We start from the raw sequence: 54,615 nt of genomic DNA, 5'->3' as shown, positions 1-54,615 counted from the left end.
ATCCATGTTCGGCATGATCAGATCGCTGATGATCAGGTCGACCGGCCCCTGGCCCGGCATGCCGAGGCGGGCGCGCGACTTCAGGAACTCAATGGCCTCGGCCCCGTCCCGCGCGGTATGGATATGGCCGACCTCCATGGAGCGAAGAACGCTGAACAGCAGGTTGCGGATAAACTCGCTATCCTCCACCAGGAGGATCGAGAGACGGTCCAGACGATAGCCGGCCATGTGCTGGCGGCCGTCCTCAACCCGGCCAGGGCATTTTCGTCGCCCGCATGCCGGCGCGCTGGAAATAGGCCTCGAAATTAGTGTTCGGGCCGGCCAGCATATGCACCAGCTTGGCGATCAGATATTGCCGCTCGGGTATCGGGAAGGGAGCTTCCAGCAATTCGGGGGCCGGGGTCGGCAGCAGGCACTTCCAGCCATCCACCGCCACCAGCGTGTCGCGGAACACCAGCGCGCCGGCGAACATGAAGTCCAGGATCGCCGTCTGCGCCCGCCGGTTCGGAAAATTGGTCGCCCAGTCATCGTTGAAATTAGGGTTCTGCACCAGGCCGAAGGCCATGGAGAAGCGGATGTCGCGCTTGAAGGTCATCAGCGCGTTATGTTCCTGCAACTCAAAATCCAGCGTCCTGTTGTCGGCGCCGCGGATCGGCACCAGCCGGAACATGAAAGTCGGCACCTTGCTGACGCTCCAATCCTTGGGCGCGCTTTGGGCGATAACGGCAAGATAATCGTCGAGTTTCATGAAATCGCTCGGCTATTGATTCTTGTTGTTCTTGTCGGTCAGCAGGGCGCGGCCGGCATCGGTTAGCTTGCAGACCAGCCAGTCCGGCTTGGTCGGGTTGGTGAACCAAGGCTCGGCCCAGCCGCGCTGCAGGCAGGCGCGGATGGTCTGCGGGTTGATGCGCTGGCCATCCATATCGAACAGGGGCAGCTTGCCGCCCGGCTGCGCCAGCCCGCGCGCCAGCCAGGCGCGCTGGTGGGGCGTCGGGGCGGCCTTCGGCATGGACGAGGTTGTCCTGCCGTCGCTTTCCGGTGTGCTGAATGGCTCCGCCGCCATCATGCGCTGCCCCCACACTTGCACGAAGTGGGGCTATCCTACGGAAGTTGCAGCGGCGCGCCAAGCGGTGCTTGGCGCTGACAAGTCTCAGCCCCGACCGGCGGCGAAGCGCACCGCTTCCTGGGCGGCGCGGATCAGCGCGCGCGACTTGTTGATGGTTTCCTGATACTCGGATTCGGGATCGCTGTCGGCCACCACGCCGCCGCCGGCCTGGACATACATCACGCCGTCCTTCACCAGCGCTGTGCGCAGCGCGATGCAGGTGTCCATCGTGCCGTTGGCGGCGAAATAGCCGACGGCGCCGGCATAGATGCCGCGTCGCGACTTCTCCAGCTCGTCGATGATCTCCATCGCCCGCACTTTCGGCGCGCCGGACACGGTGCCGGCCGGGAAACCGGCGCACAGCGCGTCCACCGCGTCCAGCTCCGGCCGGATCTTGCCGTCGACATGGCTGGCGATGTGCATGACGTGGGAATAGCGCTCGATGACGAACTGCTCCTTCACCTTCACCGTGCCGATGCGCGCCACGCGGCCGACATCGTTGCGGCCCAGGTCCAGCAGCATCAGATGCTCGGCCCGTTCCTTCGGGTCGGCCAGCAGATCCTCGGCCAGGGCGACATCCTCTTCCGGCGTTGCCCCGCGCTTGCGGGTGCCGGCAACCGGGCGGATTGTCACCGTGTCATCGCGCAGCCGGACCAGGATTTCCGGGCTGGAGCCGACGATGGAGAAGGTGCCGAAATCCAGCAGGAACAGGAAGGGCGAAGGATTCAGCCGGCGCAGCGAGCGATAGAGAGCGATCGGCGGCAGCCTGAACGGCACCTCGAAACGCTGAGAGGGCACCACCTGGAAGGCGTCGCCGGCGCGGATATACTCCTTCGCCTTCTCCACCATCGCGTGATATTCGGCCTGCGTGGTGTTCGAGGTCGGCTCCGGCGGGGTATCGACCGAGCCGCTGGATTCCCGGCGGAAGGGCAGGGAGCGGCCAAAATCCTCCATCACGTCGGACAGCCGCTCGCGCGCCTGGTCGTAGGCCGCCTCGGCGCTGAGGCCCGGCTGTGCGCGCACCGGGGTGATCAGCTTCACCGTATCTTCGATATTGTCGAAAACGGCGACGATGGTCGGGCGCAGGAACATGCCTTCGGGCACGCCCTCATAGGGCTTGGGGTTCGCGTCGGGCAGCTTTTCCATCTGCCGCACCGTGTCGTAGCCCATATAGCCGAACAGCCCGCCGGCCATCGGCGGCAGGGCGGCGGGAATGTCGATGCGGCATTCCTCGATCAGGTCGCGCAGGCTCTCCAGCGTCGGCTTGGCTTCCCGCACGAAGGCGTCCGGCTCGAAGCGGGCATTGCGGTTGATCTCGGCCACCGCCCCATTGGCGCGCCAGATCAGATCCGGCTTCAGCCCGATGATCGAATAGCGGCCGCGAAACGCGCCGCCTTCCACTGATTCCAGCAAAAAGCTGTTCGGCCGGCCATCGGCCAGCTTCATCATCGCCGAAACCGGGGTTTCCAGATCGGCGACCAGGGTTGTCCAGACCAGCTGCGGCTTTCCCGTCGCATAGGTGGCGATGAAGGCGTCGCGATCGGGGAAGGTGGTCATGGCACGCTGCGCTGTTTCAAGGGATCAAAAGGGGATCAGAGGGCAGGATTCAGCCGGTCGCGATTCACCTCGACCGGATAGGTCTGGCGCAGGGCCTGACTGAAGCTATTCAGGATATCGCCTGCGATGCCTTGCTGCACCGCGCCACGTACGGCGTCCAGCTCCTTCGCATTGGCCTCGGCGGCGGGATCGGCGGCGCGAATTTCCGTCACCACCACGACATAATGCCCGTCGCGGCTGTTCACCACCTGCGGCGTGCCCTGCGACCCGCGGAAGCCGGCGCTGGCAATGCTGCGCGGCAGGTTCTGCAGGCCCTGGCCGTCGCGGGTGAAGGGGGCGGAAGTCGCCGGTGCGTTTACACCGGCCTCGCTGGCGGCCTCGGCCAGGCTCTTGCCGTCGCTCACGGCCTTGGCGATAGCCTCCGCCTTGGCCTTGGCGGCCTCGTCGCGGCGGCGTGCCAGAATATCGTCGCGCACCTGATCGCGCACGCTCTCCAGCGGTTTCGGCGCCGGTGGGATGACAGTATCGACCCGCAGCAGGAAATAGCCGTCGCCGCCGGCCTCGACCAGTTGGCTCTGTTCGCCCTGCGGGGTGGCGAAGGCGGTTTCCAGGAACCGGTCGCGCGCGGGCAGGGCTTCGACCGGCGCGCCGTCCGGCGTCCGGCCTTCACGGCTGACCGCCTCGATCGTGACGGCGGGCAGTCCCAGGCGCTGGGCGGCGTCCTCCACCGAGGCCCCGCCGGCCAGCGCGTCCTCGACCTGGTTGGCCTGCTCGAACAGCTGGTTCAGCGCGCGCTGCGTCGCCAGCTCGCGGTTCAACTCCTCGCGGACATCCTCAAAGCTGCGGGCGCTGGCGGCATTGATCTCGTTAACGCGGAAGATGTGCCAGCCGAACGGGCTTTGCAGCGGCTGGCTGACAGCGCCTTTGTCCAGCGCGAAGACGGCCTCGCCCATATCGCCGATAAGTTCGGTCTTGGCGGTGTTGCCCAGCTTGATCGCCTCGGCATCCTGACCGCCGATCTCCTGCGCCACCTGCTCGAAGCTCTGGCCGGCGGACAGGGCCTCGGCCGCCTTGCGGGCGGTCGCCTCGTCGCTGAACAATATCTGCGACAGATCGCGGGTTTCCGGCGTGGCATAGCTGTCGCGCCGGGCCTCGTATTCCTGGCGCAGCTCTTCCTCGGGAATTAATATTTCCTTGGCCAGGGTCTCGGCATTCAGCGCGACATAGGTGATGCCGCGATATTCCGGGGTCATATAGCGCCGCTCGTTTTCCTTGTAGAAAGCGGCAATGTCTTCCTCGTTCGGCTGGGCGACATCCTGGATCGACTGGTTCGCGATGAACACCAGATTGGCGACCCGGCGCTCGCCGCGATAGCGGTACAGCCGATCGACCATCAACTCCGGCCGGGGCGCCCCGGCGATGACCGCCTCGACAACGTTGCGGCGCGCCAGCTCGCGGCGCAGCAGATCGACATAGCCTTCCTCGGTCATGCCGATGGAGCGCAGCGCGGCGGTGAACTGGTTACGATCGAACTGGCCGGCGGCGTTGCGGAAGGCCGGCTCGGCGGCAATCGCGTCGCGTACCATCGTCTCCGTCACCACCAGGCCGGTGTCGCGCGCCAGCGAGCCGTACAGCGCGTCGTTCACCATGCGCTCGATCACCCGGTCCATGACGCCGAACTGGGCGGCCTGCTCGGGTGTGATCATCTGGCCGAGCTGCTGGCGCAGATTGCTCAGCTCGCGCTGGAACTCCTGGTTCACCTGCTGAGTTTGCATCTTGACCTCGCCGACGCGAATCGCCGTGTCCTCCCGGCCGCCGCTGCGGAAGATATCCTCGATGCCCCAGACGGCGAAACTCGCCACCAGCAGGACGAAAAGGAGTTTCACAACCCAGGACGCGGTCCTGTTTCGGATCAATTGCAGCATGGGGCGCGGGGCCTTCCAGGGTAGCGTTCGAGTGCGCGAAATCGTCCCGCCGGCAACGGCCGAAGGGGCGCGGCATCATAGAGGGGCCGCTATTCGCGCCGCAACCCGAAATGCCTTTGCCGAAAACTTAAGGACCACCGGTAACTGAGGACCATCGGTTGGCCTAGAGGGCGTAGCCATGCTAGTACCCGGCCAACCGCTGACATCGTGAAGGAAAGGAAATGCCCATGGCGCCGCGCCCGTTGATCGCTGGAAACTGGAAGATGCACATGACGCTGGTCGAGGGCGCCAAGCTGGTGGACGCGCTGGGCATGGCGCTGGCCGAGGCGACGCCGAAGCCGGCCTGCGACATCGCGGTCTGCCCGCCCTTCACCTTGCTGGCCCCGCTGTCGGAAGCCTGCCAGAAATACGGTTTCGGCCTGGGCGGCCAGGATTGTCATGCCGAGGCGAAAGGCGCTTTCACCGGCGATGTGGCGGCCGGGATGCTGGCCGATATCGGCTGTACCCATGTCATTGTCGGCCATTCCGAGCGGCGCAGCCTGCATGAGGAAAGCAACGCGGACGTGAAGGCCAAGGCCGCCGCCGCGCTGGCCGCCAGGCTCACCGCGATCCTGTGCGTCGGCGAGACCGAATCCGAGCGCGATTCCGGCAAGGCGGAGGAGATTGTGGTGGCGCAGCTTCTGGCCTCGCTGCCGGACGGGGCGACGGCCGCCAATATGGTCGTCGCCTATGAGCCGGTCTGGGCCATCGGCACCGGGCGCACGCCGACGGTGGCGCAGGTGGCCGCGATGCATAAGGCGATCCGCGCCGCGCTGGACGGCAAGGTCGGCGATCCGGCGGGCATGCGCATCCTCTATGGCGGGTCGGTGAAGCCCGGCAATGCGAAGGAATTGCTGTCGGTTGAGAATGTCGACGGCGCCCTGGTCGGTGGGGCCAGTCTTGTATCCGCCGATTTTTGGGCCATCTGTTCAACTTGTGCCTAGCCAACAAGATGTTGTGGCTGTACAACACGCGGCGATAATTTATCCGATAGACCAACCGGCAGGTTTCTTTTCATGACCACGATCATCCTGGTCATCCATAGCCTTTTGGCGCTCGTGCTGATCGGCGTGGTGCTGATCCAGCGCAGCGAAGGCGGCGGACTCGGTATTGGCGGCGGCGGTGGCGGCGGTGGCCTGGTCAGCGCGCGCGGCACGACCAATCTCCTGACCCGCACCACGGCTATCCTTGCAGCCTGCTTCATGGCGACCAGCCTGGTTCTGGCCATCATGGCCGGCGGCAGCACGAAGTCGCGGTCCATCGTGGACGATATTGCCCCCGCCCCATCCTCCACACTCCCCGCAGGGTCGACGCCGGCAACGCCGCGCGCGCCTGTCGCGCAGTAGCGGCGGGCGATGCCAGAGTTTCGAATGGTCGTGGTAACCGCCGCGACCATTCGCTTCCGTATGTCTTTTATCTCCCTCGCGCTTTCGCCGGTGACGGCCGGGCGCTCTTCGGATAGTTTGTAGTTCCATGACGCGATTCATCTTCGTTACCGGCGGCGTGGTTTCCTCTCTCGGAAAGGGTTTGGCGTCGGCGGCGCTCGGTGCGCTGCTGCAGGCGCGCGGCTATTCCGTGCGGCTGCGCAAGCTTGACCCGTATCTGAACGTCGATCCGGGTACCATGAGCCCGCTGCAGCATGGCGAGGTTTTCGTTACCGATGACGGGGCGGAAACCGACCTCGACCTCGGCCATTACGAGCGCTTCACCGGCATTCCGGCGCGCCGCAGCGACAACGTCACCACCGGCAAGATCTACTCGACTGTCATTGAGCGCGAGCGCCGGGGCGACTATCTGGGCGCAACCGTGCAGGTCATCCCGCACGTCACCGACGCGATCAAGGAATTCGTGCGGGCCGACGTGAATGGCGAGGATTTCATCATCTGCGAGATCGGCGGCACGGTCGGCGATATCGAGAGCCTGCCGTTCCTGGAGGCGATCCGCCAGCTCGGCAACGAGATGGGGCGCGAGCGCGCCATGTTCATCCATGTGACGCTGCTGCCTTATGTCAGCGCGGCGGGCGAATTGAAGACCAAGCCGACCCAGCATTCGGTGAAGGAATTGCTGTCGGTCGGCATCCAGCCCGACATGCTGCTGTGCCGTTCGGAAAAGCCGATCTCCAGCGACGACCGGCGCAAGATCGCATTGTTCTGCAATGTGCGCCACGAGGCGGTGATTCCGGCCCTGAATGTCGACACCATCTATGCCGTGCCGATCGAGTATCACAATCAGGGGCTGGACACCCAGGTGTTGCGCCATTTCGGCATGCAGGCCGAGAGCGAGCCGGACCTGACCGTGTGGGAGACCATCGCCGGTCATCTGCGCCAGCCGGAAGGCGAGGTGAAGATCGCCGTGGTCGGCAAATACACCTCCGTCTTCGACGCCTACAAATCGCTGGCCGAGGCGCTGGCCCATGGCGGCATCGCCAACAATGTGAAGGTCAATCTGCATTGGATGGATGCGGAAATCTTCGAGCGCGAGGATGCCGTGCATTTCCTGGAGGATGTGCATGGCATCCTGGTGCCAGGCGGTTTCGGCGAGCGCGGCAGCGAGGGCAAGATCGCCGCGGCGAAATTCGCGCGCGAGCGCAATGTGCCCTATTTCGGCATCTGCTTCGGCATGCAGATGGCGGTGATCGAGGCGGCGCGCTCGCTGGCCGAGCTGCCGCACGCCGGCAGCACCGAGTTCGGCCCTTGCGACGAGCCGGTGGTCGGCCTACTTACCGAATGGACGCGCGGCAACCAGATCGAGCGCCGGTCCGCCGACGGCAATATGGGCGGCACCATGCGCCTGGGCGCTTACGAGTGCGCCGTGTCGGCCGGCAGCAAGCTGCGCGAGATCTACGGCAATGCCCTGATCAGCGAACGGCATCGCCATCGCTATGAGGTGAATATCAACTACAAGGACCGGCTGGAGCGGGTGGGCCTGCGCTTCTCCGGCATGTCGCCGGATGGCGAGCTGCCGGAAGTGGTCGAAATCCCGACCCACCCCTGGTTCGTCGGCGTGCAGTTCCACCCGGAGCTGAAATCCAAGCCGTTCGAGCCGCATCCGCTGTTCACCTCCTTCATCAAGGCCGCCGTGGAACAGTCGCGGCTGGTCTGATCGGAAAGGTCGCATCATGAGCGTGCAGCGTCGGGTCCGCGTCGGCGGGCTGGAAATCGGCAACGAGCTTCCCTTCACCTTGATCGCCGGCCCGTGCCAGCTGGAAAGCCGCCAGCACGCGCTGGAGATGAGCCACGCGCTGTCGGAGCTCGCCGGCAAGCTGGGAATCGGGCTGATTTACAAGACCTCGTTCGACAAGGCGAACCGCACCAGCATCAAGGGCGAGCGCGGCCTGGGCATGGCCAAGAGCCTGCCGATCATGGCCGAGGTGCGCGAGACCTATGGCTGCCCCGTGCTGACTGACGTGCATGAGCCGGATCAGTGCGCCATCGTCGCCGAGGCGGTGGATGTGCTGCAGATTCCGGCCTTCCTGTGCCGTCAGACCGACCTGCTGGTGGCTGCCGCCAAGACCGGCCGGGCGGTGAATGTGAAGAAGGGCCAGTTTCTCGCCCCCTGGGATATGAAGAACGTGGTCGCCAAGCTGGTCGAGAGCGGCAACGAGAATGTGCTGGTGACCGAGCGCGGCGCAAGCTTCGGCTACAACACGCTGGTCAGCGACATGCGCGCGCTGCCGATCATGGCGGCGCAGACCGGTTTTCCGGTGGTGTTCGACGCCACGCATTCGGTGCAGCAGCCGGGCGGGCAGGGCACCAGCAGCGGCGGCCAGCGCGAATTCGTGCCGATCCTGGCGCGCGCTGCACTCTCCATCGGCGTCGCCGCCGTGTTCATGGAAACCCACCAGGACCCCGACCATGCGCCCTCGGACGGCCCCAACATGGTGCCGCTGAAGGAGATGCCGGCCCTGTTGGAAACGCTGCTCGCCTTCGACCGGCTGGCCAAGGCCAACCCGGTTTCCATCGGCTGACCCGACCATCCCTCACCCGGGCAGGGGCGAGGGATGTCTGACTTGTCATCCACCGGGCGGGCGGCTATGAGTCGCCCGCCCGTTTCGTTTCATCTCCGGAGGTCCGTCCGCCATGAGCGCCATCATCGATATCACTGCCCGCGAAATTCTCGATAGCCGCGGCAACCCGACCGTCGAGGTCGATGTGACGCTGGATAGCGGCGCGATGGGCCGCGCCGCCGTGCCGTCGGGCGCATCCACCGGCACGCATGAGGCGCTGGAGCTGCGAGACGGCGATAAGGGCCGCTATCTCGGCAAGGGCGTGCAGAAGGCCGTCGATGCGGTGAATGGCGAGATCTTCGATGCGCTATCCGGCCTGGAAGCCGACGAGCAGGTGCATATCGACCAGTTGATGATCGATCTGGACGGCACGCCGAATAAGGCGCGTCTGGGCGCGAACGCCATTCTGGGCGTCTCCATGGCGGTCGCCAAGGCGGCAGCCGACGATCTGGGCCAGCCGCTCTACCGCTATGTCGGCGGCGCCTATGCGCGCACCCTGCCGGTGCCGCTGATGAACATCATCAATGGCGGCGCGCATGCCGACAATCCCATCGATTTCCAGGAATTCATGATCATGCCGGTCGGCGCCGACAGCCTGGCCGAGGCAGTGCGCATGGGCGCCGAGGTGTTCCATTCGCTGAAGAAGCAGCTGAAGGATGCCGGCCACAGCACCAATGTGGGCGACGAGGGCGGTTTCGCGCCGAACCTGAAAAGCGCTGACGAAGCGCTGGGCTTCATCATGAAGGCCATTGAGGCGGCGGGCTACACGCCCGGCGACGATATCGCGTTGGCGCTGGATTCGGCGGCCACCGAATTCTTCAAGGGCGGCAAATACGCGCTGGAGGGGGAGGGCAAGACGCTCGATTCCGCCGCCATGGTGAACGTGTATGAGGATCTGTGCGCCCGCTATCCGATCATCTCCATCGAGGACGGCATGTCCGAGGATGATTGGGACGGCTGGAAGGCCCTGACCGAGGCAGTCGGCGGCAAGGTGCAACTGGTCGGCGACGATCTGTTCGTCACCAACCCGGAGCGTCTGTCGGACGGTATCGGCCGTGGTGTGGCCAACGCCATCCTGGTGAAGGTAAATCAGATCGGCACCCTGTCGGAAACGCTGGAGGCGGTGGAGCGCGCGCACCGCGCCGGCTACCGCGCCGTCATGTCCCACCGCTCGGGCGAGACCGAGGATGCGACCATCGCCGATCTGGCCGTCGCCACCAATTGCGGGCAGATCAAGACCGGCTCGCTCAGCCGGTCCGACCGCATGGCGAAGTACAATCAGCTCATCCGCATCGAGCAGAGTTTGGGTCCGGCCGCGCGCTATGCCGGGCAAGGTGTCCGGCGTTAACCGGCTACCGCTGGTAGGTGTTTGTGAGGGCCGGTACTATACCGGCCCTCTTTTTATGAGTCATTTCCGCAACAGACTGATTCTTATTACCGAATCGAATCACTAGCGCTTGACGTTAATGAATCGAGTGTGATTCCATCCACCTATGGATGTGACACGCGAAATACGCCGTCGGGCAAGGCATGTGGTGGGGCCGGTTTGCGGAGCTCTGTTGCTCGGCTATTTCGTCTATCACGCGGTTCAGGGCGACCGTGGCATCCTCGCCTGGCGCCAGGTCGACCAGCAGATCGCCCTGGCCGAATCGGCCTTGCAGGAGGTTTCCAGCGTCCGTCGGCAACTCGAACGCCGCGTCACGCTGCTGGAGCCGGCACATATCGACCCTGACATGCTGGAAGAACGGGCGCGGCTGATGCTGAATTTGCAGCGGCCCGATGAGGTGGTGATTTTGAATGCGGGTGCGAAGGGTGCGCCAATTACGCCTGCCTATCCAACGGCTCCCGACGACCGCACTGCAGCATCCATGGTGGCGCGCCTTCCGGTTGGCGCAGCGCAGAATTAACTTAAATTAAGTTAATTCAGTAAATTTCCTTATTTTACAATTTCTTAGCCGCCCTTGATTGGGGCGGTTGTTTCCATTACTTGTTGCAGCAGGGAGAGCCGGGTCCTGCGGTAATTATTCGTTGAGCGCCGCGGCCGATCCCTATCCATTCTGCGGCCTGCCGACATGTGTATGGCCGCTCGGCAACCGCTCGGGGCATTGCCCGGAAAGATCGAGGGGAAACGTCATGGCGAAGGCGAGCACCACCAGCAAGGCAGCGTCCGGCGGCGCCGCCAAACGCACCGGACGTCCTGCGGCGAAGAAGCCCACGGCTTCCGTTGCGGCGTCCCCGGAGGAGCTGAAGCTCTATTATCGCGAGATGCTGCTGATCCGCCGTTTCGAGGAGAAGGCCGGTCAGCTTTACGGCATGGGGCTGATCGGCGGCTTCTGCCACCTCTACATCGGCCAGGAGGCCGTGGTGGTGGGCATGCAGGCGGCGCTTGAGGAAGGCGATTCGGTCGTCACCTCCTATCGCGACCATGGCCACATGCTGGCGACCGGCATGGAATCGCGCGGCGTGATGGCCGAGTTGACCGGCCGCAGCGGCGGCTATTCGCGCGGCAAGGGCGGCTCGATGCACATGTTCAGCCGCGAGAAGAATTTCTATGGCGGCCACGGCATCGTCGGCGCGCAGGTGCCCATCGGCACCGGCATCGCCTTCGCCAACCAGTATGACGATACCGACCGGGTGTGCCTGACCTATCTGGGCGATGGCGCGGTCAACCAGGGTCAGGTCTATGAGAGCTTCAACATGGCCGCGCTGTGGAAGCTGCCGGTCATCTACATCATCGAGAACAACCAGTACGGCATGGGCACCTCGGTGCAGCGCGCCGCCGCCGGGCCGGATCTGGCGCATCGCGGCCATGCCTACGGCATTCCCGGCGAGGTGGTGGACGGCATGAATGTGCTGACCGTCAAGGAAGCCGGCGAGAAGGCCGTGGCCCATGCCCGTGCCGGCAAGGGCCCCTATATTCTGGAAATGAAGACCTACCGCTATCGCGGCCACTCCATGTCCGATCCGGCCAAGTACCGGACCAAGGAGGAGGTCAACAAGATGCGCCAGGAACGCGATCCCATCGATAATGTACGCAAGATGCTACTCGATTCGGGCGTGTCCGAGGATGACTTGAAGGTCATCGACCGCGAGGTGAAGGACATCGTCACCGACGCCGCCGATTTCGCTCAGACCAGCCCGGAGCCGGATCCGTCCGAGCTGTGGACCGACGTGCTGGTCGAGGCCTGAGCGTAATTCTGGAAAACAACATCCGGCCGGCGCGAGGCGCGCTGCCGGGAAACTGGTGAGGGGGTCCTGATGCCCATCGAAATTCTGATGCCGGCGCTGTCGCCGACCATGACGGAAGGCAAGCTGGCGAACTGGCTGAAAAAGGAAGGTGACGCGGTCAAGGCCGGCGACGTGCTGGCTGAGATCGAGACCGATAAGGCGACCATGGAGGTCGAGGCGGTCGACGAAGGCACGCTGGGCAAGATCCTGGTCGAGGCCGGCACCGAGGGCGTGGCGGTCAACACGCCTATCGCCATGCTGCTGGAAGAGGGCGAATCGGCTGACGACGCGAAGGCCGCCCCGGCCCCCAAGCCAGAGAAGCAGGAAGAGCCGAAGCAGGAGGCGCCGAAGGCCGAGGCCAAGGCGCCCGCCGCACCGGCCCAGCCCAAGGCCGCCGTGCCGGCGACCGACGAGGATCGCTACTTCGCCAGCACCAAGACCCAGACCGTCCGCGAGGCGCTGCGCGACGCCATGGCGGAGGAGATGCGGCTGGACAAGAAGGTGTTCCTGATGGGCGAGGAAGTCGCCCAGTATCAGGGCGCCTACAAGGTCAGCCAGGGTCTGCTGGACGAGTTCGGCCCGAAGCGCGTGATCGATACGCCGATCACCGAGCAGGGCTTCGCCGGCCTGGCGACGGGCGCTGCGTTCAAGAAGCTGCGGCCGGTGGTCGAGTTCATGACCTTCAACTTCGCCATGCAGGCAATCGACCAGATCATCAATTCCGCCGCCAAGACGCTGTATATGTCCGGCGGCCAGATGGGCTGCCCCATCGTATTCCGCGGCCCGAACGGGGCTGCCAGCCGCGTCGCCGCCCAGCATAGCCAGTGCTATGCCAGCTGGTACGCGCACTGCCCGGGCCTGAAAGTCGTCTCGCCCTGGTCGGCGGCCGATGCCAAGGGCCTGTTGAAATCCGCCATCCGCGACGACAATCCCGTTATCTTCCTGGAGAACGAGCTGCTCTACGGCCAGAGCTTCGAGGTGCCGGAATCCGAGGAGTTCACCGTTCCTATCGGCAAAGCGAAGGTGGTGCGCGCCGGCGCTGACGTGACCATCGTGGCCTTCTCCATCATGGTCGGCCGCGCGCTGCAGGCCGCCGAGGCGCTGGCCGAGCAAGGCATCGACGCCGAGGTGATCGATCTGCGCACCATTCGCCCGCTGGATACCGCCACCATCATCGAGTCGGTCAAGAAGACCAACCGCCTCGTCACCTGCGAGGAGGGCTGGCCCTTCGCCGGCATCGGCTCCGAACTGGCTGCATTGATGATGGAAGAATGCTTCGATTATCTCGATGCGCCGGTGAAGCGGGTCGCGGGCATCGACGTGCCGCTTCCCTACGCCGCGAATTTGGAGAAGATGGCGCTGCCGCAGTCGGATCACATCGTGGAGGCGGCGAAGGCCGTCTGCTATCGCTAAGCGCCGCTAGAGGGGAAACACCACCATGCCGATCAAGGTTCTGATGCCGGCGCTGTCGCCGACCATGACCGAAGGGACGCTCGCCAAATGGCTGAAGAAGGAGGGCGACCAGGTCTCCTCCGGCGACGTCATCGCGGAAATCGAGACCGACAAGGCCACCATGGAGGTCGAATCGGCCGATGAGGGCATTCTCGGTAAGATCGTCGTGCCTGACGGCACCGAGGGCGTAAAGGTCAACGAAGTGATCGGCTACCTGCTGGAGGAGGGCGAGGACGCCTCCGCCATCGAGCAAGGCGGCGAGTCCAAGCCGGCTCCGAAGCCGGAGACCCCCAAGGAGGAGCCGAAGGCCGAGGCCCCGAAGGAACAGCCGAAGCAGGAGGCCCCCAAGGCCGAGGCGAAGCCGGCCACTCAGCCTGCCGCCGCCGATAAGGGAGAGCGTCTGTTCGTCAGCCCGCTGGCCCGCCGCATGGCGGAGCAGGCCGGGCTGGACCTTGCCGCGGTGACCGGTTCCGGCCCGAACGGCCGCATCGTGAAGGCCGATATCGAGGCGGCTTTGTCCAAGGGCGGGGCGAAGGCTCCGGCCGCCGCCGCCGGTGCGCCGCAGGCCGCCGCTCCGGCCGCTGCCGCCGCGCTGCCGCAGAGCAACCCGGACGTGCCGGGCCTGCCCTCCTATACCGAGGTGCCGAACAGCTCCATGCGCAAGGTCATCGCCAAGCGCCTGACCGAATCGAAGCTGACCGCGCCGCATTTCTACCTGACCATCGATTGCGAGATCGACAAGTTGCTGGCGGTCCGCAAGGAGCTGAACGAGAAGGCCGGCGACAGCGGCTACAAGCTGTCGGTGAACGATCTCGTCATCCGGGCGACGGCGCTGGCGCTGAAGAAGGTGCCGGCGGCCAACGCCACCTGGACCGAGAGCGCCATCCGCATCTATGACCAGGTCGACATCTCGGTCGCCGTCGCCATCGACGAGGGGCTGATCACCCCGGTGATCCGCGATGCCGGCTCCAAGGGGCTGGTCGAGATTTCCGCCGAGATGAAGGATCTGGCGAAGCGGGCGCGCGAGCGCAAGCTGAAGCCGGAGGAGTTCCAGGGCGGCACCTTCTCGATCTCCAACCTCGGCATGTTCGGCATCAAGGATTTCGCCGCCGTCATCAACCCGCCGCAGGGCGCCATTCTGGCGGTCGGTGCGGGCGAGCAGCGGCCGGTGGTGAAGAATGGCGCGCTGGCCATCGCCACGGTGATGAGCTGCACTCTGTCGGTCGATCACCGCGTGGTCGACGGCGCCATCGGGGCGGAATTTCTGGCCGCCTTCAAGAAGCTGATCGAAGATCCGATGACGATGCTGCTCTAGGCAGCGGGAAGGGGGCTGCCATGGAGAAGGTGAATCTGGCCGACAAGCTGTCGCGCTTCGCCGAGCCCTGGAGCCCCCGCCTGGTGGGCCAGGTGAACGACGCCGCCATCAAGCTGGTGAAGCTGCGAGGCGAGTTCGTCTGGCACCATCACGAGACCGAGGACGAGATGTTCTTCGTGATCGAGGGGCGTCTGCGCATGCGGTTCCGGGATCGCGACGTCGATCTGGAGCCGGGCGAATTCATCATCGTTCCACGGCAGGTCGAGCATCTGCCGATTGCCCTGACCGAGGAGGTCAGCGTCATGCTGATCGAGCCGGACACCACCTTGAACACGGGCAATATCCGTAATGAGCGCACCGTCGAGGTGCTGCAGAAGCTTTAGGCGCGAGCCGGGGAGTTTGTGATCATGGCCGATACTTCTTTCGACCTCATCGTCGTCGGCGGCGGGCCGGGCGGCTACGTTGCCGCCATCCGCGCCTCGCAGCTCGGCATGAAGACGGCGCTGGTCGAGCGCGAGCATCTGGGCGGCATCTGCCTGAACTGGGGCTGCATCCCGACCAAGGCGCTGCTGCGCTCGTCGGAGGTCAAGCACATGCTCGACCATCTGGGCGATTACGGCTTTTCCGCCAAGGATATCAGCTTCGATGTGAAGAAGGTGGTGGAGCGTTCGCGCAAGGTGGCCTCCCAGCTTTCCGGCGGCGTGAAGCATCTGCTGAAGAAGAACAAGGTGACCGTGTTCGACGGCACGGCCAAGCTGGACGGCACCGCCGGCGGGCAGCGCAAGATCGCTGTGACTGGCAAGGACGGCAAGAAGGCCGCCGATCTGACCGCGAAGAACGTCATCCTGGCCACCGGCGCGCGCGCGCGCGCCCTGCCGGGGCTGGAGCCGGACGGCAAGCTGGTCTGGACCTACAAGGAAGCGATGGTGCCGGAAACCATGCCGAAATCGCTTCTGGTCGTCGGCTCGGGCGCCATCGGCATCGAATTCGCCAGCTTCTACAAGGATATGGGCGCCGATGTCACGGTCGTCGAAGTGATGGACCGCATCCTGCCGGTGGAGGATGAGGAAATCTCCGCCTTCGCCCGCAAGGCGCTGGAAAAGCAGGGCATGAAGATCGTCACCTCGGCCGGGGTGAAGGCGCTGAAGAAAGGCCAGAACAACGTCACCGCGACCATCGAGGCCGGCGGCAAGGCCAGCGAGCTGACCGTGGACCGGGTGATCCTGGCCGTCGGCATCGTCGGCAATGTCGAGAATCTCGGCCTGGAAGGCACCAAGGTGAAGGTCGAGAAGACGCATATCGTCACCGACCCCTACAGCGCCACCGGTGAGCCGGGAATCTATGCCATCGGCGATCTGACCGGTGCGCCATGGCTGGCGCACAAGGCCAGCCATGAGGGCGTCATCTGCGTCGAGAAGATCGCCGGGCTGAAGGATGTCCACCCGCTGGACACCAAAAATATTCCCGGCTGCACCTATTGCCGCCCGCAGGTCGCTTCCGTCGGCATGACCGAGAAGAAGGCGAAGGAGGCGGGATACGAGGTGAAAATCGGCCGCTTCCCCTTCATGGGTAACGGCAAGGCCATCGCGCTGGGCGAGCCGGAGGGCTTGGTGAAGACCGTGTTCGACGCCAAGACAGGCGAGCTGCTGGGCGCGCACATGATCGGCGCGGAAGTGACCGAGCTGATCCAGGGCTATACCATCGCCCGCACGCTGGAGAGCACGGAGGCGGAGCTGATGCACACCGTCTTCCCGCATCCCACACTCTCCGAGATGATGCACGAATCCGTGCTTGACGCTTACGGCCGGGTTATCCACTTCTAGGGTCTGATACCGAAATAAGGATATAGCCTCATGAGTTCCGTGGAGGTGAAGCCGGTGGTTCGCCATCCGGAAAAAGCGCACCGTCCGGACAATCCCGTGCAGCGCCGCAAGCCGGACTGGCTGCGCGTGAAGGCCCCGGTCTCGAAGGAATATAACGAGACCCGGCAGCTGATGCGCTCGCTCAACCTGAACACGGTGTGCGAGGAAGCCGCCTGCCCGAACATCGGCGAATGCTGGAAGCAGAAGCACGCCACGGTGATGATCCTGGGCAGTGTGTGCACCCGCGCCTGCGCCTTCTGCAACGTCGCCACCGGCATGCCGGACAAGCTGGACCCGCACGAGCCGGACCATGTGGCCGAGGCGGCGGGCAAGCTGGGACTTGAGCATATCGTCATCACCTCGGTCGACCGCGACGACCTGCCGGATGGCGGGGCGGCGCATTTCGCCCGCGTCATCCGCCGGCTGCGCGAGGAAGCGCCGAACACCACGATCGAGATACTGACGCCGGATTTCCTGCGCAAGGAAGGCGCTCTGGAAGTCGTGGTCGAGGCCCGGCCGGACGTGTTCAACCATAATCTGGAGACCGTGCCGCGGCTTTACCCGACGGTGCGGCCGGGCGCGCGCTATTTCCATTCGCTGCGGCTGCTCGACCGGGTGAAGGAGCTGGACCCGTCGATCTTCACCAAGTCCGGCATCATGGTCGGCCTGGGCGAGAGCAATGAGGAGGTGGCGCAGGTGATGGACGATCTGCGCAGCGCCGACGTCGATTTCATGACCATCGGCCAGTATCTCCAGCCGACGCCGAAGCACGCCGCCATCGAGCGCTTCGTGACGCCGGACGAGTTCTCCAGCTTCCAGAAGAAGGCCTACAACAAGGGCTTCCTGATGGTGGCTTCCTCGCCGCTAACCCGCTCCTCCTATCACGCCGACGCGGATTTCGCGAAGATGCGCGCGGCGCGCGAAGCGAAGCTGGGCATCGCGCCCACCGTCAGCGGTGCAGCCGTCTCGGCTCCGGCAGCGGAGTAATGCCGACACATGCCGAGCAGCGCGTATTGCCCTACGCGCCGGAAAAGCTGTTCGATCTCGTCGCCGATGTGGAGAAGTACCCGGAGTTCCTGCCCTGGTGCCTGGGCGCGCGCATCCGCAAGCGCGAGCCGGGGCTGCTGGTCGCCGACCTGATCATCGGCTTCAAGATGGTGCGCGAGCGTTTCACCTCCCGGGTCGAACTGGACCGGGAGAAGATGCGGATCGACGTGACCTATACCGAGGGTCCGTTCAAATACCTGAACAACCATTGGATTTTCCTGCCGCACGAGCCACCGGCCGGCAGCCCGCCTGGCACGGAAGGCTGCATGATCGACTTTTATGTCGATTTCGAATTCCGCTCCGTCCTGCTGCAGAAGCTGATCTCGGTGCTGTTCAACGAGGCTGTCCGCCGCATGGTGGGTGCCTTCGAGACTCGGGCGCATGCGCTGTATGGCGGTGCTGCGGCGGGGACAAACCCCTCAGCCGATTGATTTAGGCGCTCAGGATTCTTTCTATCGTTATCCTCGGGCTTGACCCGAGGATCCAGGCAGGCGGTGCCGTTCGCTGGATGGTCGGATCAAGTCCGACCATGACGAAGGAGGGGGGGCTAAATCGCCTCGCCGATCATCGCCAGCGCCTTTTCCACCGTGGCGCGGCGCACCGCGCTGCGGTCACCGGGAAAGACTTCGTGATGGGCGACGGTCTTGGAACCCGTCCGGGCAACGGCGAAATGGACCAGACCGACCGGCTTGGTCGGGGTTGCCCCGCCAGGGCCGGCAATGCCGGTGACCGCCACCGTCACCTGCGCGGCGGAGCGGGCAAGGGCCCCTTCGGCCATGGCGCGGGCGACCGGCTCGCTGACCGCGCCCTGCTCGGCGATGAGCAAAGGCGGCACGCCCAGCATGTCGATTTTGCCCTCGTTGGAGTAGGTGACGAAGCCACGATCCACCACGGCGGAAGACCCGGCGATCTCGGTCAGCGTGGCGGCGATCAGCCCGCCGGTGCAGGATTCCGCCGTCGCCACCATCACGCCCGCCGCCTTGCAGCGCTCCAGCAGGGCCTTTGCCTGGGTGAGCAGAGCCTCGTCGATCATCGTCAGCCTCACCAGAACCAGTGAACGAGAAGGGCGGCCGCCGCCATGGCGTAAAGCCCGGCGGCGACATCGTCCGCCATGATGCCGAATCCACCAGTCAGTTTACGGTCGGCGACGGAGACCGGCCAGGGCTTGGTGACATCGAACAGCCGGAACAGTGCGAAGCCCAGGCCATAGGCCCAGACATCCAGCGGCAGCACCGCCAGCACCATCCATTGCCCGACCACCTCGTCGATCACTGCGGAGCCCGGATCCTTGCGGCCGATACCCTTGGCATAGGCCGCGCTGGACCAGCAGCCGACGGCAAACAGGATCGCGGCGGCCACCAGCAGGCCGGCGGGGCCGCCTTCCGCCATGATGATCCAGCCAAAGGGCAGGGCGGCCAACGATCCCCAGGTGCCGGGCGCAATGGGAATCCGGCCGACCCAGAACCAGGTGGTCAGAATATAGGCCGGGTGCCAGGGGCTCATGAGCGGCTCATCAGGGGGTCATCGCGGCAAGTCGATGGTGGCCATCGCCTGCGCGGCGATGCCTTCGCGCCGGCCGGTAAAGCCCAACTTCTCGGTCGTGGTGGCCTTTACGCTGACCCGGTCGGCGGCCAGGCCCAATATCCCCGCCACCCGGTCGATCATGGCGTCGCGATAGGGGCCGATTTTCGGGCGTTCGCAGATCAGCGTCACATCGACATGGACGATCCGCCCGCCCCGCGCCTCGACCAGGCCGCGCGCATGGGCCAGGAACCGGTCGGAAGACGCCCCCCGCCATTGCGGGTCGGTCGGCGGGAAATGCTGGCCGATATCGCCCGCGCCGAGGCAGCCCAGCAGCGCGTCGGTCAGGGCATGCAGGCCGACATCGGCATCGGAATGGCCTTCGAGCCCGGCGTCGTGCGGCACGGCGACGCCGCACAGCATGACGTGATCGCCGGTTGGGGCGAAGCGGTGCACGTCGAAGCCGCCGGCGGTGCGGCTCTCGCGGGCGAGCGACAGCAGGATCTCGGCGCGCATCATATCCTCGGGCGTGGTGATCTTGAAATTCTCCTCCGATCCGGCGACCAGCGCCACCGTGCGGCCGGCGGCCTCCAGCACGGCGGCATCGTCAGTCAGTTCCTGGCCGATGGCGGCGCGGTGGGCGGCGAGAATATCGGCATAGCGGAAGCCCTGCGGCGTCTGTGCGCGATACAGGCCCGCGCGCGGCACCGTGGTTTCGATATGGCCATCGATGGCGCGCTTCAGCGTATCGGCGACGGCGAGGGCGGGAACGACACCGGGATGTTCGGCCAGCGCCGCCAGCACGCGGTCAATGGTGGCGGCGTCGCTGAACGGGCGGGCCGCATCCTGGATCAGCACGAAATCCGGCGCATCCCCGGCCAGCGCTTCCAGCCCCAGCCGCACGCTGTCCTGCCGGGTGGCGCCGCCCGGGGTCGGGGCGGGCAAGGCCAGGCCGTCCAGTGCCTCGGCATAGAGCGGCGCGTCGTCGTGGTGAATCACCACCCGTACGCTGTCAATGGCGGGATGGTCCAGAAAACAGCGCACGGTGCGGCGCAGCACCGGCTGGCCGGCCAGCGGCAGATACTGCTTCGGCAGCGTACCGCCGAGGCGATGGCCGCGACCGGCGGCGACGATAAGGGCGATGCTCTTCGACATGGGCGCGAGCCTATGCCGGCGCGGCGGCAAATTCCACCGCGATGCTGGCCTGGAAACGGCCGGAGATCGTCAGACCGACATGTCGACGATCATGCCGGTGCGTTTTTCCGTGTCTTCCTCGACCTTGGCGCGGATGGTCTCGCGGATCTTCTGCTCGATCTTTTCGCGCTCCGCCGCATCCATGCCGGCAAGTTGTTCTTCGGTCATGCCCATGGACCCCAGGATAGCCTCGCGCATGCGCTCTGCCGGGGTTTTCTCCATATAGGAGAGGAATTCATCCTCCGCCGACCGCCCCTTGACCTTGGAGTCATGCTGGCCGGTGCCTGCGCCACCGACCGGCGGCGTATAGGTCGACCCGATACCGGATATGGACATGGCGCGCTCCCTTGATTGCCAGTAGGGAGAAGCAAGCGATGTGCCTGCCTGATGGGGCAAAAGGTCAAGTAATTTCAATAGAAAAGACGCAAGCCATGAGGCGCCGATTCAACCGCTGGGCAAATATTGCCGGGTAAAAATTGCCGGATTTGATCCCGGTGAACTTCTGTTTTTGCGAATCGCTCGCAACTCTGTATGTTGGCGTCAAGACACGCTATAAGGCTGCCATGCCAAGCACACTGATCATAAGCCTGTCGGCTCTTATCTCCCTGCTGCCGGCGCTGGCGATACCCTTCACGCGATCGCCGGCGCGCGATTGGCTGTTCTGGCTGCTGCTGGCGCCTGCCGTCATCGGGCCGCTGGGGTGGGTGGCGGTGGAGATGGGCGGACGCTGGCATACCGACCTGTCCGGCGCACTATGGGTGACCGTCGCCGCCAGCATGGCGCTGTTCGCGTTGATCTCGGCAACCACGGTGGCAGGGTGGCGGATGTTGCCGCTGCTGCTGCCCTATCTGTTGCTGCTCGGCATTCTGGCGACCGTCCTGCAGGAGCCGGCGACCGACGGCCTGCTCGGCACCGCGCCCAGTGCCTGGACCCAGTCGCATATCCTGCTGGCGGTGTTCGCCTATGGCCTGCTGACTCTCTCGGCGGTGGCCGCCCTGGCCGTGTTCCTGCAGGAACGGGGGCTGAAGCGCAAGCGGCCGACCCGGCTCACCCGCCTATTGCCGGCTGTGGCGGAAGGGGAGCGCTTGCAGATCACCCTGCTGACCTCGGCCGAAATTCTGCTCGGCCTGGGGGTGGCCACCGGCATGGCGGTCACGTTCTTCGAGACGGGCAGCCTGATGTCGCTTGACCATAAGAGCGTGCTGTCGGTGCTGACCTTCCTGCTGCTCGGCGTGCTGCTGTTCGCCCATTTCCGCACCGGGCTGCGGGGCAGGCTGGCGACGCGGCTGGTGCTGGTCGCCTTCCTGCTGCTGACGCTGGCCTATCCCGGCGTGAAATTCGTGACAGGCGTGCTGGCAGGCTAGCCGGCATTTTTCCTCGATTTCTGTTGCACTGCACATTCGCGCGCTTGCCAGATGTGTATGCACGGTGTAGCTTTGCCCAAACTTTGGGCATCAAGGGAAACTGCCTAAGAGATGAGCATTAGCATCGGCTCCCATATATTGCCCTGTCCGGTGATCCTGGCCCCCATGTCGGGCGTCACGGATCGGCCGTTTCGCCGCATCGTGCGGCGTTTCGGCGTCGGGCTGGTGGTGTCGGAGATGATCGCCAGCGCCGCCATGGTGCAGCAGGCGCGCAAGGAAATCCGCAAGATGTCCGGCGATTGCGCCGAGGAGTTCCCGCTCTCGGTGCAGCTTGCCGGGTGCGAACCCGCGCTGATGGCCGAGGCGGCGAAACTGAACGCGGATCGCGGGGCGGCGATCATCGACATCAATATGGGCTGCCCGGTGAAGAAGGTGACGAACGGCCAGCAGGCCGGCTCCGCCCTGATGCGCGACGAGGATCACGCCGCCCGGTTGATCGAGGCGACGGTCAAGGCGGTGGATATTCCGGTCACGCTGAAGATGCGCACCGGCTGGGACGATGCCAGCCGCAACGCGCCGCGCCTGGCGCGCATCGCCCAGGATCTGGGCATTCGGATGATTACCGTGCATGGCCGCACCCGCTGCCAGTTTTATACCGGTCGGGCTGACTGGTCCTTCGTGCGGCAGGTGAAGGCGGCGGTGTCCATTCCGGTCGTGGTGAATGGCGACATCACCACGGAGCAGGAGGCGGCCGAGGCGTTGCGCCTGTCCCGCGCGGACGGAGTGATGATCGGCCGGGGCGCCTATGGCCGGCCCTGGTTTCCCAATCAGGTGGCCCATTACCTGGCCACCGGCGAGACGCTGCCCGATCCCGCCCTGGATACCATTCTGGCGACGCTGCGCGACCATTGGGAAGCGATCATAGAGCATTACGGCCCGCAGCTCGGGTGCCGCATCGCGCGCAAGCATGTCGGCTGGTACAGCCGTTCGATGCCCGGTTCCGCGCAATTCCGCCAGATCGTGAACAACACCACCGACGCCGACGCGGTGCGCCGGGCGATGGACGAATATTTCGCCGCCGTCCGCGACGGCCGTGCTTTCGACGAGACCCCAGCGAACAAGGAAGCCGCCTGATGGCCCGTGCCCTTGCGACGACGCTCCGCCGTGCCGTCCGCCGCCACGCGGTCGACGAAAGCGCCGTACTCAGTGCTCTCGCCAGCCCGATCATCGTGGTCGATGCCGGCAATGTGCTGCTTTACGTGAACGACGCGGCCGAGCAATTCTTCCGGCTCAGCACCAACCAGATGCTGGGCCAACCGCTGTATGACTTCATTCCGGCCGACAGCCCGCTTTTCTTCCTGCTGTCGCAGGTGCGCGCGCACGGCAACTCGATGGCCGATCACGGGGTGACGCTGGAGACGCCGCGCATCGGGATGCATGAAGTGACGCTGGAGGTTGCCCAGGTGACCGACACGGAAGGCCATGTCGCCATCTGCATCCACGAGCGCTCGGTGGCGCTGCAATTCCAGCAGCAGCTCACCTACCGGGGGGCGGCGCGCTCCGTCACCGCCATGGCGGCGATGCTGGCGCATGAGGTGAAGAACCCGCTCTCGGGCATTCGCGGCGCCGCCCAGCTTCTGGAACAGAGCGTGGAGGATCCGGGCGACCAGGAACTGACCATGCTGATCCGCGACGAGACGGACCGCATCTGCGCCCTGGTCGATCGCATGGAGGCGTTCTCCGACCAGCGGCCGATGCCGCGCGGGCCGGTGAACATCCATCTGGTGCTCGACCATGTGCGCAAGGTCGCGAAGACCGGCTTCGCGCGCCAGCATCGCTTCGTCGAGCAGTACGACCCGTCGCTGCCGGCCGTGCTGGGCAACCGCGACACACTGATCCAGGTGTTCCTGAACCTGGTGAAGAACGCCGCCGAGGCCTTGCCGGAGGAGGGGGGGGAGATTGTGCTGTCCACCGCCTACAAGCACGGCATCCGCCTGGCGCTGCCCGGCACGCGCAGCCGGTTCGACCTGCCGCTGGTGATCAGCGTCATCGATAACGGTCCCGGCATCCCGGACGAGTTGCGGCAGAACCTGTTCGACCCCTTCGTGACCACCAAGCAGAATGGCAGCGGGCTGGGGCTGGCGCTGGTCGCCAAGCTGGTCGGCGATCATGGCGGCATCATTGAGGTGGACAGTCAGCCGCGCCGCACCATCTTCCGCGTCATGCTGCCGATGGCGAGCGAGCCGGCGGCCATCGACCAACTGCCTGTCGATGGAGACGAATGATGGCGACCGGTAAAGCCACCATCCTGGTCGCGGATGATGATCGCGCCATCAGGACCGTTCTTCATCAAGCGCTTGCACGATCCGGTTACGACGTTCGTGTAACCGGTACCGCCGCCGCGCTGTGGCGCTGGGTGGAGGCGGGCGAAGGCGATCTGGTGCTCACCGATGTGGTGATGCCGGACGAGAATGGCCTCGACCTCATCCCTCGCATTAAGCGCCAGCGGCCCGATCTGCGCATCGTGGTGATGAGCGCGCAGAACACGCTGTTGACCGCTGTGAAGGCGACGGAACGCGGCGCCTTCGAATATCTGCCGAAGCCGTTCGATCTGAAGGAACTGGTGGCGGTGGTGCAGCGCGCGCTCGCCGCCCCGAAGCTCGAATCGGCCCGCATCGTCGAAACCCATGAGGAGGGCGAGGAAACGCTGCCGCTGATCGGCCGCTCGGCCGCGATGCAGGAAATCTACCGCATTCTCGCGCGTCTGATGGGCACCGACCTGACGGTCATGATTCACGGTGAATCCGGCACCGGCAAGGAGCTGGTGGCCCGCGCGCTGCACGATTACGGCAAGCGCCGCAACGGGCCGTTCATCGCCATCAACATGGCGGCGATTCCGCGCGAGCTGATCGAAAGCGAGCTGTTCGGCCATGAGAAGGGCGCCTTCACCGGGGCGACGCAACGCTCGACCGGCCGGTTCGAGCAGGCGCAGGAAGGCACGCTGTTCCTGGACGAAATCGGCGACATGCCGCTCGACGCGCAGACGCGGCTGCTGCGGGTGCTGCAGGAAGGCGAATACACCACGGTCGGCGGCCGCACCTCGATCAAGGCCGATGTGCGCATCATCGCCGCCACCCATCGCGATCTGCGCCATCTAACGCGCCAGGGCCTGTTCCGCGAGGATTTGTTCTACCGGCTGAACGTGGTGCCGATCCGGCTGCCGCCGCTGCGCGAACGGGCCGAGGATATTCCGGCGCTGGTGCGCCACTTCCTCGCCCAGGCGCAGAATGAGGGGCTGCCGCGCAAGACGCTGGAAGGCGGGGCGCTGGACAAGCTGAAGGCCTATTCCTGGCCCGGCAATGTGCGTGAGCTGGAGAATCTGGTGCGCCGCCTCGCCGTGCTCTATTCGCAGGACGAGATCACCGCCGACGATATCGCCGAGGAGCTGGCCGAGGCCAACGCGCCGGAGCCGGCCGCCGAAACCATTCCCGAGGGGGAAAGCCTGGGGGCGGCGGTGGAGCGGCACCTGAAGAGCTATTTCTCCGCCCATGCCGATGGACTGCCGGGCGCCGGGCTCTACGACATGGTGCTGCGCGAGGTGGAACGGCCGCTGATCGCGCTCAGCCTGTCGGCCACGCGCGGCAACCAGATCAAGGCGGCCGAACTGCTCGGCGTGAACCGGAATACCCTGCGCAAGAAAATTCGGGAATTGGACATCCGTGTGGTCCGCGGCCTAAAGTAGCGGCAGCGGATCGCCCTGTACCGGGCACGGACCGGGCCCCCTCCGGGCCTTCTTTGGATAGGGATGACCCAGGACGCTTTCTCGCAAGATCGGTCGCCCCGCGACGTGGCGCAGGAAGCCGGCGATTCCGGCAATGCGGCGCCCGGCAACGCCACGCTGATGTGGCGTCAGCTCGGCGGTTGGGCGGCGCGCGTGCGGCTGGGCCGCAAGGTCGCCATCGCGCTGATCATCGCCGCCATCGTCTCCGGCATCGCCACCTATGCCGCGCTGACCGATTCCGGGCCGGCCGGGCCGAATCCGACCACCGTCTTCGTGCTGCTGAACATCAACCTGTTCCTGCTGCTGTCGATCGGCGTGGTCGTCACCTATCGCATCGTGCAGATCTGGCTGGAGCGCAAACGCGGCCTTGCCGGGTCGCGGCTGCATCTGAAGCTGGTCACCCTGTTCGGCCTGGTGGCGGTGATTCCGGCGATCATTGTCGCGGTCTTCTCGGCGCTGTTCCTGAATTTCGGCATCCAATCCTGGTTTGACGAGCGAGTGCGCACGGCGGTGAACGAATCGCGCGAAGTGGCGCGGGCTTATCTGCAGGAACACCAGAAGACGATTCGCGCCGACGCGCTGGCGATGGCTGCCGATCTCAACCGCGAGGCGCTGTCGATGATCGGCAATCCGCGCCGGCTGAACGCCTTCGTATCCGCCCAGGCGATGGTGCGCTCGCTGACCGAAGCGGTGATGTTCGATGGCAGCGGCACTATCCTGGGGCAGTCGGCGCTCAGCTTCTCTATGCAGTTCGAGACGGTCCCGGATGCGGCGATCCAGGAAGCCCAGACCGGCGCCGTGGTGCTGCTGGACACCGACCCGGACGACCGGGTGCGCGCCTTGGTGCGGCTGGATTCCTATGCCGACGCCTATCTGTTCGTCGGCCGCTTCGTGGACAGCAAGGTGCTGGACCATCTGGAGAAGACCGACGCGGCGGTGGAGGAATATCAGCGCCTGCAAGGCCGGCAATCCAGCCTGCAGATCACCTTCGTAATGATCTTCGTCGTGGTCGCGCTGCTGCTGCTACTGGCTGCCGTCTGGGTCGGGCTGAACGTGGCGGCGGAGCTGTGGCGCCCGGTGCGCAATCTGATCGGCGCGTCGGAGCGGGTGCGCGCCGGCGACCTAACCGCACGGGTGCAGGAGGAGGATCCGTCCGACGAGCTTGGTGTGCTCAGCCGCGCCTTCAACCGCATGACCATGCAGTTGCAGGAGCAGCGGCGCGAGCTGATCGACGCCAACCGCCAGCTCGACACCCGCCGCCGCTTCACCGAGACGGTACTGTCCGGCGTGTCGGCCGGCGTGATCGGGCTGGATGCGGACGGGCGGATCAACCTGCCGAACCGCTCCGCCTCGCTGCTGCTCGGCATGCCGCTGGAGCGCGCCATCGGCCAGCGCATCGACGAGGTGGCGCCGGAGATGGCGGAATTGCTGGAAGCCGCCCAGAGCCGCCCGGAACGCATTCATGAGCGGGAAATCCTGTTACAGGGCGATGCCGGGCAGCGCACGCTGCTGGTGCGGATCACGGCGGAAATATTGGTGCCGCTGCGCGAAGGCGAGAAGCCGCAGGGCTTCGTGGTGACCTTCGACGACATCACCCAACTCATGAATGCTCAGCGCAAGGCCGCCTGGGCCGATGTCGCGCGCCGCATCGCGCATGAGATCAAGAATCCGCTGACGCCGATCCAGCTTTCCGCCGAGCGGCTGAAGCGCAAATATCTGAAACAGATCGAGACCGACCGCGAAACCTTTGTCACCTGCACCGAGACGATCATCCGCCATGTCGGCGATATCGGCCGGATGGTGGATGAATTCTCCTCCTTCGCCCGCATGCCGAGCCCGGTGCTGGCGCCGGCGAACATGCTGGAGCTGTGCCGCGAGACGAAAGCGCTGTATCAGAACGCGCATCCCGATCTGCGGGTGATCGGCGCGTTCCCGGCGCAGACGGTGACGTTGATCTGCGACAAGAGCCAACTGCGCCGCGCGCTGACCAACCTGGCGCAGAACGCCGTCGATTCGATCCATGGCAGGCAGGAACAGGAACGGCAGGAAGGGCGCAAGCCGAAAGGCGGCGTGCTGCGCATCGCGCTGATCCGTGGCGACGGCACGGTCGAATTGCGGGTCGAGGATAACGGCAAGGGCCTGCCGAAGGAGGAACGTCATCGGCTGACCGAGCCTTATGTGACGACTCGCGAGAAGGGCACTGGACTTGGCCTCGCAATCGTCAAAAAGATCATGGAGGATCACGATGGTGATCTCATACTGGAGGACCGCGCCCATGGCGGGGCGTGCGTGCGGTTGATTTTCCCGGAGCGAGAGGCTATCTCCGCGCCGGGCGATCTCGACGCCCTCCAGTCTGGTCACGGGAACCGGCAACTGACGGCGGCTCATGGCGCATGACATTCTGATCGTCGATGACGAGGCCGATATTCGGCATCTGATCGCGGATATTCTCGAAGATGAAGGCTATCGCACCCGCACCGCCGGCACCGCGCAGGAAGCGCTGGAGGCGGTGTCCTCGCGCCTGCCGCATCTGGTGATCCAGGATATCTGGCTGCAGGGCAGCGATATGGATGGGCTGCAAATCCTGGAGCGCATGCGGCGCGAGCACCCGAACCTGCCCTTCGTGATGATCAGCGGCCATGGCACCATCGAGACGGCGGTGACCGCTATCCAGCACGGCGCTTACGATTTCGTCGAAAAGCCGTTCAAGGCCGACCGGCTGCTGCTGCTGGTCGAGCGCGCCATCGAGGCCGCCCGGCTGCGCCAGGAAAATGCCGAGCTTCGCCTGCGCGGCGGCCCGGAGATGGAGCTGACCGGCCCCGCGGCCTCCACCGCGCAGCTTCGCCTCGCCATCGACAAGGTGGCCCCGACTGGCAGCCGCGTGCTGCTGACCGGCCCGGCCGGGGCCGGCAAGGAGGTGGTCGCGCGCATGCTGCACGCCAAGTCGCGCCGGGTGCGCGGGCCGTTCATGGTGCTGAACTGCGCCATCATGCATCCCGACCGGCTGGAGCTGGAGCTGTTCGGCAGCGATGTCGATGTCGATGGCAGCGGCACCCGCAAGGTCGGCACCTTCGAGCAGGCGCATGGCGGCACGCTGCTGCTGGACGAGGTGGCCGATATGCCGCTGGAGACCCAGGGCAAGATCGTGCGGGTGTTGCAGGATCAGACCTTCGAGCGGGTCGGCGGCGGCCGGCGGGTCGAGGTGGATGTCCGCGTCATCGCCTCCACCAACCGCGATCTCGAAGCCGAGATGCAGGAGGGCAGGTTCCGCCAGGATCTGTATTACCGGCTCAATGTGGTGCCGTTGCGCGTGCCGCCGCTGCGTGAGCGGCGCGAGGATATCCCGCATCTGATCCGGCATTTCCTGACCCGCGCGGCGGAGCAGGCGGGCCTGCCGCTGCGCCCGATCGGCGACGATACGGTGGCGGCCTTGCAGGCCTATGATTGGCCGGGCAATGTGCGCCAGTTGCGCAATGTGGCGGAATGGCTGCTGATCATGGCCCCGGGCGATCCGCGCGAGCCGATCCGCGCGGAAAACCTGCCGCCGGAGATCAGCGCCATCGCCCCCGCGGTCGCGCGGCTCGATAAGGGTGGGGAGATCATGAGCCTGGCTCTGCGCGAGGCGCGCGAAGTGTTTGAGCGGGAATATCTGATCGCCCAGGTGAACCGGTTCGGCGGCAATATCTCGCGCACCGCCGCTTTCGTCGGCATGGAGCGCTCCGCCCTGCATCGCAAGCTGAAGTCGCTTGGCGTCTCCACGCCCGAACGTTCGCAGAAGCTGGTATAACAATCGCCGCCAAGGCGCCGAACAGGATAGGGTAGGCCAAGCCATGAATGTCATCGTCTGCGGCGCCGGCCAGGTCGGCTCCAGCATCGCGCGCTATCTGTCCGCCGAGGGCAACGACGTGACGGTGATCGACCAGTCCGCCGACCTGATCCGCAAGATCAGCGACACGCTGGACGTGCGCGCCTTTGTCGGCCATGCCAGCCATCCGGGCACCCTGGAAATGGCCGGGGCCAAGGAGGCGGACATGCTGATCGCCGTCACCTACGCCGACGAGGTGAACATGGTGGCCTGCCAGGTCGGCCATTCGCTGTTCCAGGTGCCGACCAAGATCGCCCGGATCCGCAGCCAGAATTACCTGATGCCGGAATGGGCCGATCTGTTCAGCCGCGACAACATGCCGATCGACGTCATCATCTCGCCGGAAGTCGAGGTAGCGCGCCATATCAGCCAGCAGCTTCAGGTGCCGGGGGCGTTCGACATGCTCTCGATGGTCGAGGACCGCATCCGCGTGGTCGGCGTGATGTGCGACCGCGACTGCCCGGTGCTGAACACGCCAATGCGCCAGTTGGCCAGCCTGTTCCCGGACCTGAACATGACGGTGGTCAGCATCATCCGCAACGACCGGGTGGTGGTGCCCAGCAGCGAGGACCAGATGCTGGTCGGCGACGAGGTCTATTTCGTCTGCGATACCACGCATCTCGCCCGCGCCATGGCGGCTTTCGGCCATCAGGAGCCGGAGGCGCGGCGCATCGTCATCGTCGGCGCCGGCAATATCGGCCTGACGCTCGCCCAGACCATCGAGGCGGAGGAGCCGGGCGTCAGCGTGAAGATGATCGAGGTCTCGCCGGAGCGCGCCCGCGCCGCCGCCGGCCAGCTGAACCGCACCATGGTGCTGAACGGCAGCGCGCTTGACCCGGAAATCCTGGAAGAGGCGAATATCCGCAATACCGAGACCTTCGTGTCGGTCACCAACGACGACGAGGTGAACATCATCGGCTCGCTGCTGGCCAAGCGCTATGGCTGCGAGCGGGCGGTGACGCTGATCAACAACCAGCCCTACGGCCCGCTGGTGACGGCGCTGGGTGTCGATGCGGTGGTCAATCCGCGCTCCATCACCGTCTCCACCATCCTCCAGCATGTGCGGCGCGGGCGCATCCGCGCGGTGCACTCGCTGCGCGAGGGCGTTGGCGAGGTGATCGAGGCCGAGGCGCTGGAGACCTCCAACCTGGTCGGCGTGCCGCTGCGCGAGGCGAAGCTGCCGAACGGCATTATTATCGGCGCGCTGGTGCGCGGCGAGAACGTCATCATGCCGCGCGGCGACACCCGCATCCAGGCGCAGGACAGGGTTGTCGCCTTCGTCGCCACCGAGGCGGTGAAGAAGGTGGAGAAGCTGTTCTCGGTTCGGCTAGAGTATTTTTAGGATTATCGTTTCCCGTTCGAGGTCTTTCATGTCCCGCATTGCCTATGTCAATGGCCGCTACGTTCCGCATGGCGACGCCGCCGTGCATGTCGAGGATCGCGGCTACCAGTTCGCCGACGGCGTCTATGAGGTCGTCACCGTGGTGAATGGCCGCCTGGTGGACGAAGACCCGCATCTGGACCGGCTGTGGCGCTCGCTGGGCGAGCTGCGCATCGACGTGCCGATGTCGCGCGCGGCGATGAAGGCGATCACCCGCGAGGTGATCCGCCGCAACCTGATCAAGACCGGCCTGGTCTATATGCAGGTGACGCGTGGCGTGGCCCGGCGCGACCATCCGTTCCCCAAGCCGGGCACGCCGCCCTCCGTGGTGATGACCGCCAAGCATGTGCGCTTGCCTTCGCGGCAGAAGGTGGAGGATGGGGTGAAGGTCATCTCGATCCGGGATATCCGCTGGGAACGCTGCGATATCAAGACGGTGGGCCTGCTTCCTAACATTCTGGGCAAGCAGCAGGCGCGCGAGGCAGGCGCCACCGAGGCCTGGCAGGTCGACGATGACGGCATGGTCACCGAGGGCACCTCGACCAATGCCTGGATCATCACCCAGGAAGGCGAACTGGTGACCCGGCCGGCGACCAACGATATTCTGAACGGCATCACCCGCCTGCGCATCCTGAAGCTGGCGGCGGAGGAGGGGGTAAAGTTCGTCGAACGCCCCTTCAGCCTGGAGGAGGCGCTGACCGCGCGCGAGGCCTTCATCTCCAGCGCCACCAGCTTCGTCACCCCGGTGACCCAGATCAACGACACGGTGGTCGGCAACGGCAAGGCCGGCTCGCTCTCGCTGAAGATGCGCGACTGGTACGAGGGCTTCATGGACGGCCTGCGGGAGAGCGCGTGACCCCGGAATTCCCGCTGACCGCCTGCCCTACGGACCGGCCACGCGCCGTCATCTTCGACTGGGACCACACGCTGGCCGATAATTGGGACGCCATCCGGGCGGCCTTGAACCACACGCTGGTGACATTCGGCCAGGAAGCCTGGACGGTCGAGGAGACGCGCTTGCGGGTGAAAGCCTCCTTGCGCGACAGCTTCCCAGTGCTGTTCGGGGACCGGTGGGAAGAGGCGAAGCAGATTTTCCTCGGCCATTTCGCACAGCATCATCTGGAGCTGCTGAACCCGCTGCCGGGATCGGCGGAGTTGCTGGTGCATCTGAAGGAGCGGGGGGTCTATCTCGCCATCGTCTCCAACAAGCGCGGGCCGACGCTGCGGCTGGAGGTCGAGCATCTCGGCTGGCGCGGCTATTTTGGCCATGTCATCGGGGCGGAGGACGCGCCGGCCGACAAGCCCTCGCCGATTCCCGTCAGCATGGCGCTGGAGGGCAGCGGCATCGCGCCGGGGCCGGATGTCTGGTTCGTCGGCGACACCAGCATCGACATGGAATGCGGTCACAATGCCGGCTGTCTGCCGGTGCTGATCCGCGATCCCTATCCCGACGATCCGGCGCTGCTCCAGCATCCGCCGCGCTGGCACGCGCCGCACTGCACCCGTCTGGTCGATTGGCTGACGGCTATCGCCTGACCGCCGCATTCCCTTTCGTTACATTCGCATTGAAATAATCGGTCCGAACCCCAATTTCGGTTATCGATTATTGCTTTCGCACATGCGAAAGTGGGTGTGCGGCAAGGGCCGGTTATCGGCTCCAACAACACAACAGACGGAAAGAAACAATGTCTGACAAAAATCAAAACGTTCAGGACGTCTTTCTGAATGCGATCCGCAAGCAGAAAACCCCTGTCACGATCTTTCTGATCAACGGCGTGAAGCTCCAGGGCATCGTCACCTGGTTCGACAATTTCTCGGTTCTGCTCCGCAGGGATGCGCATTCGCAGCTTGTCTACAAGCATGCGATTTCGACCATCATGCCGGCCCAGCCGATTCAATTGTTTGACGCCTCCAAGGAAGGGTCCGACTCAGAGTAATTGATGGGCAGATCAAGCCGTAACGCTGAAGATCGGCTTCAGCAGGACAAAAGCACCGTTCAGTCGTCGGATCGGAAAAACGGGGCGGGCCATTCCGGTCGCGCCTTGATTCTGCATCCCGACATTGTTGGCGGCCCGCAATCCCAGCAGGATTCCGGGGACGATGCCGTGCGCGCCCCCGAAGCGCGCCTGGCGGAGGCCGCGGGCCTGGCCCTGGCCATCGAGCTGGAGATCGTGCATCAGGAAGTGGTGCGCGTGACCAAGCCGACGCCGGCGACCCTGCTGGGCAGCGGCCAGGCCGAACGCTATGGCGAGCTGATCGACGCGATGGAGGTCGAGGTCGCGGTGGTGGATGCGGCCTTGTCGCCCGTCCAGCAGCGCAATCTGGAACGGGTCTGGCGCTGCAAGGTGATCGACCGTACCGGGCTGATCCTGGAAATCTTCGGCGCCCGCGCCCGCACTCATGAGGGCCGGCTACAGGTCGACCTGGCGGCGCTGACCTACCAGCGCAGCCGTCTGGTACGGTCCTGGACCCATCTGGAACGCCAGCGCGGCGGCGCGGGCTTCATGGGCGGCCCGGGCGAAAGCCAGATCGAGCTGGATCGCCGCATCATCGACGATAAGATCGTGAAGCTGAAGCGCCAACTGGAAGAAGTGAAGCGCACGCGCGAGCTGCATCGCAGCGCCCGGCGCAAGGTGCCGTATCCCATCGTGGCGCTGGTCGGCTACACCAATGCCGGCAAATCGACGCTGTTCAACCGGCTGACCCGCTCCGACGTGTTCGCCAAGGATTTGCTGTTCGCGACGCTGGACCCGACCATGCGGCGGCTCAAGCTGCCGTCCGGCCGGCAGATCATCCTGTCCGACACGGTGGGGTTCATCTCCGACCTGCCGACGCAGCTTGTCGCTGCCTTCCGCGCCACGCTGGAGGAGGTGCTGGAGGCCGACATCATCCTGCATGTCCGCGATGTCGCCCATCCCGACAGCGACGCCCAGCGCGCCGATGTGGAGGAGGTGCTGTCCGACCTTGGCGTCGGGCCGGAGCAGGGCAGCGAGCATATCGTCGAGGTGCTGAACAAGATCGATCTGCTGCCGGCGGAGGAGCGCACCCGCGTAGGCAATATCGCCGCCCGCGACGACAGCGTGATTGCCGTCTCGGCCCTGGATGGCAGCGGCTCGGCCGAACTGCTGGCCTTGCTGGACCGCCGCCTGAACGCATTGCGGCTGACGCTGCGGGTCGATGTCGATCTGGCCGATGGCGCCACGCTCGCCTGGCTGTACCAGCATGGCGAGGTGCTGGAGCGCGAGGATGACGAGCGCCAGGCGCACCTGCTGGTCGGGCTGGACCCGGCCGAGGCTTCCCGCTTCGAGCGCCGCCAGGCCGAAACCGCCTGATGATCCTGGATACCGACCGCGTTTCCGACCTGCTGCGGGAAACCGCCGAGCAGATCATCCTGCCGCGCTTCAAGCGGCTGGAGGAGGGCGACACGCAGGAGAAGGGCCCCGGCGACCTGGTCACCATCGCCGATCTGGAATCGGAGAAATATCTGACGCCCGCCCTGGCGCGGCTGATTCCCGGCTCTCATGTCGTCGGCGAGGAGGCGGCCGCCGCCAGCCCGCATATTCTGGAGCTGTTCCGGTCGGACGAGCCGGTCTGGGTGATCGATCCGGTCGACGGCACCGCCAATTTCGCCGAGGGTTCGGAGCTGTTCGCCGTGATCGTCGCGCTGGTCCAGCATGGCAAGGTCCGCGCCGGCTGGATTTACGATCCGGTGCGCGACCGCATGGCGGTGGCCGAGGCGGGCGAGGGGGCCTATCTCGACGACAGGCGCATGCATGTCGCCAAGCCGCAGAAGCTGGCCGAGATGATCGGCGTGCTGAGCCTGAAATTCGTGCCCAAGGACGAGCGGCCGGAAGTGCGCGCCCGGGCGCAGAATCTACGCCGTTTCTTCTCGCTGGGCTGCGCCGGCCAGGAATATCTGCAGCTGGCAGAAGGCCGCACGCATTTCTCCGTCTATCGCCGCATCATGCCCTGGGATCACGCCGCCGGCTGGCTGATCCACCGTGAGGCCGGCGGCACCGGCGCCTTCGCCGACGGCACGCCCTATGATGCGAATATCCATGCCGGCCCGCTGCTGATGGCCCCGGACCCGGATAGCTGGGACGCGCTGCGCGACCTGCTGTTTCCCGACCCGGCCAGCCGGGCGTTGGGGTAGGGGGTAGGGGGTAGGGCTGCCATGCCCGGGCCGAGCCAGGGCATGGCAGATAGCGCTCCTAGCGCCTTACTTCTTCCGCACCACGTTGAACGGGCTGAAGGCCTGGCAGGCGGCCATCAGCTCGATGCGGTTGATGTTCACATTGCCGGGGAAGGTGGCGGTGAAATAGATCACCTCGGCGACATTGTCCGGGGTGATCGGGTCGGTGCCTTCATAGACCTGCTTGGCCTTTTCGGCATCGCCCTTGAAGCGCACGGTCGAGAACTCGCTTTCGGCCAGGCCGGGCTCGACATCGGTGACGCGGATATTCTGGCCCACCAGATCGGCGCGCAGATTCAGCGAGAACTGCTTCACGAAGGCCTTGGTCGCGCCATAGACATTGCCGCCCGGATAGGGGTAGCTGCCGGCGACCGAGCCCAGATTGATGACATGGCCCTTGCCGCGTTCGACCATACCGGTCAGCAGCGCCTGGGTGCAGTACAGCAGCCCTTTGATATTGGTGTCGATCATCGTCTCCCAGTCGCTCATCGCGACCAGATGGGCCGGTTCCAGGCCAAGGGCGAGGCCGGCATTGTTCACCAGCACGTCGACATTCTTGAAAGTGTCGGGCAGGGCGGCGACGGCGGCGCGCACGGCCTTTTCGTCGCGCACATCCAGCGGGATGATGTGCACGTCGGTATCCAGTTCCTTCTTCAGCGCCTCCAGCCGCTCGGCGCGGCGGCCGGTCAGGATCAGCTTATGCTTGTCCTTGGCGAAGCGACGGGCCGTGGCGGCGCCGAAGCCGGCTGTGGCGCCGGTGATGAAAACGGTCAGTTGGGACATTCTGCTACTCCCTTTTCTTTCTATATTGCAGTCGATTAAGCGGATTTCTTAAGTTTTTCCTCGGCCTTGGCGCGCAGCCAGAGGGATTCCATCTCGTCGAGACCGGACTGGTCGGGGGTGCGGCCCTCGGCGGCCAGCAGCGCCTCGATGCGCTGGAACCGGCGTTCGAACTTGGCGTTGCAGTCGCGTAGGGCAAGTTCCGGGTCGACCTTCAAATGCCGCGCCAGATTGGTGACGGCGAACAGCAGATCGCCCATCTCCTCATGGATATTCGCGGCGGAGCGCTGTCGGGCCGCCAGCTCTTCCTTCACCTCGGCCAGCTCTTCCTCGATCTTGGCGATGACCTGCTCGGTCTCCGGCCAGTCGAAGCCGACGCGGGCCGCGCGCTTCTGCAGCTTTTCCGCCCGCATCAGCGCCGGCAGGGCGCGGCCGACATCGTCGAGCACGCTGGGCGCAGCGCCCTTGGCGCCGGCTTTCAGCGCCCGCTCCTCGGCCTTCAGCTCTTCCCAGCTCAGCTTGACCTGGGCGGAGGAGGCGGCCGGCGCGGTCGTGAAGACATGCGGATGGCGGCGCACCAGCTTGTCGGCGATGGCGGTGGCCACCGCGTCGAAATCGAAATGGCCTTGCTCATCCGCCATCTGCGCATGGAACACGACCTGAAGCAGCAGGTCGCCCAGTTCCTCGCGCAACTGGTCCATATCGCCCTGGCGGATCGCATCGTCGACTTCATAGGCTTCCTCGATGGTGTAGGGCGCGATGCTGGCGAAATCCTGCTCGCGGTCCCACGGGCATCCGTCAGGCGCGCGTAAACGCGCCATGATCTCGCGCAGCCTGTCGATCGGGGCGGTCATGGTAACCCTCGGGAGCTTCCGGATGGCCAATAGCCTAGGAAAAGCAAGGGGAGAGTAGCGGGATAAGCCGAGTGATGAAAGCCCGGAAACCGGCATTCGAATATCGCATAATATATATTATGGAAAATATTGCTATGCCTTGGCCAGTATGGCGATAAGCTCGCTGTCGATGCCCTCCGAGAAGCCCTTGCGGATGTCCAGGATGCGCAAACCGGCCGAGGCCGCCAGGCGCGCCAGATCGTCTTCATCCAGGATGGCATAGCGCATCGCCGCCGTCTCCTCGCGCAGGATGGCGCCCTGTGAATTGCGCAAGGCGAAATGGAAATGCATGGCGCGGACCGCGCCGTCCGCCTCCAGCGTCGCCTCGGATACGCGGTGCGTCAGCGCGCCCTCGAAGCCCGTCGCCTGGTCGCGGATCGAACGGCTGCCCTGGAACGCCGCCATCTCATGGTCCGGAATCGGCCGGCGTAATATCTCCGCGTCCGGCAGATGGATCAGCGCCCGCCCGTCCGGCTCCAGATGCGCGGCCAGGCAGCGCATATGGCCGGTCCGGCCTGCCGCGTCGAGCACATAGCTCAGCCCGTAATAGCCGACGACGATGCGCGTGAAGCGCCGGCCGAAGGCAAAGCTCTCCAGCCTTTGCAGCGATAGCGGCACCGTGGGATGGTTCTTGCGCGCCTGGCGCAGCAATTCCAGCGAGGCATCGAAGCCCGCCAGCAGACGGCCCGGCCCGGACAGTGACCCGAACAGCCGGCCAGTGCCGCAGGCGGCTTCCAGTACGCTGTCGGTCTCCGCCGTGAAGCCGCGGTAGAAATCCTCCTCGCCGGCCAGGTTCGCGGCATGCGTGAACAGCCGGTCGTAAAAGCCGACCCGCAAATTCACGCCCTGAAAGAAGCTTGCCCCATCCTGCATGGCGGCGAGCTTACGCCATCCGGGACTCGACTTGCCGGAAATTCGGTCGATCTGAAAGGACCACGGAATCGGTCGAGGACAAGAATGACCCTGCTGCGCCTGACCCGCGCGATCAAGCTGGCCGCCGTGCCGGCGCTGATCGCCTCGCTTCTCTCCGGCTGTTCCGGGTTGGATACGTTGAACGCCATGTTGCTGGCGCAGGATCATCCGGTGGCCGCCGGCATCGCCTATGGTCCGGACGCCCGGCAGAAGCTGGATGTGCACCGGCCAGCGGATGGGCCAGCGGATGGGCCAGCGGATGGCGCAGCGCATCCGGTCGTGGTGTTCTTCTATGGCGGCGGCTGGAAAGGCGGCGAGCGCGGGCAATACGCCTTCGTCGCCGAGGCGCTGGTGCGGCACGGCTATGTCGTGGTCGTGCCGGACTACCGGCTCTACCCGGCGGTGCAATTCCCCGCCTTTATCGAAGACGGCGCCAAGGCTGTGCGCTGGGTGCGCGAGAATATCCGCGCTTATGGCGGCGATCCGGAACGGCTGTTCATCGCCGGCCATTCCGCCGGCGCGCATCTGGGCGCGATGCTGGCAGTGAACGGCGATTATCTGCGTGCCGAGGGCGTGCAGCCCGATAGTGTGAAAGGCTTCGTCGGCCTGGCCGGCCCCTATGCCTTCGATCCCAGCGACTACAAATCGACCCGCGACATCTTCGCCAGCGCCAAGCACATTCGGGATACCCAGCCGGTCAATTTCGTTACCCCCGCCGCGCCGCCGATGGCGCTGCTGCACGGTGCCGGCGACGGCACGGTCTATCCGTTGAATTCACAGGAACTGGCTAAGGCGCTGCGGAAGAATTCGGTGCCGGTTCGGCATATCGAATATCCGGAAACCGGCCATATCGAGATTCTGCTGGCCTTCTACCCGGCGCTGGCCGGGATCCCGCTGATCGAGGATGTGGTCGGAGCGCTTCAGGATTTCGAAGGCGGCTCGCTCAGCGCGCGGCGGTAAATGTCCTTGTCGGTCATGTGCATCAGATAGCCGGCCCCGCTATTGTCGAGGAAGCCGGCGCGGCGATACAGATCGACCGTACGCGGGCCGCACATCAGCATCCAGCGGCGCAGCCCCTGCAGTTCCGGATGCGCCTTCATGCAGTCGATCAGCCAGGTGCCGAGCCCCTGCCCCCTCGCCTCTTCCACCAGGAAGACATCGCCGATATAGGCGAAGGCGGCGCGGTCGCTGACCACCCGGCCATAGCCGATCTGCCGGCTGTCCTTTTCATACAGCCCGAAATTGATCGAGCCGGCGATCATCCGGCGCAGCGTCTCCAGCGGCAGGCCGAAGCACTGATCGCTGACCGAGAAATAACCATGCAGCAGGTCGAGGTCGAGCCGAGCCGGATCGGTGTCGATCACCCGGTCATACCGCTCGAAACGTACGGATTCGGCCATTTTTTCCTCAGATGTCCACGATCAGGCCGTCATAGCCCGGTTCGACTCCGGGCGGGCAAGCATCGAGTAGGGCCTGATAATCCGCCTGATGGTTCATGTGATGCAGGATGGCGCGGCCCGGTTTCACCCGCGCTACCCACCCCATCGTGCGGTCGAAGTGGGAGTGCGTGGGGTGCGGCTCGAAGCGCAGGCAGTCGACCACCCAGACATCCACCCCGGCGACAAGCTCCAGCGCGGCGTCGGACAGCGTCACCACGTCGGTGGAATAGGCGGCGCTGGTTCCGTCCGGCATATCGAACCGAAAACCCAAGCTATTTGAAAAGCCATGATCCTGATCGAACGGCGTCACCCGAACAGCGCCGACGGTGAAGGGACCGTCTATCACATGCGGAGTCAGGCAGGGTTTGTAGAAGTAGTCCTTCTCGATCGGCCGGAACACATAGGCGAAACGGGCGTTGATCGCCGCCAGAGTCGGGGCGTCGGCATAGCAATCGACCCAGCGGTTCACCAGCAGGTTGATGCCCCTCACCTCATCGATGCCGTGCAGATGGTCGGCATGGGCGTGGGTGTAGAGTATGGCCGTGATATCCCGCACTTCCGCATCGACCAGCTGGTCGTGCAGGTCCGGGGGGGTGTCGACCAGCAAGGTAGTGTCGGCATGCTGCAGCAGGATGGAGGCGCGCCGCCGGCGGTTCTTCGGGTTGGTCGGGTCGCAATCGCCCCACCCGCCGCCGATCACCGGCACGCCGGTCGAGGAACCGCAGCCGAGGACGGTAAGCCTCATGGTAGCGCCCTTACGCCGCTTGCGCGGAAGGCATCTCTACCTTCTTGAAAAGGCGCGCGAAATTCTCTGTCGTGGCCTTCTCGACCTCGGCCATGCTGATACCCTTCAACTCGGCCACCATCTTGGCCGTATGGGCGACGAAGGCCGGCTCGTTACGCTTGCCCCGGTGCGGAATCGGGGCCAGATAGGGCGAATCGGTCTCCACCAGCAGCCGGTCGAGCGGTAGTGCCCGCACGGTTTCCTGCAGCTCCACCGCCTTCTTGAAGGTAACGATCCCGCTCAGCGATATATACAAACCGAGTTCTATCGATTTTTCAGCCAGTTCGCGAGATGAGCTGAAGCAATGGATCAGACCGGGGAATACCCCTTCCGCATGCTCTTCCCGCAGGATGGCCACCGTATCCGCGTCGGCGTCGCGGGTATGAACGACCAGCGGCAGGCCGGTCTGCCGCGCCGCCTTGATATGGGCGCGGAAGCTGCGCTGCTGGGCCAGCCGGCCGCTATGCTCGTAGAAATAATCCAGCCCGCTCTCGCCGATCCCGACCACCTTGGGATGCTGCGCGGCGGCGACTAGTCGGGCTGCGTCGGTCTCCGGCTGGCTGTCGGCCTCGTGCGGATGAATGCCGACGGTGCAGTAGATATCGTCATAGCGCTCGGCGATGCCCCGCACCCGCTCGAACTCGGTGATCTTGGTGCAGATCGTCACCATGCGGGCGACGCCGGCCTTGCGGGCGCGCTCGACGACTTCGTCCAGCTCCTCGGCGAAATCCGGGAAGTCGAGATGGCAGTGGCTGTCGACCAGCATCAGGCCTCTCCCTTGCCCGTGCCCCTGGCCTCGCCCTCCTCCACCCAGCGCGGGAAGGCCGGGGTCGGGGCCGGCAGGGCGGTGCCCGGCTTCAGGCGGCCGGCTTCGCCCAATTGAGCGAAGTCGCGCGCCTCGGGCGCAATCGCCAGGCTGTCGAGGATCCGGGCGGCGGCGCTCGGCGTCGCCGGCTGGGCGAGGATAGCGGCCTGGCGCACCACTTCGGCCGTCACATAGAGCACGGTCTCCATGCGCTTCGGATCGGTCTTCTTCAGCGCCCAGGGGGCCTCGCCGGCGAAGTAGCGGTTGGCCTCGCCGATGACGCCCCAGACCTGCGCCAGCATGGTGTGGATATCCAGCCGCTCCATCGAGGTGCGCACCGCGCCCAGCAGCGCGTCGGTCTGGTCCAGCATCAGCTTGTCGGCATCCGAAAGATCACCCGGCTGCGGCACTACCCCGTCGCAATTCTTCGCGATCATCGATAGCGAGCGCTGCGCCAGATTGCCGAAATCATTCGCCAGATCGGCATTGCTGCGATTGACCAGCGCCTCGTGGCTGTAGCTGCCATCCTGGCCGAACGGCACCTCGCGGCAGAAGAAATAGCGGATCTGGTCGACGCCGTAGGTGTCGGCCATGGCGATCGGGTCGATCACATTGCCGACCGACTTCGACATCTTCTCGCCGCGGTTGGTCAGGAAGCCGTGGCCGAACACCCGCTTGGGCAGCGGCAGATCGGCCGACATCAGGAAAGCCGGCCAATACACGGTATGAAAGCGCACGATATCCTTGCCGATCACATGCACATCGGCCGGCCAGAATTTCTTGAAGCTCTCGGCCTCGCGCTCGGGATAGCCCAGCGCGGTGATGTAGTTGGTCAGCGCATCGACCCAGACATACATGACATGCCGGGGATCGCCCGGCACCGGCACGCCCCAATCGAAGGTCGTGCGTGAGATCGACAGATCCTTCAGCCCCGCCTTCACGAAGCTGACCACCTCGTTGCGCCGTGTGTCGGGCTGGATGAAGGTCGGGTTCGCCTCGTAATAGGCCAGCAGCTTGTCCTGATAGGCGGAGAGCTTGAAGAAATAGCTCTCCTCCTCCACCCACTCGACCGGCGTGCCGGTCGGCGCCAGCTTCGAGCCGTCGGGCTGGGTGGTGAGCTCGTCCTCACCGAAATAGGCCTCGTCGCGCACCGAGTACCAGCCGCCATACTTGCCGAGATAGATGTCGCCGGCATGCTTCATGCGCTCCCACAGCTCGGTCACGGAGGCGTAGTGCCGAGGTTCGGTGGTGCGGATGAAATCGTCGTTCGAGATGTTGAGGTGCCGCACCATCTGCTGGAATTTCGGCGCCATCTCGTCAGCCAGTTCGCGCGGTGTCTTGCCCAGCCGCTCGGCAGTCTGCTGCATCTTCTGACCATGCTCGTCGGTGCCGGTCAGGAACATCACGTCATAGCCGTCCAGCCGCTTGAAGCGCGCAATCACGTCGCTGGCGATGGCCTCATAGGCATGGCCGATATGCGGCGCGCCATTCGGGTAGGAAATGGCCGTGGTGATGTAAAAGGTCTTCCGGTCGGACCCCGACATGGTCTCTTCTTCTCCAGCGCTGGTGCTTCAGGACGCCTGCAACGCCAGGAAGGCGTTGATCACCACCTGCTTGCGTTCCAGGTTGATCGCGTCCGTACGGGCCGTCAGGTGCCGCACTTTCTCCCATAGCTCCATCCAGCGATCAAGGCTATGCAGCGCCAGCAGACGGCGCGCCGTCTCCTCCTCCTCGGCCAGGATCGCCGGCGGAAGCTGGTTCAGGCTGCCGGCGCGCACCAGCCGGGCGATCCAATCGGCCAGCAGGGTCATGCTGGTCTCAAACGCCGTCTCGTTGCCGGCGCGCTCGAATTTGCCGGCGAAGCCGTGCAGCTTGCGCGCCTCCAGCCGCGGCAGATCGCCCAGCAGGGCCACCAGCTCGCGATACAGCGACAGCCCGCCGGCCTGGTACAGCGCCAGCGCCTTGCCGATGCTGCCCTCGCCCAGCCGGGACAGCAGCAGCCGGTTCTCGCCGCCCTCCTCCGGCAGATAGCGCGTCAGCAAATCGCCCATCACCGCATCGTCGAGCGCCCGCATCCGCAGCAGCCGGCAGCGCGAGCGGATCGTGGGCAGCAGCCGGCCCGGGCTGTGGCTGACCAGCAGCAGCAGGGCATTCTTCGGCGGCTCCTCAAGAGTTTTCAGTATCGCATTGGCGGCATTGCGATTCATCTCGTCTACCGAATCGACAATCACTATCCGCCAGCCGCCATCGCCGGCGGTCAGATGAAGAAATTCTCCGACCGAGCGGGCATCCTCGACGACAATTTCGCTGCGTTCCTTCTTGGTGCGCTCGTTATAGCCGCGCTCGACCGTCAGCAGGTCGGGATGGCTGGCGGCGGCCACCCGGCGGAATACGCTGCTCTGCGGATCGACATCCATGCCTGCCGGCTCCGAAGCCTCGCCGAACAGCGAGGGACCGCTCTCGGACGTCAGGCCGCCGGCCAGCATGAAACGGGCGGCGCGATAGGCGAACGTCGCCTTGCCGATGCCCTCCGGCCCGGCGATCAGCCAGGCATGCGGCAACCGGCCGCTGCGCGCGGCCGCCAGGAAAACCGATTCCGCCTGGTCATGGCCCAGCAGCAGCGTGTTATCCCGTGGGGCGGGCCAGGCGCGGGCTTCGTCGTCGCTGACGCTCATGGCTCCAACCTTTCGGCCCCCAACCTTTCGGCCCCCAGCCTTTCGACGACGATACGGCGAATGCCATCCGCAATGCTGTCCGGGTCGGCGGTGGCATCCAGCACCGCGCAGCGTTGCGGTTCGCGCCGGGCAATCTCCAAAAAGCCCTGCCGCAGCCTTTCATGGAAGTCGATGCCCATGCGCTCGAAACGGTCCTCCTTGCCGCCCCTGCCGGCGGCGCGGGCCAGGCCGACGGCGACCGGTACGTCCAGGATCAATGTCAGGTCCGGCTTTAAGCCATCGATTGCAAGTTGCTGCAATCGCTCGATAGTTTCGCGCCCCAGACCATGTGCATAGCCCTGATAGGCCAGCGTGGAATCGGAGAACCGGTCGCACACCACCCAATCGCCCTGCGCCAGGGCCGGCCGGATGCGCTGCTCGACATGCATGCGGCGCGCGGCGGTCATCAGCAGCGCCTCGGCCATGGCGTCCCAGCGCTCGATATCGCCGCTGACGATAAGATCGCGTATCGCCTCCGCCCCCGGTGCGCCGCCGGGCTCCCGGGTGGCGACAACGCTTTTCCCGGTCTGTTCCAGCCACGCCTTGAGCCGGACGATCTGGGTCGATTTGCCGGCCCCCTCGCCGCCTTCTAGCGTGATGAAGCGGCCGCTCACTCAGTTCTGTCCGAACACCAGGGAGCGGGCGGTGGCCATCATCCGGCCGAACACACCCAGCTTCTCCACATCCGCGCCGGCGACCAGGGGAAATTCAGAGGAAACGCCGCCGGGGGCCGTGACCCGCAGCATGGCGATGGGGTCGCCCTTTTTCACCGGCGTCGCGATCGGGCCGTCATAGGTGACGCTGACCACCATATCCTTGCGCGCGGTGCGGGCCAGCGTTGCCTTGATCTCCTTGGTCGCCACCAGCGGCACGCGCGGCTGCTCGCCATGCCAGACCTCGGCCTGCTCCACGGTCTCACCGGCGGAGAACAGCTTGTAATTATCGAACTCGCGGAACGCCCAATCCATCAGGCGGGCCGTCTCCTGCGCGCGGGAATTCATGCTGGGCAGGCCGTTCACCACCAGGATCAGGCGGCGGTCGCCCCGCTTGACCGAGGCGGTCAAGCCATAGCCCGACGCTTCCGTATGGCCGGTCTTCAACCCGTCCGCGCCGGGCATGCTGTAGAGCAGCGGGTTGCGATTGCCCTGCTTGATGCCGTTATAGGTGAATTCCTTCTCGGCGTAATAATGGTAGTGCTGCGGGAAATCCAGGATCAGCCGGCGCGCCAGAAGCGCCAATTCGCGGGCGGTCATCAGATGTTCGGGGTCGGGCCAGCCGGTGGCGTTGCGGAACACGCTGCGCTCCAGGCCGATCTCGCGCGCCAGCTCGGTGATCCGGTCGGCGAATGCCTCCTCGGAGCCGGCCAGCCCCTCCGCCAGCACGATGCAGGCATCGTTGCCCGACTGGATGATGACGCCGCGCAGCAGATCCTCGACCTTCACCCGGGAATTCAGCTCGACGAACATCTTCGAGCCGCCCTTGCGCCAGGCTTCCTCGCTGACCGGCAGCTCATCGGTCAATTGCAGCTTGCCTTCCTCCAGGCGCTTGAAGACGGCATAGGCGGTCATCAGCTTGCTCATGGAGGCCGGCGGCATCAATTCGTCGGCGTTCTTCTCCAGCAACACCGTGCCGGTGTCGAAATCCATGATGATGGCCTGCTTGCCGGCGGTCTCGATGTTCTGCGCCGCGACCGGCAGGGCCACCAGCGCGAGACCGAGCGCCAGGCCGGCGGCCCGCACGGCCGCCTTGACCCTGACGGGACGGAAAGCCCGGACGATTCCGGTCCGGCGCGACGGAAGAAAGCTGCTCACCTTGACGTTCCCTTTTGGACCTGCGTTCCGCTGCCGGTGACTATCCGGCGATGTTGCTGTCAGCCTAGGCCCCGATTGGGCCGAAAATATGGATCGGCGGCGCTGTCGATCCCAATCAGTCCACCACGACCTTCGCGCCGGGATAGCCCGATCCGATCACCCGTTCCAGCAGATAATCGGCATCGTTGACCGAGGCGACCGGCCCGAGCCGCACGCGATAGAAAACCTGACCATCCACCCGCGTCTCGCTGACCTGGGAAACACCGAGCTGGCCGAGCTGGCCGCTCAGCCGCAATGCATTGTCCCGATTGGTGAAAGCGCCGGCCTGGATAAACAGCCGGCCGGGATTCGGCGCTTGCTGGGTAACCTGTCCGTCAACGGCGCGGCTGGCGTCCAGCGGCTGGCGAACCGGCGGCGGTGCTGGCGGCTGCGGCGCGGCGGCGATAATGGGCGGGCGGGACGACGGCGTCGCCGCAGATGTCGTCGGCAGGCGCTCCACCGCCACCGCGCCGCGCGGCGACGGGGTGATGGTCGGGCCCTCGACATCGGCGGCGGCCATCACCGTGCCCCGGCGCGCGCCTTCCGCGAGCTGCCTACTTTCGCCGGCGAGGATTTCGACGCGGACCTGGGCGGTGCCTTTCTGCTCGATGCCGAGAAGTTGCGCGCTGCGGCGCGACAGATCGATGATGCGGCCATGCGCGAAAGGCCCGCGATCGTTGATCCGCACGGTCAGCGCCCGGCCATTCTCCAGATTGGTGACGCGCACCAGGCTCGGCAGCGGCAGGGTGCGGTGGGCCGCCGTCAGGTCGTTCTCGTCGTAGGTCTCGCCATTGGCGGTCAATTTGCCGTTGAAACCAGGGCCGTACCAGGAGGCGATGCCGGTCTCGATGTAATTATAATCCGGTGCGGGATAGTACCAGACCCCGCCGATCTGATAGGGATCGCCAACCTTGTAATAGCCCTGGGTCTTGGTCTCGGGCCCCTGAATCGCTTTGGCGGTATGGGCAGCAAGCTGGGTTTCGGCGCAGCCGCCCAGGGCTAAACCGGCGAGGGCGACCAGCGTTATGGCGCGGTAGTGCCGCCGTGGTGCGGTTCGTCGAGGCATTATCTTGTATGAGACCCTATCCCCCGTGCTGTATCTGGTAGCTTACTCGGCGCTGTCGATATTGCCAAGGGCGTCCGACAGCCGGCCCGCCGCCAGCGCGAAATAGGTCGAGCGATTCCACTTCAAGATCGCCTCGAAATTATCATAGACCATGAAGGCCGGCCCTTCGGCGCCACCCGGCTGCACGATCATCGCCGGCAGGTCGCGCGTCGGCAGGTCGCCGCCATTGGCGCGCCGCACGCCCATCGCCTGCCATTCGCTGATCGGCTTCACCGTTTTCTGCGCCGCCAGCGTGGCATCGAAGCCGTTCGGCAGCCGCACCGGGCGGCCCCAGGTCTGATCGCTCTTCCAGCCGACGCGCGAGAGGTAATTGGCGATGGAGGCGAAGATATCCGGCTGGGTGGTCCAGATGTCGCGCCGCCCGTCGCCGCTGTAATCCACCGCATAGGCGCGGAAGCTGGAGGGCATGAACTGGTTCTGCCCCATCGCGCCGGCCCAGGAGCCGATCATCGCCTTGGGCGCGATATGGCCTTCATCCAGGATCGTCAGCGCATCCATCAATTCCTTGCGGAAGAAGGCACTTCTCCGGCCGTCATAGGCCAGCGTGGCGAGCGCCTCCACGACCGGGAAATTGCCGGTGACCCGGCCGAAATCGGTCTCGATGCCCCACAGCGCCACGATCACCCGCGCCGGCACCCCGTAGCGCTCGGAGATCGGCTCCAGCAGCGCCTTGTGCTCGGCCATCATCGCGCGGCCCCGGTCGATCCGGCTCTGCGGCACGACGCGGTCGATATATTGCTGGAAAGTGAGGGTGAATTCCGGCTGCTTGCGATCCAGCTCGATCACCCGGGGGATCGGCTTGATGCCTGTCAGCGCCGCATCCAGCGTGCTTTGCTTGATGCCCTTCTGAACGGCTTCGGCGCGCAATTCTTGCAGCCAGGCAGCGAAAGGCTGGTCGTTCGCCTGGGCACTACCCGCCATCATGCCCCCCAGCATGGCGGCCGCCACGAGCCCCGCCATCAACATCCGCCGGACGCGTAACGCTGCAGGCTGGATCGGCCGGTGGAGGCGGATGGTGAGTCGGGCGGCGGGGCAATGCGGCATGTCGTTCTCTTTGATAGGGGCAATGAACCTTTTGGATGGACAAGGCTTGCGGCTTTTTTAGGGCCGGGCCGCCGATTCCCCAGGCCTCGGCAGAATGGCATAAGCGGCCAGGCCCAGCCACTCCTTCATCGCCAGGCCGAGCAGCGATAACCCTTCGGTAAAGCCCGGAAACCAATGGCTATCCGTGGGGTCGGTCAGGTAGTCCACCGGGTAGGGCCGGATGCTCCCGTTCAGGGCGGCGAAGCTGTTCATGGCGCGCGGCATGTGCCAGGCGGAGGTGACCAGCAGCCAGGGCCGGTCCGGCGTTCCCGCGTCAAGCCCGAACGCTGCGGCGCTGCCCGCATTTTCCCGCGTTGTGCGGGACTTGTCGTCGGCGACCAGCCGATCCGGCGCCGTGCCCAGCGCGACCAGCAGCGCGGCCACCGCCGGCGCCTCGCGATAGACCTGCTCGCGCATCCGGCCGGAGCCGCCCAGCAGCAGGATCGGCGTCGCCGGGTAGTGCCGCGCCAGCAGCGCCGTCGCGACGATCCTGTCGCCCGCCCCTGTCAGCGCGGGTGGGCCGCGCCGGGCGGTCAGGGCCGGGTCCAGGCCACCGCCCAGCAGCATGATGCCGGCAATCGCGCCCGGCAGCGGCGATGGCGGGACATGGCGCGCCTCCAGCGGTCGCAGCAGCCACTCGCCGAGCGGCAGTATGGTCACCGCCAGCCCGACTAAAAGCACCGCGCCGAGAAACCACCGCCCCAGTCGAACCCGGCCTAGGAACAGGCATGCCAGGCCGCCGGCCAGCCCGATCAGCAGCAGGCTGCCCGGCTCCAGCACGCCCCAGGCCAGCTTGCCGACAATGAAGATGGCGTCGTCCATGCCGTCTTGTGTACGGGATCGCCCGCCGGCACGCAATCGGCCCGCCCCCGCTCTCCTGCCCCGATCTCTTGGAACTCCCCGACCGCTATGCTAGAAGCCGCCCACACGGATGGGTGGCCGAGCGGTTTAAGGCACCGGTCTTGAAAACCGGCGTGGGTGCGAGCCCACCGTGGGTTCGAATCCCACCCCATCCGCCAGTTGCGCAGACTGAGGCTTGATGATTTCAATGGATGCAATCGTCACGTGGCTCGAGACTCATGACAAATTGGCCGGTTGGGCGCAGTTTCTTGGCGCAATGCTAGCTCTGCTCGTCACTTACTTTACAGCATTTGCTCCAGTTTGGCGTCGAAAGAGGCAGTTAAAAAACGCGGCAACGCGCCTTCTTTTGCATGGCTATGAGGTTATTGAAAGCTATCACCGTACGTCAGAAAAATTTTTGCCTTTTCCTCTATCCCTTCGTCAAGCTGGCTTAAGCATAATGGTTATCGTCGAAGAAATGAATCGCTTCCCGATTTATGACCTAGATGATCAAAGCAATCGATCGGTAGCCCGACAGCTGGTAGCTATGAGCGCAACATTAAACGCTTTGCGCCTTTTTCTAGATACCATTGCAGACAACATGGAAGGCCGGGAGGCAAACGAAGAAGACCAGAAAATGATAAGAGAATTTACAGGGAATCAATTGAATTTGATTAGGAACTTTCTTTCGGGAAAGGAGATTAAACGCCCAGAGTGGCCGATCCGTAACCCTTCTGAAGAAGCATAATATTGTAACAGTATGCTATAACAGTCTCTTTCACACGCGTTATCCCCGGCCATGGATTTGCCGCGATGCGGCGCTAGGTTGAGGGCAATGAGGAAAATCGCCGTTGCCCTGCTTGCTATCGTCCTGCCGCTGGCCGTGTCGCCCGCGGGGGCGCAATCTTTGGGATCGTTGCTGGACGGGGCCGCGCGGCTGGAGCCGCTGGAGGCGGTGATCGTGGCGCGGGACGGCGATATCCTGGCCGAGCGGGGCTATGGGCGGCACCGGGTAAGCGATCCCACCAACATCAAATCGGCGTCGAAATCGGTGATCTCGGCGCTGGTCGGCATCGCCATCGCCAAGGGCGTGCTGGCGGGGCCGGAGCAGAAGATCGCGCCGCTGCTGCGCGACCAGCTGCCGGCGTCGCCCGACCCCCGGCTGGGCGACGTGACGATCGGCCATCTGTTGTCGATGCAGGCCGGGCTGGAGCGCACCTCCGGGCCGAATTACGGGCGCTGGGTGTCGAGCGGCAATTGGGTGCGCACGGCGCTGGCGCAGCCTTTTATCGACGAGCCGGGCGGGCGGATGCTGTATTCCACCGGCTCCACCCATCTGCTGTCGGCGATCCTGACGCGGTCGACCGGCCGGTCGACCCTGGCGCTGGCGCGCGACTGGCTGGGCGCGCAGCCCGGCTTCGCCATCGCCGGCTGGGAGCGCGATCCGCAGGGCATCTATCTGGGCGGTAACCAGATGGCGATGAGCCCGCGCTCGCTGCTGGCCTTCGGCGAGCTGTTCCGCAATGGCGGCCGCACCGAGGCCGGAGAACAAATCGTGCCGGAAGACTGGATCCGGCAATCCTGGAGCCTGCGCACCCATTCCGCCTTCACCGGCGACGGCTATGGCTATGGCTGGTTCCTGCGCCGCATGGCCGGCGAGGAGGTGCGCTACGCCTGGGGCTATGGCGGGCAGATGCTCTATATCGTCCCGGCGCTGGAACTGACCGTGGCGATGACCTCGGACGAAACCTCCCCCTCCGCGCGCACCGGCTATCGCGACCGGCTGCATGGGCTGATGAGCGCGATCATCGAGGCGGTCAGGGTCGGGGCGGCGACGGCCGGCTGATCCTTGCCCTGCCCGATACACGCTCCGGCCGATACCTTCCCATGCCGTCAACTCCCGCTTGACCTGTCATCGATAGTTAATAAGAATGACTATCAATTGCACATCAGTAAAGGCGAGGACCACGATGAGCGCGGAGAGCGGACGGACGCTGCACAGCGAGGCGACGGCCCTGCAACGGGCGCGGGAATCGATGGAGGGGCTCGACGTGGCCGGCGACCGGCTGGCGCTGCCCTTCGCCGAGCAGTTCGCCTTATGGGCGATGCGGCTGTGGGTGGAAGGTCAGCGTGGGGCGCGGCGCGGCCAGCCGGTGGAGCATATGCTGGAGGGGGCGTTCCACCGGCTGCGCCAGCCGCAGGCCCGGCGGCGGCTGGAATTGTTCATGCTGTCGCTGGCGCATGGCGCCATCCGGCCGATCCGGCTGTGGCCGGCCTGCAGCCGGCCGATCAGCGACGATGAGCGCCGGCTGCTCGACCTGCTGGCCCTGGCTCAGCAGGGGGAGCGTTTCTCCCCCGCCCTGCTCTGCCGCGGCTTCCTGCGGCCGCGCGCCGGCGCCGTCAGCGCCGCGCTGGCGCATGATCTGGCGGCCTGCCTGGCGGAAGCCGGGATGCGGCTGGCCATGCCCGGCGCGCCCGTCAGCGATAATCCGCGCGAGGGCGGCAGCGATGTCTAGCGAGTGCGACGATCATATTCGCGCCGCCGAAACCTCTGGCGATTGCTTCGCCGGCCTGGATGCCGGCCGCAAGCTGGCGCTTTGGGGCATGCGGGTGTGGGTTGCCGGGCTGCGTCAGGAGTGGCCCCCGGCGCGCACCCGCGAGGCGCTATTGGAAGGTTTCGCGCTGACCTATGCGACCGAGGCGCTGGGACCGCTGGAAGCGATGATGAGCGTGCTGGCCGGCGGCGCCGCCCGGCAGATCGCGATGAATTGCCCGCGCTGCCCCTCGGTTACCGAGGATGAGCATCTGCTGCTCGACCTGCTGGCGCTGTGCCAGGCGCGCGGCGTTGCAGACCGGCTGGATCCGTTCGCGAAGCAGGCCGCCAGTCTTCTGACGCCGAGCGGTGTGCGGCTGTTCGAGGCGCCGGCGCTGCTTTTCTCCACCTCCCTGGCGGCGGCGGGGATGGTTCTGCCCGCCCGCAGGGCCGGACAATCGGAAGCCGGCGCCACGATACTGCGCTTCGTGCATCCCGCCCCTGCCCATCTGCAGTGACGGGCGATGCGGCTCAGCTCGCCATCACGCGGAAAGCGGTAACCCAGCCATAGGTCATGATGGTCATCAGCAGCGTGAAGCTGCCGATCAGGGCGATGCTGCTGAGCGTGCGATCCAGCATGGTGAGGCTTTGCTCGGACATGTCTCTCTCCATTCAAGGACGGTGAATTAGGAGAGGACGATGCCCGAGCAGCACTGCCTGCGTCAAGAACAAAAAGTGAACATCGTTATTTTTCCGCCGACGCGGCGGTTATTTCGGCTGCCAGAACGGGGCGGCGCGCAGAATCTTGTTCTCCTGACGGACGGTGTAGCCGGCCTCGGCGCTCTTCGCCAGATAGGCCTGCCAGTCGGGATCGGCCTGCATGCGGCCACGCTTCGCCTCGCGGTCGGCCAGCGATTCGTACTGCCACAGATGCACCACCTGGTTCAGCGCGCCGATATCGCCGGAAACGTAGTAGCCGACCGGCTGGCCCAGATGCTTCAGCTGCACCGGGTAGCCGTGGGTGCCGTACAGCTCCAGGAATTTGGGCAGGCAGCCGGCTTTGATCTCGTAGGTGCGGTGGTCGATGATCATGGAACGCGATCCTTATGATTTGGGAGGGGTGGAAAGCTGCTCGGCCTGCTGGCGCAGGACGAATTTCTGGATCTTGCCGGTCGAGGTCTTGGGCAGCGGGCCGAACAGGATGGTTTTCGGCACCTTGAAGCGGGCCAGCTTCTGCCGGCACCAATCGATCACCTCGGCCTCGCCGACGAGTGGCGCGCCGGGCTTCAGCGTCACGAAGGCGCACGGCGTCTCGCCCCATTTCTCGTCCGGGCGGGCGACCACGGCGGCCTCCATGATCGAGGGGTGGCGGTACAGCGCCTCCTCCACCTCCAGCGAGGAGATGTTCTCGCCGCCGGAAATGATGATGTCCTTGGCGCGGTCCTTCACCTCCATATAGCCGTCCGGGTGCAGCACCGCGAGGTCGCCGCTATGGTACCAGCCGCCGGCGAAGGCCTCGGCCGTCGCCTTGGGGTTCTTGAGATACCCCATCATCACGGTGTTGCCGCGAAACAGCACCTCGCCGATGGTGCGGCCGTCGGCCGGAACGTCCGCCATCGTGTCGGGATCGACCACCCGCATGCCCTGCAGCGTCGGGTAATGCACGCCCTGGCGCGCCATCCTGGCGGAGCGATGTTCCAGTTCCAGCGCCGCCCAATCCTCCTGCCAGTCGCAGACGGTGGACGGGCCATAGGTCTCGGTCAGGCCATAGAGGTGAGTGACGCGGAAGCCCATCGCCTCCATCCGCTCGATCACGCTCGATGGCGGCGCGGCGCCGCCGGTCGCCACCTCGACGCTGTGCTCGAAGCGCAGTTTCTGCTCCTCGGGCGCATGGATCATCATGTTCAGCACGATCGGCGCGCCGCACAGATGGGTGACCCTGTGGTCGCGGATCGCCGGGAAGATCAACGCCGGATCGACCCGGCGCAGGCAGACATGCGCCCCGGCGGCGGCGGTCACCGCCCAGGTATAGGTCCAGCCATTGCAATGGAACATCGGCAGGGTCCAGAGATAGCGCGTCTGCCCGGTCAGGCCGAAGGACAGGATCTGGCCGATGGCGTTGAGATAGGCCCCGCGATGCGAATAAACCACGCCCTTCGGGTTGCCGGTGGTGCCGGAGGTGTAGTTCAGCGCGATGGCCTGCCATTCATCGTCCGGCAGCTCGTAGGCGAAGGCCGGGTCGCCTTCGGCCAGAAACGCCTCGTAGTCGGTGCCGCCCAAGGAACGCCCTGCTCCGCCAGCCTCGGGATCGTCGATCTCCACCAGCACGATCGCGCGGCCCAGCCGGGCAATCGCCGCTTCCGCCACATCGGCGAATTCGCGGTCGGCGATCAGCACCTTGGCCCCGCCATGCTCCAGGATGAAGGCGACGGTCTCGGCATCGAGCCGGATATTGATCGCGTTCAGCACCGCCCCCAGCATCGGGATGCCGTAATGCGCCTCCAGCAGCGCCGGGATGTTCGGAGCGAGCACCGCCACCGTGTCGCCCTTGCCCACGCCGCGCCGGGACAGCGCGCTGGCCAGCCGGCGGCAGCGTTCGTCGAATTCGCGGTAGGCATAGTGCCGGCCGCCATGGATCACGGCGGTCTTGCCGGGATGCACGAGCGCCGACCGTCGCAGGAAGGAAAGCGGCGACAACGGAACGTGATTGGCCGGATTCTTGTTCAGATCGCGCTCATAGGCGCCGCCCCCTTGCGTCGCGGACACACTGCCTCCCTCGATTGTTATCGGCTCCCCCGATTGCCAGGGGTTGCCGTTTTGCCGGCCACATGCTCGAATCCCCAATGGCGCACGTCAAGCGCCCGTCAGGAAAGGAGCCATTGCATGCGCCTCGATATCTTCTCCGACGTGATCTGCCCCTGGTGCTTCGTCGGCAAAAGACGGCTCGAAAAGGCCCTCGCGCTGCGACCGATGCCCAGCCTGGATATTCGCTGGCGCGCCTTCCAGCTGAACCCCGGCATGCCGAAGGAAGGCATGGACCGGCAGGCCTATCTGGAGGCCAAGTTCGGCGGTGAAATGCGCTCGCGCCAGATTTACGACACGATCCGCCGGGTCGGTGGCAGCGAGAATATCGCCTTCGCCTTTGAGAAGGTGAAGCGCACGCCGAACACAGTGGATGCGCACCGGCTGATTCGCCTTGCCTACGACAAGGGCGCGCAGGATGCGATGGTCGAGGCGCTGTTCCAGGCCTATTTCCTGAATGGCCGCGACATTGGCGACCTCGACGTGCTGATCGACATTGCCGAGGAACAGGACATCGATCGCGACGAGGCGGCGAATTTTCTGGAAAGCACCGAAGGCGCCGTCGATGTCGAGGCGGAATGCGTCACCGCCGGCCGGATCGGCGTGAATGGCGTGCCCTGCTTCGTGCTGAATGGCCGCTACGGCCTGTCCGGCGCGCAGGAGCCGGAGGCGCTGTTCCCGCTGTTCGACCTGGCCTTGCAAGAGGAAGGCGCGTCCGCCTGATCCCGCCCATGCTGCCTTTCCAGCTACGCTACCCGGTGGCCGCCAGGGACGAGCTGGATAAGGCGGAGGCGTGGCTGGCGGCCAAGATATCTGGACGCTGGAACATGCGCTTCGGCGGCTTCATGGCGGCGCGCGACCGGGCCACGCACCGCCGCATCCAGGCGATCAGCCTGATCGCCAGCTTCGAAAGCGACGCGGATCGGCGGGTTTTCGCCCGGGACTTCCTCTATACCGAGCTGCCGGTGGATGCCGCCCCCACCACAACCCTCGATCCGGCGGTGGAACAGCCGGCCGCTGCCGTCGCACCGCCGCCATCCGAGCCGCCGACCATCGACGCCCCGGTGATCGAAGCCACCCGCCCCGCCCGGCCGGACGACAAGCCGCCGACGGTGCCCGCTGGTGGAAAGCTGTTCGATTTCAAGGCTTAGCACGATGTGGTGAGGCTGCCGCCTTGTCCTTCGAGACGCCCCTAACGGGGCTCCTCAGGACGAGGTCAT

Annotated in this window: 57 protein-coding genes and 1 tRNA gene (1 of these 58 only partly in view); 33 read left to right on the top strand and 25 right to left on the bottom strand. The window is 65.4% G+C overall.

Going from position 1 to position 54,615, the window contains the following annotated elements; genetic code table 11:
- The 5 genes from AUP43_RS06910 to AUP43_RS06890 form a co-directional block, all read right to left on the bottom strand.
- A protein-coding gene (locus AUP43_RS06910; protein WP_067554244.1) for a response regulator crosses the window boundary here: on the bottom strand, positions 1 to 228 show its beginning. Its footprint begins 840 nt before the window's first position; only the first 228 of its 1,068 coding nucleotides appear in the window; it begins with the start codon at positions 226 to 228; its stop codon lies off the left edge, out of view.
- A gap of 16 nt (positions 229 to 244) precedes the next feature.
- Entirely contained in the window at positions 245 to 748 is a 504-nt protein-coding gene (locus tag AUP43_RS06905) for a hypothetical protein (protein WP_067554242.1), read from the bottom strand.
- 12 nt (positions 749 to 760) lie between these two features.
- A complete protein-coding gene (locus tag AUP43_RS06900) occupies positions 761 to 1,009 on the bottom strand; it encodes a hypothetical protein (RefSeq protein WP_067554239.1) in 249 nt (82 codons plus the stop codon).
- A gap of 141 nt (positions 1,010 to 1,150) precedes the next feature.
- Positions 1,151 to 2,662 carry an anthranilate synthase component I gene (trpE, locus tag AUP43_RS06895; protein WP_067554236.1) on the bottom strand — a complete coding sequence of 504 codons (1,512 nt, stop codon included), beginning with the start codon at positions 2,660 to 2,662 and terminating at the stop codon, positions 1,151 to 1,153.
- 35 nt (positions 2,663 to 2,697) lie between these two features.
- Positions 2,698 to 4,587, bottom strand: coding sequence for a peptidyl-prolyl cis-trans isomerase (locus AUP43_RS06890; RefSeq protein ID WP_067554233.1), 1,890 nt, complete (start codon positions 4,585 to 4,587; stop codon positions 2,698 to 2,700).
- Positions 4,588 to 4,814: 227 nt separating this feature from the next.
- Between AUP43_RS06890 and tpiA the strand changes: the two genes are divergently transcribed.
- From tpiA to AUP43_RS06825, 13 genes are all read left to right on the top strand, one after another.
- Positions 4,815 to 5,570, top strand: a complete 756-nt coding sequence (gene tpiA / locus AUP43_RS06885; protein WP_067554230.1) for a triose-phosphate isomerase — start codon at positions 4,815 to 4,817, stop codon at positions 5,568 to 5,570.
- 72 nt (positions 5,571 to 5,642) lie between these two features.
- Positions 5,643 to 5,972, top strand: a complete 330-nt coding sequence (gene secG / locus AUP43_RS06880) for a preprotein translocase subunit SecG (protein ID WP_067554227.1) — start codon at positions 5,643 to 5,645, stop codon at positions 5,970 to 5,972.
- 127 nt (positions 5,973 to 6,099) lie between these two features.
- A complete protein-coding gene (locus tag AUP43_RS06875; protein WP_067554225.1) occupies positions 6,100 to 7,728 on the top strand; it encodes a CTP synthase in 1,629 nt (542 codons plus the stop codon).
- Between the two features lie 16 nt (positions 7,729 to 7,744).
- The gene (kdsA, locus tag AUP43_RS06870) at positions 7,745 to 8,593 is read left to right on the top strand and encodes a 3-deoxy-8-phosphooctulonate synthase (protein ID WP_067554222.1); all 849 of its coding nucleotides are present in this window, start codon (positions 7,745 to 7,747) and stop codon (positions 8,591 to 8,593) included.
- Between the two features lie 112 nt (positions 8,594 to 8,705).
- Positions 8,706 to 9,980, top strand: coding sequence for a phosphopyruvate hydratase (eno, locus tag AUP43_RS06865; RefSeq protein ID WP_067554219.1), 1,275 nt, complete (start codon positions 8,706 to 8,708; stop codon positions 9,978 to 9,980).
- A gap of 211 nt (positions 9,981 to 10,191) precedes the next feature.
- Complete coding sequence (locus AUP43_RS06860; protein ID WP_232314903.1) at positions 10,192 to 10,539, top strand: FtsB family cell division protein; 348 nt, start codon at positions 10,192 to 10,194, stop codon at positions 10,537 to 10,539.
- Positions 10,540 to 10,765: 226 nt separating this feature from the next.
- Complete coding sequence (gene pdhA / locus AUP43_RS06855) at positions 10,766 to 11,821, top strand: pyruvate dehydrogenase (acetyl-transferring) E1 component subunit alpha (RefSeq protein WP_084462622.1); 1,056 nt, start codon at positions 10,766 to 10,768, stop codon at positions 11,819 to 11,821.
- A gap of 69 nt (positions 11,822 to 11,890) precedes the next feature.
- Positions 11,891 to 13,273, top strand: coding sequence for a pyruvate dehydrogenase complex E1 component subunit beta (locus tag AUP43_RS06850; RefSeq protein ID WP_067554212.1), 1,383 nt, complete (start codon positions 11,891 to 11,893; stop codon positions 13,271 to 13,273).
- A 25-nt stretch (positions 13,274 to 13,298) separates the two neighbouring features.
- Positions 13,299 to 14,627: a pyruvate dehydrogenase complex dihydrolipoamide acetyltransferase gene (locus AUP43_RS06845; RefSeq protein WP_067554209.1), complete on the top strand. Its 1,329-nt coding sequence runs from the start codon at positions 13,299 to 13,301 to the stop codon at positions 14,625 to 14,627.
- Positions 14,628 to 14,647: 20 nt separating this feature from the next.
- Positions 14,648 to 15,010, top strand: a complete 363-nt coding sequence (locus tag AUP43_RS06840; protein ID WP_067554206.1) for a cupin domain-containing protein — start codon at positions 14,648 to 14,650, stop codon at positions 15,008 to 15,010.
- 24 nt (positions 15,011 to 15,034) lie between these two features.
- Positions 15,035 to 16,450, top strand: coding sequence for a dihydrolipoyl dehydrogenase (lpdA, locus tag AUP43_RS06835; RefSeq protein ID WP_067554203.1), 1,416 nt, complete (start codon positions 15,035 to 15,037; stop codon positions 16,448 to 16,450).
- A 30-nt stretch (positions 16,451 to 16,480) separates the two neighbouring features.
- On the top strand, positions 16,481 to 17,476 hold the full coding sequence (lipA, locus tag AUP43_RS06830) for a lipoyl synthase (RefSeq protein ID WP_067554200.1): 996 nt from the start codon (positions 16,481 to 16,483) through the stop codon (positions 17,474 to 17,476).
- Positions 17,476 to 17,967 carry a type II toxin-antitoxin system RatA family toxin gene (locus AUP43_RS06825; protein ID WP_067554197.1) on the top strand — a complete coding sequence of 164 codons (492 nt, stop codon included), beginning with the start codon at positions 17,476 to 17,478 and terminating at the stop codon, positions 17,965 to 17,967. The genes lipA and AUP43_RS06825 overlap by 1 nt, the downstream gene beginning before the upstream one ends.
- Positions 17,968 to 18,083: 116 nt before the next feature.
- Here the strand turns inward: AUP43_RS06825 and AUP43_RS06820 are convergent, their stop codons facing one another.
- The 4 genes from AUP43_RS06820 to AUP43_RS06805 all read right to left on the bottom strand — a co-directional run bounded on the left by AUP43_RS06820 (position 18,084) and on the right by AUP43_RS06805 (position 20,587).
- Positions 18,084 to 18,569, bottom strand: coding sequence for a CinA family protein (locus AUP43_RS06820; RefSeq protein WP_067554194.1), 486 nt, complete (start codon positions 18,567 to 18,569; stop codon positions 18,084 to 18,086).
- Between the two features lie 8 nt (positions 18,570 to 18,577).
- The gene (locus AUP43_RS06815; protein WP_067554191.1) at positions 18,578 to 19,039 is read right to left on the bottom strand and encodes a phosphatidylglycerophosphatase A family protein; all 462 of its coding nucleotides are present in this window, start codon (positions 19,037 to 19,039) and stop codon (positions 18,578 to 18,580) included.
- 18 nt (positions 19,040 to 19,057) lie between these two features.
- Positions 19,058 to 20,212 carry a bifunctional 2-C-methyl-D-erythritol 4-phosphate cytidylyltransferase/2-C-methyl-D-erythritol 2,4-cyclodiphosphate synthase gene (locus tag AUP43_RS06810; protein WP_067554188.1) on the bottom strand — a complete coding sequence of 385 codons (1,155 nt, stop codon included), beginning with the start codon at positions 20,210 to 20,212 and terminating at the stop codon, positions 19,058 to 19,060.
- A gap of 69 nt (positions 20,213 to 20,281) precedes the next feature.
- Positions 20,282 to 20,587 (bottom strand): hypothetical protein, encoded by a 306-nt coding sequence (locus AUP43_RS06805; protein WP_067554185.1) that lies wholly within the window; start codon positions 20,585 to 20,587, stop codon positions 20,282 to 20,284.
- A 227-nt stretch (positions 20,588 to 20,814) separates the two neighbouring features.
- On the opposite strand from AUP43_RS06805, the gene ccsA reads away from it, so the two are divergent.
- The 12 genes from ccsA to AUP43_RS06745 all read left to right on the top strand — a co-directional run bounded on the left by ccsA (position 20,815) and on the right by AUP43_RS06745 (position 34,795).
- On the top strand, positions 20,815 to 21,615 hold the full coding sequence (gene ccsA / locus AUP43_RS06800; protein WP_067554417.1) for a cytochrome c biogenesis protein CcsA: 801 nt from the start codon (positions 20,815 to 20,817) through the stop codon (positions 21,613 to 21,615).
- A 111-nt stretch (positions 21,616 to 21,726) separates the two neighbouring features.
- Positions 21,727 to 22,749 (top strand): tRNA dihydrouridine synthase DusB, encoded by a 1,023-nt coding sequence (gene dusB, locus AUP43_RS06795; protein ID WP_067554182.1) that lies wholly within the window; start codon positions 21,727 to 21,729, stop codon positions 22,747 to 22,749.
- A complete protein-coding gene (locus AUP43_RS06790; protein ID WP_067554179.1) occupies positions 22,749 to 23,900 on the top strand; it encodes a two-component system sensor histidine kinase NtrB in 1,152 nt (383 codons plus the stop codon). Before dusB ends, AUP43_RS06790 begins: the two co-directional genes overlap by 1 nt.
- Positions 23,897 to 25,357 (top strand): nitrogen regulation protein NR(I), encoded by a 1,461-nt coding sequence (gene ntrC, locus AUP43_RS06785; RefSeq protein WP_084462621.1) that lies wholly within the window; start codon positions 23,897 to 23,899, stop codon positions 25,355 to 25,357. The genes AUP43_RS06790 and ntrC overlap by 4 nt, the downstream gene beginning before the upstream one ends.
- Positions 25,358 to 25,420: 63 nt before the next feature.
- Positions 25,421 to 27,793, top strand: coding sequence for a sensor histidine kinase NtrY-like (locus tag AUP43_RS06780; protein WP_084462620.1), 2,373 nt, complete (start codon positions 25,421 to 25,423; stop codon positions 27,791 to 27,793).
- Complete coding sequence (ntrX, locus tag AUP43_RS06775; RefSeq protein ID WP_067554172.1) at positions 27,783 to 29,183, top strand: nitrogen assimilation response regulator NtrX; 1,401 nt, start codon at positions 27,783 to 27,785, stop codon at positions 29,181 to 29,183. The genes AUP43_RS06780 and ntrX overlap by 11 nt, the downstream gene beginning before the upstream one ends.
- Positions 29,184 to 29,226: 43 nt before the next feature.
- Complete coding sequence (gene trkA / locus AUP43_RS06770) at positions 29,227 to 30,603, top strand: Trk system potassium transporter TrkA (protein ID WP_067554169.1); 1,377 nt, start codon at positions 29,227 to 29,229, stop codon at positions 30,601 to 30,603.
- A gap of 28 nt (positions 30,604 to 30,631) precedes the next feature.
- Positions 30,632 to 31,498, top strand: coding sequence for a D-amino-acid transaminase (locus AUP43_RS06765; RefSeq protein WP_067554166.1), 867 nt, complete (start codon positions 30,632 to 30,634; stop codon positions 31,496 to 31,498).
- Complete coding sequence (locus tag AUP43_RS06760; protein ID WP_232314901.1) at positions 31,495 to 32,178, top strand: HAD family hydrolase; 684 nt, start codon at positions 31,495 to 31,497, stop codon at positions 32,176 to 32,178. The genes AUP43_RS06765 and AUP43_RS06760 overlap by 4 nt, the downstream gene beginning before the upstream one ends.
- Positions 32,179 to 32,327: 149 nt before the next feature.
- Positions 32,328 to 32,579 (top strand): RNA chaperone Hfq, encoded by a 252-nt coding sequence (gene hfq, locus AUP43_RS06755; protein WP_067554163.1) that lies wholly within the window; start codon positions 32,328 to 32,330, stop codon positions 32,577 to 32,579.
- Positions 32,580 to 32,747: 168 nt separating this feature from the next.
- A complete protein-coding gene (gene hflX / locus AUP43_RS06750; protein ID WP_407668464.1) occupies positions 32,748 to 33,974 on the top strand; it encodes a GTPase HflX in 1,227 nt (408 codons plus the stop codon).
- Positions 33,974 to 34,795 carry an inositol monophosphatase family protein gene (locus AUP43_RS06745; protein ID WP_067554160.1) on the top strand — a complete coding sequence of 274 codons (822 nt, stop codon included), beginning with the start codon at positions 33,974 to 33,976 and terminating at the stop codon, positions 34,793 to 34,795. Before hflX ends, AUP43_RS06745 begins: the two co-directional genes overlap by 1 nt.
- A 66-nt stretch (positions 34,796 to 34,861) precedes the next feature.
- Here AUP43_RS06745 and AUP43_RS06740 read toward each other — a convergent pair whose 3' ends face one another.
- From AUP43_RS06740 to AUP43_RS06730, 3 genes are all read right to left on the bottom strand, one after another.
- Positions 34,862 to 35,617, bottom strand: a complete 756-nt coding sequence (locus tag AUP43_RS06740; protein ID WP_067554158.1) for an SDR family NAD(P)-dependent oxidoreductase — start codon at positions 35,615 to 35,617, stop codon at positions 34,862 to 34,864.
- Positions 35,618 to 35,652: 35 nt separating this feature from the next.
- Positions 35,653 to 36,468, bottom strand: a complete 816-nt coding sequence (mazG, locus tag AUP43_RS06735; RefSeq protein ID WP_067554155.1) for a nucleoside triphosphate pyrophosphohydrolase — start codon at positions 36,466 to 36,468, stop codon at positions 35,653 to 35,655.
- A gap of 132 nt (positions 36,469 to 36,600) precedes the next feature.
- A complete protein-coding gene (locus AUP43_RS06730) occupies positions 36,601 to 37,380 on the bottom strand; it encodes a class I SAM-dependent methyltransferase (protein ID WP_067554151.1) in 780 nt (259 codons plus the stop codon).
- An 84-nt stretch (positions 37,381 to 37,464) separates the two neighbouring features.
- Here AUP43_RS06730 and AUP43_RS06725 point away from each other — a divergent pair, with 84 nt between their 5' ends.
- Positions 37,465 to 38,379 carry an alpha/beta hydrolase gene (locus AUP43_RS06725; RefSeq protein WP_067554148.1) on the top strand — a complete coding sequence of 305 codons (915 nt, stop codon included), beginning with the start codon at positions 37,465 to 37,467 and terminating at the stop codon, positions 38,377 to 38,379.
- On the opposite strand, the gene AUP43_RS06720 is transcribed toward AUP43_RS06725, so the two are convergent.
- From AUP43_RS06720 to AUP43_RS06675, 10 genes are all read right to left on the bottom strand, one after another.
- Positions 38,340 to 38,819: a GNAT family N-acetyltransferase gene (locus tag AUP43_RS06720; protein ID WP_067554145.1), complete on the bottom strand. Its 480-nt coding sequence runs from the start codon at positions 38,817 to 38,819 to the stop codon at positions 38,340 to 38,342. The two genes, AUP43_RS06725 and AUP43_RS06720, sit on opposite strands and share 40 nt — an antisense overlap.
- Positions 38,820 to 38,826: 7 nt before the next feature.
- Positions 38,827 to 39,603, bottom strand: coding sequence for an MBL fold metallo-hydrolase (locus tag AUP43_RS06715; RefSeq protein WP_067554142.1), 777 nt, complete (start codon positions 39,601 to 39,603; stop codon positions 38,827 to 38,829).
- Between the two features lie 10 nt (positions 39,604 to 39,613).
- Complete coding sequence (locus AUP43_RS06710) at positions 39,614 to 40,408, bottom strand: TatD family hydrolase (RefSeq protein WP_067554139.1); 795 nt, start codon at positions 40,406 to 40,408, stop codon at positions 39,614 to 39,616.
- Positions 40,408 to 41,991, bottom strand: a complete 1,584-nt coding sequence (gene metG / locus AUP43_RS06705; protein ID WP_067554136.1) for a methionine--tRNA ligase — start codon at positions 41,989 to 41,991, stop codon at positions 40,408 to 40,410. The genes AUP43_RS06710 and metG overlap by 1 nt, the downstream gene beginning before the upstream one ends.
- Positions 41,992 to 42,018: 27 nt before the next feature.
- A complete protein-coding gene (locus AUP43_RS06700; RefSeq protein ID WP_067554133.1) occupies positions 42,019 to 43,122 on the bottom strand; it encodes a DNA polymerase III subunit delta' in 1,104 nt (367 codons plus the stop codon).
- Positions 43,119 to 43,775: a dTMP kinase gene (gene tmk / locus AUP43_RS06695; protein WP_067554130.1), complete on the bottom strand. Its 657-nt coding sequence runs from the start codon at positions 43,773 to 43,775 to the stop codon at positions 43,119 to 43,121. Before tmk ends, AUP43_RS06700 begins: the two co-directional genes overlap by 4 nt.
- A complete protein-coding gene (locus tag AUP43_RS06690) occupies positions 43,776 to 44,972 on the bottom strand; it encodes a D-alanyl-D-alanine carboxypeptidase family protein (RefSeq protein WP_232314899.1) in 1,197 nt (398 codons plus the stop codon).
- Positions 44,973 to 45,087: 115 nt separating this feature from the next.
- Complete coding sequence (locus AUP43_RS06685; RefSeq protein ID WP_067554127.1) at positions 45,088 to 46,077, bottom strand: septal ring lytic transglycosylase RlpA family protein; 990 nt, start codon at positions 46,075 to 46,077, stop codon at positions 45,088 to 45,090.
- Positions 46,078 to 46,119: 42 nt separating this feature from the next.
- Positions 46,120 to 47,097, bottom strand: a complete 978-nt coding sequence (locus tag AUP43_RS06680; protein ID WP_322096389.1) for a lytic murein transglycosylase — start codon at positions 47,095 to 47,097, stop codon at positions 46,120 to 46,122.
- 141 nt (positions 47,098 to 47,238) lie between these two features.
- Positions 47,239 to 48,042: a YdcF family protein gene (locus AUP43_RS06675; protein WP_067554121.1), complete on the bottom strand. Its 804-nt coding sequence runs from the start codon at positions 48,040 to 48,042 to the stop codon at positions 47,239 to 47,241.
- A gap of 107 nt (positions 48,043 to 48,149) precedes the next feature.
- On the opposite strand from AUP43_RS06675, the gene AUP43_RS06670 reads away from it, so the two are divergent.
- From AUP43_RS06670 to AUP43_RS06655, 5 genes are all read left to right on the top strand, one after another.
- Positions 48,150 to 48,239, top strand: a tRNA-Ser gene (locus AUP43_RS06670).
- A 29-nt stretch (positions 48,240 to 48,268) separates the two neighbouring features.
- Positions 48,269 to 48,808, top strand: a complete 540-nt coding sequence (locus AUP43_RS18605; RefSeq protein WP_084462617.1) for a hypothetical protein — start codon at positions 48,269 to 48,271, stop codon at positions 48,806 to 48,808.
- A gap of 87 nt (positions 48,809 to 48,895) precedes the next feature.
- Positions 48,896 to 49,906 carry a serine hydrolase domain-containing protein gene (locus tag AUP43_RS06665; protein WP_067554118.1) on the top strand — a complete coding sequence of 337 codons (1,011 nt, stop codon included), beginning with the start codon at positions 48,896 to 48,898 and terminating at the stop codon, positions 49,904 to 49,906.
- 124 nt (positions 49,907 to 50,030) lie between these two features.
- On the top strand, positions 50,031 to 50,576 hold the full coding sequence (locus AUP43_RS06660) for a hypothetical protein (protein WP_067554115.1): 546 nt from the start codon (positions 50,031 to 50,033) through the stop codon (positions 50,574 to 50,576).
- Positions 50,569 to 51,111 carry a hypothetical protein gene (locus AUP43_RS06655; RefSeq protein WP_067554112.1) on the top strand — a complete coding sequence of 181 codons (543 nt, stop codon included), beginning with the start codon at positions 50,569 to 50,571 and terminating at the stop codon, positions 51,109 to 51,111. The genes AUP43_RS06660 and AUP43_RS06655 overlap by 8 nt, the downstream gene beginning before the upstream one ends.
- Positions 51,112 to 51,124: 13 nt before the next feature.
- Here AUP43_RS06655 and AUP43_RS19555 read toward each other — a convergent pair whose 3' ends face one another.
- The 3 genes from AUP43_RS19555 to AUP43_RS06645 form a co-directional block, all read right to left on the bottom strand.
- Positions 51,125 to 51,253 (bottom strand): hypothetical protein, encoded by a 129-nt coding sequence (locus AUP43_RS19555; protein ID WP_269746870.1) that lies wholly within the window; start codon positions 51,251 to 51,253, stop codon positions 51,125 to 51,127.
- Positions 51,254 to 51,361: 108 nt separating this feature from the next.
- Positions 51,362 to 51,685, bottom strand: coding sequence for an NIPSNAP family protein (locus AUP43_RS06650; protein WP_067554109.1), 324 nt, complete (start codon positions 51,683 to 51,685; stop codon positions 51,362 to 51,364).
- A 12-nt stretch (positions 51,686 to 51,697) separates the two neighbouring features.
- On the bottom strand, positions 51,698 to 53,359 hold the full coding sequence (locus AUP43_RS06645) for an acyl-CoA synthetase (protein ID WP_067554106.1): 1,662 nt from the start codon (positions 53,357 to 53,359) through the stop codon (positions 51,698 to 51,700).
- A gap of 117 nt (positions 53,360 to 53,476) precedes the next feature.
- Between AUP43_RS06645 and AUP43_RS06640 the strand changes: the two genes are divergently transcribed.
- Together AUP43_RS06640 and AUP43_RS06635 are read left to right on the top strand one after the other, a co-directional pair.
- On the top strand, positions 53,477 to 54,118 hold the full coding sequence (locus tag AUP43_RS06640) for a DsbA family oxidoreductase (RefSeq protein WP_067554104.1): 642 nt from the start codon (positions 53,477 to 53,479) through the stop codon (positions 54,116 to 54,118).
- Between the two features lie 8 nt (positions 54,119 to 54,126).
- Positions 54,127 to 54,546, top strand: coding sequence for a hypothetical protein (locus tag AUP43_RS06635; protein ID WP_067554101.1), 420 nt, complete (start codon positions 54,127 to 54,129; stop codon positions 54,544 to 54,546).
- Positions 54,547 to 54,615 lie beyond the last annotated feature (69 nt).

The organism is Oceanibaculum pacificum, from assembly GCF_001618175.1.
Classification (GTDB): Bacteria; Pseudomonadota; Alphaproteobacteria; order Oceanibaculales; family Oceanibaculaceae; genus Oceanibaculum; species Oceanibaculum pacificum.
Note: the sequence above shows the minus strand (reverse complement) of the source record. Positions and strands in the feature narration are given on the sequence as shown.

What these genes read in the sequence shown, in the direction of transcription:
- eno (WP_067554219.1), top strand. Translation starts at nt 8,706, where the DNA reads ATGAGCGCCATCATCGATATCACTGCCCGCGAAATTCTCGATAGCCGC.
- AUP43_RS06720 (WP_067554145.1), bottom strand. Translation starts at nt 38,819, where the DNA reads ATGGCCGAATCCGTACGTTTCGAGCGGTATGACCGGGTGATCGACACC.
- AUP43_RS06780 (WP_084462620.1), top strand. Translation starts at nt 25,421, where the DNA reads ATGACCCAGGACGCTTTCTCGCAAGATCGGTCGCCCCGCGACGTGGCG.
- AUP43_RS19555 (WP_269746870.1), bottom strand. Translation starts at nt 51,253, where the DNA reads ATGTCCGAGCAAAGCCTCACCATGCTGGATCGCACGCTCAGCAGCATC.
- AUP43_RS06710 (WP_067554139.1), bottom strand. Translation starts at nt 40,408, where the DNA reads ATGCTGGTCGACAGCCACTGCCATCTCGACTTCCCGGATTTCGCCGAG.
- AUP43_RS06850 (WP_067554212.1), top strand. Translation starts at nt 11,891, where the DNA reads ATGCCCATCGAAATTCTGATGCCGGCGCTGTCGCCGACCATGACGGAA.
- hfq (WP_067554163.1), top strand. Translation starts at nt 32,328, where the DNA reads ATGTCTGACAAAAATCAAAACGTTCAGGACGTCTTTCTGAATGCGATC.
- lpdA (WP_067554203.1), top strand. Translation starts at nt 15,035, where the DNA reads ATGGCCGATACTTCTTTCGACCTCATCGTCGTCGGCGGCGGGCCGGGC.
- AUP43_RS06640 (WP_067554104.1), top strand. Translation starts at nt 53,477, where the DNA reads ATGCGCCTCGATATCTTCTCCGACGTGATCTGCCCCTGGTGCTTCGTC.
- ntrX (WP_067554172.1), top strand. Translation starts at nt 27,783, where the DNA reads ATGGCGCATGACATTCTGATCGTCGATGACGAGGCCGATATTCGGCAT.
- AUP43_RS06730 (WP_067554151.1), bottom strand. Translation starts at nt 37,380, where the DNA reads ATGCAGGATGGGGCAAGCTTCTTTCAGGGCGTGAATTTGCGGGTCGGC.
- AUP43_RS06810 (WP_067554188.1), bottom strand. Translation starts at nt 20,212, where the DNA reads ATGTCGAAGAGCATCGCCCTTATCGTCGCCGCCGGTCGCGGCCATCGC.
- AUP43_RS06815 (WP_067554191.1), bottom strand. Translation starts at nt 19,039, where the DNA reads ATGAGCCCCTGGCACCCGGCCTATATTCTGACCACCTGGTTCTGGGTC.
- trkA (WP_067554169.1), top strand. Translation starts at nt 29,227, where the DNA reads ATGAATGTCATCGTCTGCGGCGCCGGCCAGGTCGGCTCCAGCATCGCG.
- mazG (WP_067554155.1), bottom strand. Translation starts at nt 36,468, where the DNA reads ATGACCGCCCCGATCGACAGGCTGCGCGAGATCATGGCGCGTTTACGC.
- ccsA (WP_067554417.1), top strand. Translation starts at nt 20,815, where the DNA reads ATGCCAAGCACACTGATCATAAGCCTGTCGGCTCTTATCTCCCTGCTG.
- AUP43_RS18605 (WP_084462617.1), top strand. Translation starts at nt 48,269, where the DNA reads ATGGATGCAATCGTCACGTGGCTCGAGACTCATGACAAATTGGCCGGT.
- ntrC (WP_084462621.1), top strand. Translation starts at nt 23,897, where the DNA reads ATGATGGCGACCGGTAAAGCCACCATCCTGGTCGCGGATGATGATCGC.
- kdsA (WP_067554222.1), top strand. Translation starts at nt 7,745, where the DNA reads ATGAGCGTGCAGCGTCGGGTCCGCGTCGGCGGGCTGGAAATCGGCAAC.
- AUP43_RS06660 (WP_067554115.1), top strand. Translation starts at nt 50,031, where the DNA reads ATGAGCGCGGAGAGCGGACGGACGCTGCACAGCGAGGCGACGGCCCTG.
- AUP43_RS06765 (WP_067554166.1), top strand. Translation starts at nt 30,632, where the DNA reads ATGTCCCGCATTGCCTATGTCAATGGCCGCTACGTTCCGCATGGCGAC.
- pdhA (WP_084462622.1), top strand. Translation starts at nt 10,766, where the DNA reads ATGGCGAAGGCGAGCACCACCAGCAAGGCAGCGTCCGGCGGCGCCGCC.
- AUP43_RS06890 (WP_067554233.1), bottom strand. Translation starts at nt 4,587, where the DNA reads ATGCTGCAATTGATCCGAAACAGGACCGCGTCCTGGGTTGTGAAACTC.
- dusB (WP_067554182.1), top strand. Translation starts at nt 21,727, where the DNA reads ATGAGCATTAGCATCGGCTCCCATATATTGCCCTGTCCGGTGATCCTG.
- AUP43_RS06840 (WP_067554206.1), top strand. Translation starts at nt 14,648, where the DNA reads ATGGAGAAGGTGAATCTGGCCGACAAGCTGTCGCGCTTCGCCGAGCCC.
- metG (WP_067554136.1), bottom strand. Translation starts at nt 41,991, where the DNA reads ATGTCGGGGTCCGACCGGAAGACCTTTTACATCACCACGGCCATTTCC.
- AUP43_RS06675 (WP_067554121.1), bottom strand. Translation starts at nt 48,042, where the DNA reads ATGGACGACGCCATCTTCATTGTCGGCAAGCTGGCCTGGGGCGTGCTG.
- AUP43_RS06680 (WP_322096389.1), bottom strand. Translation starts at nt 47,097, where the DNA reads ATGGCGGGGCTCGTGGCGGCCGCCATGCTGGGGGGCATGATGGCGGGT.
- AUP43_RS06745 (WP_067554160.1), top strand. Translation starts at nt 33,974, where the DNA reads ATGATCCTGGATACCGACCGCGTTTCCGACCTGCTGCGGGAAACCGCC.
- AUP43_RS06905 (WP_067554242.1), bottom strand. Translation starts at nt 748, where the DNA reads ATGAAACTCGACGATTATCTTGCCGTTATCGCCCAAAGCGCGCCCAAG.
- AUP43_RS06715 (WP_067554142.1), bottom strand. Translation starts at nt 39,603, where the DNA reads ATGAGGCTTACCGTCCTCGGCTGCGGTTCCTCGACCGGCGTGCCGGTG.
- AUP43_RS06635 (WP_067554101.1), top strand. Translation starts at nt 54,127, where the DNA reads ATGCTGCCTTTCCAGCTACGCTACCCGGTGGCCGCCAGGGACGAGCTG.
- AUP43_RS06700 (WP_067554133.1), bottom strand. Translation starts at nt 43,122, where the DNA reads ATGAGCGTCAGCGACGACGAAGCCCGCGCCTGGCCCGCCCCACGGGAT.
- AUP43_RS06825 (WP_067554197.1), top strand. Translation starts at nt 17,476, where the DNA reads ATGCCGACACATGCCGAGCAGCGCGTATTGCCCTACGCGCCGGAAAAG.
- AUP43_RS06725 (WP_067554148.1), top strand. Translation starts at nt 37,465, where the DNA reads ATGACCCTGCTGCGCCTGACCCGCGCGATCAAGCTGGCCGCCGTGCCG.
- AUP43_RS06655 (WP_067554112.1), top strand. Translation starts at nt 50,569, where the DNA reads ATGTCTAGCGAGTGCGACGATCATATTCGCGCCGCCGAAACCTCTGGC.
- secG (WP_067554227.1), top strand. Translation starts at nt 5,643, where the DNA reads ATGACCACGATCATCCTGGTCATCCATAGCCTTTTGGCGCTCGTGCTG.
- AUP43_RS06650 (WP_067554109.1), bottom strand. Translation starts at nt 51,685, where the DNA reads ATGATCATCGACCACCGCACCTACGAGATCAAAGCCGGCTGCCTGCCC.
- trpE (WP_067554236.1), bottom strand. Translation starts at nt 2,662, where the DNA reads ATGACCACCTTCCCCGATCGCGACGCCTTCATCGCCACCTATGCGACG.
- AUP43_RS06875 (WP_067554225.1), top strand. Translation starts at nt 6,100, where the DNA reads ATGACGCGATTCATCTTCGTTACCGGCGGCGTGGTTTCCTCTCTCGGA.
- AUP43_RS06740 (WP_067554158.1), bottom strand. Translation starts at nt 35,617, where the DNA reads ATGTCCCAACTGACCGTTTTCATCACCGGCGCCACAGCCGGCTTCGGC.
- AUP43_RS06805 (WP_067554185.1), bottom strand. Translation starts at nt 20,587, where the DNA reads ATGTCCATATCCGGTATCGGGTCGACCTATACGCCGCCGGTCGGTGGC.
- AUP43_RS06820 (WP_067554194.1), bottom strand. Translation starts at nt 18,569, where the DNA reads ATGATCGACGAGGCTCTGCTCACCCAGGCAAAGGCCCTGCTGGAGCGC.
- AUP43_RS06790 (WP_067554179.1), top strand. Translation starts at nt 22,749, where the DNA reads ATGGCCCGTGCCCTTGCGACGACGCTCCGCCGTGCCGTCCGCCGCCAC.
- AUP43_RS06665 (WP_067554118.1), top strand. Translation starts at nt 48,896, where the DNA reads ATGAGGAAAATCGCCGTTGCCCTGCTTGCTATCGTCCTGCCGCTGGCC.
- tpiA (WP_067554230.1), top strand. Translation starts at nt 4,815, where the DNA reads ATGGCGCCGCGCCCGTTGATCGCTGGAAACTGGAAGATGCACATGACG.
- AUP43_RS06685 (WP_067554127.1), bottom strand. Translation starts at nt 46,077, where the DNA reads ATGCCTCGACGAACCGCACCACGGCGGCACTACCGCGCCATAACGCTG.
- AUP43_RS06900 (WP_067554239.1), bottom strand. Translation starts at nt 1,009, where the DNA reads ATGCCGAAGGCCGCCCCGACGCCCCACCAGCGCGCCTGGCTGGCGCGC.
- lipA (WP_067554200.1), top strand. Translation starts at nt 16,481, where the DNA reads ATGAGTTCCGTGGAGGTGAAGCCGGTGGTTCGCCATCCGGAAAAAGCG.
- AUP43_RS06845 (WP_067554209.1), top strand. Translation starts at nt 13,299, where the DNA reads ATGCCGATCAAGGTTCTGATGCCGGCGCTGTCGCCGACCATGACCGAA.